Origin of the sequence: Stenotrophomonas maltophilia, from assembly GCF_047497515.2 — a bacterium.
Classification (GTDB): Bacteria; Pseudomonadota; Gammaproteobacteria; order Xanthomonadales; family Xanthomonadaceae; genus Stenotrophomonas.
On sequence record NZ_JAXAXL020000015.1, the window covers coordinates 85,861 to 130,256 of the forward strand.

A 44,396-nucleotide genomic window follows, 5' to 3' on the forward strand; every position below is an offset into this window, starting at 1 on the left:
TAGGCATGAGATTCGTTCGGCAGCATCACCAGCCGCGCGGTGCCGCCCAGGCCCTTCACCGCGGCGAACATGCGCTCGCTCTGGATCGGGAACGTGCCGGAGTTGTTGTCGTCCACGCCGTGGATGAACAGGATCGGATCCTTGATCCTGTCGGCGTAGTTGAACGGCGCCATCTTCTGGTAGACGTCCTGCGCCTGCCAGTAATTGCGTTCCTCGGCCTGGAAACCAAACGGGGTGAGCGTGCGGTTGTAGGCGCCGCTGCGCGCGATGCCGGCCTTGAACAGGCGGGTGTGCGCCAGCAGGTTGGCGGTCATGAACGCACCGTAGGAATGGCCACCAATGGCGATGTGATCGCGATCGGTCACGCCACGGCGCACCACTTCATCCACGGCTGCCTGCGCGTTGGCCACCAGCTGTTCGATGTAGGTGTCGTTGGGTTCCTTGTCGCCCTCGCCGATGATCGGCATCGACGGGCTGGCCAGCACCACGTAACCCTTGGCCAGGAACGCCTGCGGTCCCCAGTAGCTGACCGCATTGAAGCGGTACGGCGAATCGGTCACCTGGCTGGCCGCAGCCGCACTCTTGAACTCGCCCGGGTAGGCCCACATCAGCAGCGGCCGCGGGCCGTCGCGCTTGGGGTCGTAGCCCGGCGGCAGCAGCAGGGTCGCGGTCAGGTCGACGCCATCCTTGCGCTTGTAGCGGATCTGCTCCTTCTGCACGCCCTTCAACTGCGGCAGCGGATGCGCGAAGTGGGTCAGCGCACGCGGCGCAGCACCTGCATCGGCCAGCGACTGCACGTAGAAGTTGGCCGGCTCGTCCGGGCTCTCGCGGCTCAGCAGCAGCGAGCGCGCCTGTTCGTCCAGCAGCGCGACCGGCAGCGAGTAGCTCGGCGCCTGCGAATGGAACAGGCGCGTGGCCTTGCCGCTGGCGATGTCGAAGCGGTCCACGAACGGGCGGTCGCCTTCCGGCGAGGCACCGGCACCGGCCAGGTACAGGCTGCCGCCGTCGGTGCTGGTCTGCAGCAGCGAGCGGCCGCGCTCGTCGCTGGCCAGCAGCGGACGGCCCGGATCGGCGTAGCGGTCCTGCGCGTCGCGATCCCACAGCAAGCGCGGCTCGGCACCGGCGTTGTCCGGGGCGATCAGCCAGGTCTTGGTCTTGCGGGTCTTCCACCACGACTCGGTCAGCAGCGCCAGGTCACCACGTCCCCAGCTGATGCTGGCCAGGCGGCTGCCAAGCTGGGCCAGGGTCACCGGCGGCTTGTCGAACGGGGCGGCCTGCATCAGCACCGCATCGCGCACCTTGGCCTCCCTGTTCGGGTCACCGCCGTCCTGCGCTTCGGCCCACACCAGGGTGGCATCGGCATCACCGCGCCAGCGGATGTCACGCACGCCGGTCACTTCGGCGTCGTTGCCGGTCGGCAGGCCTTCCACCAGCGGGCGCACGGCCACGGTGTGGACCAGCGTGCCGCGGGCGCGGTCGATCACTTCGATGCGGCGCGGGAAGCTGTCCACGGGCACCACGTAGGAGTACGGGCGCTGCACCTGCTGGCGCAGCACGAAGCGGCCATCCGGCGAGACCGCAAAGCCCATGAAGATGCCGGCCGTTCCGAGCGCACGGGTGCTGCCATCCAGGCTGACTTCCACGGGCTGCGCGGTGGCGTAGTAATCGAACTGGCGCGCGTCGGCCTCGTTCTTCAGCAGGTCCTGGTAGGTACGGATCGAGACGACGCCGCCGCCCTGGCTGGTCTGCTGCACGGCCGGGCCAGTCGGGATGCCGTCGGCGGCGGGGGCTGCGCCCAGGTTGGCCGGGCGGGTGAACACCACCAGCCCCCGGCTGTCCGGCAACCACTGGTAGCCGCTGCCCATCACCGTGTTCAGGCCGGCGACCAGGCGGCGGGCGTTGCCGGCAGCCACATCCACCAGCCACAGTTCATTGGCGCCGCTGGCGGCGTCCACCTGGTTGAAGGCCAGCCACTTCTGGTCCGGTGACCAGGTGACGCTGGCGATCGACAGCGTGCCCGGCAGGCCGCTGATCGGTCGCTCCTTGCCGTCGGCCACGTTCATCAGCCACAGCTTCGTGCCGAAGCTGAAGCGGCTGTCGGAGAACGTGCGCGGGTTGATGCGCTGGCCGGCCAGCTTCAGTTCCGGCTGCGCCACCACCTGGATCGACGGCAGCGACGGCATCTGCATCATCGCCGCCACGTCGCGGCGCGGCGACAGGTACAACAACGGCGCGCGCGGTGCATCGACCACCGCCTGCAAGGCGGCCGAGGGCAGTTCGTACGCCGTGACGCCCTGCGCCTGCGCCGCAGCCGGCTGCGGGGTGGCCGAGAAGGCCAGCGGGGCCACTCCCAGCAGTCCCATCGACAGGACCAGGCCGGTCCAGCGCCGTGCGCGGCGCGTGTGCATGCTCATCGTTCCACCTGTGTGATGCGTGAAATCACCGACCTTAACAGTCTGGCCACGCGATCCCATCTGCCGATGGTTGGGTCGTCCGACGCCATGCGAGGGCGAGATATACTGGGGGTTATCCCCTGCCGAGGGGCGCTGCGACCGGATCCCATGAGGCCCGGCCAGGCTCGGTAAGGTGGCTTTGTAACAACGGCGCCCGGCTAGATGCGAGCACCCGCTCGTCCACAACCGGAGCACACGAATGAACGCTGTTGCCAAGACCTTCTCCACCGAAGGTGATTACAAGATCCGCGACATCACGCTGGCCGACTGGGGCCGCAAGGAACTGGACATCGCCGAGCATGAAATGCCGGGCCTGATGTCGATCCGCCGCAAGCACGCCACCAGCCTGCCGCTGAAGGGCGTACGCGTGACCGGCTCGCTGCACATGACCATCCAGACCGCGGTGCTGATCGAGACCCTGAAGGACATCGGCGCCGACGTGCGCTGGGCCTCGTGCAACATCTTCTCGACCCAGGACCACGCCGCTGCGGCGATCGCCGCCACCGGCACCCCGGTGTTCGCCTGGAAGGGCGAGACCCTGGAAGAGTACTGGGACTGCACCCTGGACGCGCTGACCTTCACCCTGGCCGACGGCACCCTGACCGGCCCGGAGCTGGTGGTCGACGACGGCGGTGACGTGACCCTGCTGATCCACAAGGGCTACGAGCTCGAAAACGGCAGCGACTGGGTCAACACCGCCTCGTCCTCGCACGAAGAACAAGTCATCAAGAACCTGCTCAAGCGCGTCGCCAAGGAGCGCCCGGGTTACTGGGGCCGCGTGGTCAAGGACTGGAAGGGCGTCTCCGAAGAGACCACCACCGGCGTGCACCGCCTGTACCAGCTGGCCCAGGCCGGCACGCTGCTGATCCCGGCAATCAACGTCAACGACTCGGTCACCAAGAGCAAGTTCGACAACCTGTATGGCTGCCGCGAGTCGCTGGCCGATGGCCTGAAGCGCGCGATGGACGTGATGCTGGCCGGCAAGGTGGCCGTGGTCTGCGGCTACGGCGACGTGGGCAAGGGCTGCGCCGCATCGCTGCGTGCCTACGGCGCGCGCGTCATCGTCACCGAGATCGACCCGATCTGCGCGCTGCAGGCGGCGATGGAAGGCTATGAAGTCAACGCCATCGAATCGACCCTGGGCCGTGCCGACCTGTACGTCACCACCACCGGCAACAAGGACATCATCCGCATCGAGCACCTGAGCGCGATGAAGGACCAGGCCATCGTCTGCAACATCGGCCACTTCGACAACGAGATCCAGGTCGATGCGCTGGTCGCGTTCCCGGGCGTGAAGCACGTGAACATCAAGCCGCAGGTGGACAAGTACATCTTCCCGAACGGCAATGCGATCTTCCTGCTGGCCGAAGGCCGCCTGGTGAACCTGGGCTGCGCCACCGGCCACCCGAGCTTCGTGATGTCCAACAGCTTCGCCAACCAGACCCTGGCACAGATCGACCTGTGGGCGAACAAGGACAGCTACGAGAACAAGGTCTACCTGCTGCCGAAGAAGCTGGACGAAGAAGTGGCCCGCCTGCACCTGGAGAAGATCGGCGTGAAGCTGACCACCCTGAGCCAGGAACAGGCCGACTACATCGGCGTGCCGGTGGAAGGCCCGTTCAAGCCGGACCACTACCGCTACTGATGCCTGCTCGGTGCCGGCAGCGGCCGGCACTACCGGTGCATGCGACACACGGAACGGGCGCCTTCGGGCGCCCGTTCTGCGTCTGTATCCAGCCATGCATCCCGCATCCACGCATGGCGTGGATCTACTGATCATCGGTTCCCGGTAGACCACGCGATGCGTGGATATCCCCGCCCCCGTTCATCGGCGGATCCACGCCATGTATGGATATCCCCCGCCCCCGTTCATCGGCGGATCCACGCCATGTATGGATATCCCCCGGCTCCGCTTTTCAGTAGATCCACGCCATGCGTGGATGCTCCACCCGCAATAGCCTCGGTCAAGGCAACGCCCCCGCCCCGCGCTACGATGCGCGCATGACCCCGGCCATCAACCTGCTCAAGCGCGAGAAGATCGCCCACACCGTGCGCAGCTATGTGCACGACGCCCATGCCGAATCCTATGGCGGCGAAGCCGTGGAGAAACTGGGCCTGGATCCGGCCCAAGTATTCAAAACCCTGCTGGCCAGCGCCGAAGCCCACGAACTGCTGGTCGCGATCGTGCCAGTGGCCGGCCAGCTCGACCTGAAGGCGCTGGCCGAGGCTGCCCGCTGCAAGAAGTGCGAAATGGCTGCGGCCGATGCCGCGCAGCGCGCGACCGGCTACCTGGTCGGCGGCATCAGCCCGCTCGGCCAGAAGAAGCGCCTGCGCACTTTCCTGGATGCCAGCGCCGAACTACTGCCCACGCTGCATGTCAGCGCCGGCCGCCGCGGCCTGGAAGTGGAACTGGCGCCGGCCGACCTGCTGCAGCTGACCGCCGGCCACTACGCACCAATCGGCAAAGCCCGCTGATGCGTTGGCCTGGGTCCGCTCCACCATCACCCCGGCTTGAAGATCCACAGGCCGATGTATTGCTGCAGGATCTGCTGTCGCGCGATGGCAGTCGCGTCACCGCTGCCGCACATACGGTCGCCAGGTTGTTCAGCCCCCCGTCGCTGGAGGCACTGGCACCACACGCCGACCTGATAGAGCAGCGCTGCACAGGGCTCCAGCTCGGCGGCATGTTGGTCAGCAACCAGGCGCACCTGAAAGCGGCGCTGCAGCGACTGCGCTACTGGCAGGCGCGCCAGGGCTGCCTGTGCGCGCTCAACCCCGGCTATCCGTTCTTCGATCCCCGTCGCCTGCTTGAACAAGGGCAGATGCAGCTGCTCTCGGTGCAGGAAGCCGAAGACGGCTGGGGCGATTGCCACACCGTTGCCTGCACGCAGTGCGGTCAGCATTGGCAGGCGATCGACCGCGAATACCATTACCCCTGGTGGGAGTGGAACGCCATCTGACAGGGACGCAGCCACGCATGGCGTGGCTCTACTGCACCCACATCGCCCGTGGATGGCATCACCACGCCCCCAACCCGAACGGCCCCACCAACAGTAGATCCACGCCATGCGTGGATGGGGAGGTCGCCTACGGCCGCCAGTTGGCATTGTTTTCCCAGAACGCCACCGAGCGCTGGTAGGCCTCGCGGTCCAGCGCCACGCCGGAACCACCCTCCTCCACACCCAGCGCATTGCGCATCATCGTGATCGGTGCCATCTGCACTTCTTCCGGTTCGGCGGTGTAGATGCAGCCGACGATGCCCCAGTCGGCCTCGATCGGCGAACCTTCCTTGGCCAGCTGCCCGGCGCTGTACAGGATCACCACCAGATAATTCGCGCGCGGCGACTCCACGCCTTCGAACCAACGCACCAGCACCGGCAGCTCATCACGGTTGCGCGCTTCGTAGCCGCTGCGCAGCTGGTGGCGGTTGGCGTCGGTGATCGGCACCGTCAGGCAGCGCGTGCTGGTCCAGTTCTCATAGACGAACAGCTTGCAGAACGGTGCGTAGCCATCGAGCACCTTCAGCGGCGCATGCGCATTGAGGTGGGCCTCGAACTGCTCGGCGGTGCAATCCTGGATGGTGTTGCCGCGTGGCACGCGCGGGAACAGGCGGGGACGGGCGAAATCGGTGAGGACGATGGACATGGCGCGATGAGATCAGGAGTTCCGCCGCACAGGGTAACCGCCCCGCAGGCGGCAGGGGTGGATGCCGATATTCACTGGCATCCGGTCCAGGTTTGCCGCACCCTGCGCAGCACCCACCGCAAGGATCGCCGGCTCATGGAAGCAGCACGTGCATTGCCCCGCCCCGCCCCCCGTCGTCGCTGGCTGAAGGTGCTGGCCGTATTCCTGCTGGCGCCGCCGTTGCTGTTCGCCGCGGCCCTGTTCTGGCCGCTGCCGGCACCGCCGTTGCCCGAGGCCGGGAACAGCCGCGTGATCGTCAATGCCCGGGTGGTAGACGTCGTACGCGGCCAGGTCAGCGAACCGACCACGGTGACGGTACGCGACGGCACGATCACCGCCATCGGCGAAGGCGTCGCCGATGCAGCGTTGCCGGTCTTCGATGCCGGTGGCCGCTGGCTGCTGCCTGGTTTCTGGGACATGCACACCCACGCACTGCAGTTGTCGCCGCAACTGCAGTTCCCGCTGATGCTGGCCAACGGCATCACCGGCACGCGCGACATGATGGACTGCCCGCAGGCCACCGATCCGCTGATCGCCTGCGTGGCCGACAAGCGCCGCTGGACCGCGCAGACCATTGCCGGGCAGCAGGTCGCGCCGCGTTTCGTGCAGGTCGCCAGCTTCTACTTCGAAGATCCTGCGCTTGCGCCGGAAGCCGCCGCCGAGCGTGCACGCCTGTACAGCGCGCGTGGCGTCGACGGGTTGAAGGTCTACAACCGGCTGCGTGCCGATACCTACCAGCGGCTGGCCACGGAGGCGCAGCAGCTGCGTCGCCCGTTGGTCGGCCACCTGCCCAAGGCCGTGCCACTGGAAAGCGCGTTGCAGGCGGGCCAGCGCAGCTTCGAGCACGCCCATCTGTTCGTACGCCACTGCTTCGACAACGCGGCAGCGTGGCGCGGTGGCACGCTCGACGGCGAAGACCCGACCGCGCTGGCCGAACGGATGGTCAGCGGCTACCAGCCGGCCCTCTGCAGCGAAGCGTTCGGATTGATGCAGGCCAGCGGTGCGGCGTTCGTGCCGACCCACGTCACCCGCGAGGAAGACGCACGCGCACGCGATCCGGCGTTCATCAACGATCCACGCCTGGCTTATCTGGATCCGCTTTCCCGCTGGGCGTGGCGTGACGATCTGCAGGCCACGGTGGAGCGCTACCCTGGCCTGCGCGGCGACGACGTGCTGAAAGCCTACTTCGAGCACGGACTGGCGCTGACCGGCGCCGCGCATCGTGCCGGCGTCACCGTGCTGGTCGGCACCGATACCGGGCTGGGCGGCTTCCGCTACCACGATGAACTGCAGTGGCTGCGACGGGCAGGCCTGACCCAGGCCGACGTCCTGCGCGCGGCAACGCTGCAGGCCGCGCGTCATCTGGAGCTGCAGGCATCGCACGGCAGCGTCGAGGTCGGCAAGGCCGCCGACCTGGTCCTGCTCGATGGCAACCCGCTGCACGACACCGCCAACACCCGCCGCGTGCATGCAGTGCTGCTGGCCGGCCACCTCTACAACCGCCCGCGACTGGATGCCCTGCAGGCCTATGCCCAGGCACAGGGACGATCGCCCGCGGTGATGGCACGCCTGTTGTGGGGCTTCATCACCAGCCCGGTCAGCGCCGAACTGTAGCCGCTGCTACAACGCCATCCGCTCGCGCAGCTCGCGCGCCTGCCGCCGCGACACGTCCACGTCGCTGCCGTCATCCAGCGTCAGCTCGTAGCCATCGCCGATGCTCGGCGTCACGCCCCGGATGCGGCGCAGGTTGACCAGCGTGTTGCGGTTGGCACGGAAGAACAGATCCGGCGGCAGGCGTGCCTCGAGCGCGCTCAGGCTGCGGGTCAGCAATGCGTTCTGGTCGCGGAACCACAGCCGCGTGTAGTTGCCATCCACCACCAGCCGGCGGATCTCGGAGACCGCCACGAACCAGCAACGTTCGCCCTCGCGCACGAACACCTGGTCCTGCGCACACAGCGTGCCGCGCGGCTCCGGCGTTTCGCCCGCAACCACCTCGCGCTGGCGCGCCCGCTGCAGCGCCTCCAGCAAGCGCGGCGCCTCCACCGGCTTCACCAGGTAGTCCAGCGCATTGGCCTGGAACGCGCGCACTGCATAGGCGTCGTAGGCGGTGACGAACACCACCGCCGGCACCGCCTCCAGGCCCTCCAGCACATCGAAACCACTGCCGGAGGGCATCTGCACATCCAGCAGCACCAGATCCGGCGCCAGCGTAGCGATCGCCTCGCGCGCAGCGGGCACATCGTCGGCTTCGCCCACGCACTCCACCCACGGCAATGCAGACAGCAGCGTGCGCAGCTCCTGCCGCGCCAGCCGTGCGTCATCGACGATCAGTACACGCAGCACGCCACTCATTGCGGAATCTCCAGCAGGGCCTGCATGCGGTTGCCGACCGGCTGCAGGGTGAAGCGACCGCGTGAACCGAGCTGCGAACGCAGATAGGCCAGGCCGACGCCGTGCCCATGCGGCGGCTCACTGGCGCTGCCCAGTGGATTGTCTACCTGCAGGCGCAGCACGTCATTGTCCAACGTGGCACGGATCTGCACCTCGCCGCCCCCGGGGCGACTGGCAATGCCGTGCTTGATCGCGTTTTCCACCAGCAGCTGCAGCGCCATCGCCGGAAGCTGCGCCTGCAGGGCGTCATCATCGATGCGCCGAACGACCTGCAGGCGCTGTTCGAAATGGATGGCCTCGATGGCCAGATAGTCATCCACCACCGCCAGTTCCTCGGCCAGCGTGACCTGCTCGCTGCGGTTGTGCGCCAGCGCCTGGCGCAGCGTGCGCGACACGCGGGTGACCATGTCGCGCGCACGCTCGGGGTCTTCCAGGATCAGCGCGCGCAGGTTGTTCAGTGCATTGAACATGAAGTGCGGGTTGAGCCGCGCACGCAGCGCATCGCGTTCCAGCGCACTGCGTTCGGCTTCGGCGCGCAGGCGGGCCAGTTCACTGAGGCGCGCGCGACGCAGGCCATGCAGGCCCGCCCAGAGACCGGTCCACATCAGCAGGAACAGCGCAGTGTTCATCCAGTACACCAGCAGCGACGACCACCGGTAATCGGCATGGCCGCCGGGCAGCTGCACCCAGCCCAATGCCAGCGCCGGCAGCAGCAGCGCGGCAGTCACCGCCTGGGCGAGGCTGGCGCCGAGCACCACACCGGCAGCCAGTTTCAGCACCAGGCTGCCCAGGCTCCCCTCCCACCAGCGCTGGCGCAGTGCAACCGCGCGCAGCGCGCCACTGCACACCCACAAACAAGCGGCCACGCTCACGGTGATCAACACGATGCCGCTGAACACCACGCCGCCGCCGATGCGCATTCCGGCCCACAGTCCGTACATTGCATAGCCGGCCCATGCCAGCGCATTGAGCGTCCAGAAACGGAGGGAGGAGGTGGTGGCGTCCATGCGGGCTCTCGGCGGTGGCAGGAGGGCGGACAACGGTCAGGGGTGTGCGGCGAGGAAACCCTGCACCTGCGCCTGCAACCAGCGCGGATCATCCCACATCAGGAAGTGGAACCCCTGCGCGCTCATCGCGATCTGCACGCCGTGCAGCTTCGCATACTGGGCCTGGAACACGGCGAGGGTGCTGGCTTCGGTGCCGCCCATCGGCTGGTAACCGGCCCAGCTGCCCAGCACCAGCGTCGGTGCAGTGATCGCCGCGATGCTGTCACGCAGGTCGGTGGTCATGACCCCGTGCATGGCGTCGGCCGTGGTCTGGCGGTCACTGCCTTCGCCCCAGCGCCCCAGCTCAGCCTGCCGCTGCGGATCACGGGTCATGCCCGGCAAGCCTGCCTTCAACTGCGCCTGCCATTGCGCGGCGTCGGCAGCGAGCATGCCCTTGCGCAGCTGGTCGGCCATCGGCCGCACGCTGTCTGCGGTGGCGTTCGGGTCGCGCGCGGCCGGCAGGAACGGCAATGCATCAACCACTACCAGCGCGCTGACCGCCTTCGGCTCGGCCTGTGCCATCTGCAGGCCCAGCAGGCCGCCGAGGCTGTGGCCGACCACCACCACCGGCCCCAGCTGCTGGTCGTGCAGGTAGGCCAGCAGCTGCCCGCGCATCGCCGGCAGGAATTCGGCCGGGCGCGGATCGGTGGGCGCGGCGCCGGCGAAGCCCGGCAGCTGCACCAGGTGGCACTGCACATCCTTCAGCGCCAGGCAGGTCTCGCGCCAGACCTCGGCGCTGCTGTTGAGGCCGGGGATCATCAGCAGCGGGCGCCCCTTGCCGACCACCTCGACCTGCACCTTGCCGGTGCCGGTTGCTGCCGCCGCATGCGCCGAGCCAGAACCGAGCACGGCCATCGCCATGCCGATCATCGCCAGCCGGGCCAGCGCCTTCATTGCGTACCAGAGTGCCAGGAAGATCTTCATCGTCTGCTCCTTCATCGGGTGGGTGTTGCCGGGATGGGAGCAGCGTGCCGCCAGCCATGGCGCCGCGGTTGCGATTTCGGAGCAGCGGCCGCACGGCGGGGCGAACGGTCGCGGGCTTGGGATGGCGGGCCGTCACGCAGTCGTCAAACATCCATCTTGATGAAGCGATATACTGACCTGCATCCGCCGCCGCCGCCCGCGCCATGACCGCCATCAGCTTCGAGTTCTATCCGCCCAAGACCGACGATCAGCGCAGCCAGCTCGACCGCGCGGCGGCCAAGCTGAAGAGCTACGCCCCCGATTACGTGTCCTGCACCTTTGGCGCCGGCGGCTCGACCCTGAGCTACACCTCCGAGACCGTGCGCCATCTGAACCAGCACCACGGCTTCGATGCCGCGCCGCACCTGTCCTGCGTCGGCGGTACCCGACAGGAGATCCGCGAGCTGCTCAAGCTGTACCGCGCCATCGGCTGCCGCCGCCTGGTCGCGCTGCGCGGCGACCTGCCCTCGGGCATGGGCTTTCCCGGCGACATGCGCTATGCCGCCGAGCTGATTGCCTTCATCCGCGCCGAGCACGGTGATGCGTTCCACATCGAAGTGGGCGCGTACCCGGAAACGCACCCGCAGGCGAGCGACGCGCTGGCCGACCTGAAGCACTTCAAGGCCAAGATCGATGCCGGCGCCGATGCGGCGATCACCCAGTACTTCTTCAACCCGGATGCCTACTTCCACTTTGTCGATGAAGTGCGTCGGCTGGGCGTGCAGGTACCGATCACCCCCGGCATCATGCCGATCGCCAACTTCAGCCAGCTGCGCCGCTTCTCCGAACAGTGCGGCGCGGAAATCCCGCGCTGGATCGGCCGCAAGATGCAGGCCTACGGCGATGACGCCGAATCGGTCCGTGCATTCGGCACCGAAGTGGTGGCCAACCTGTGCCAGCGCCTGATCGAGGGCGGCGCGCCCGGCCTGCACTTCTACACCTTGAACCTGGCCAAGCCGACCACCTCGGTGCTGCAGCTGCTGCAGCGCTGAAAGCACGCCGCGCCACCGCGATCGGCGCTACCCTGCGTCGATGAACCGGCTTTCCTTCCTGTTGCTGCTGTCATCGATGTGCGCGGCATCCAGCATTGCCCATGCGCAGTCCACGCGCCTGAACCGCTGCACCGATGCGCGGGGGCAGAGTGTCTATACCGACCGGCCCTGCGACAGCGTGGGTGCGCAGTCACGGCTGCCACCGCCCACACCGGCCGGCAACACCGCGCCGCGCGACACGCTGGGAGCCCGCTGTCCGCGCCGGCTGAGCGAACTGGTGGAGGCCTTGCGCAGCGGCATCCTCAGCAACGATGTGAACCGGCTGTCGTCGCTGTACCTGTGGGGCGCCGTGTCCGACACGGGCGCTCAACGCATCCTTGGCCAGCTGGAATCACTGGCGCGGCGGCCGCTGGTGGACGTGGTGCCGGTGTATCCCTCACAGGCGCTGCCGTCATCGCAGGACGAAGGTCAGAGCCCTGCCGCGCAGGGATCGGAACCGGATCCGCCGGCCGTGCGCCATCCGGTCGGCCTGCGCCTGGAGCAGACGTTGCCGGGCAGCGCGGCGCGTGCCTCCACCGTGCTGGGATTGCGGCGGCAGTACGGGTGCTTCTGGATCACGTTGTGATCGCGGGGGTTCATCCACGCATGGCGTGGATCTACTACATCCGGTGAGGGGTCGGATCCCTTTCCAGCGGAAAGGGCTCTGACCCGGGCATCACGCCGGCCACAGCCCGCGGATGGCGGCGATGCCCTGCCCGCCGTGGCGACGGGCTTCGGCAATGTGGCCGGCGGCCATGCCGCCCAGCGCATAGATCGGCAGTGACACCTGCGCACGCAGCTCAGCGAAGGCTTCCCACCCCAGCGGCGCGGCATCGGGGTGGCTGGCAGTGGCCTGCACCGGGCCCAGCACCGCGAAGTCGCAGCCCAGCTGTTGTGCCGCCTGCAACTGCTGCAGGTCGTGGCAGGAGGCCGCCACCAGCTGTCCCTCGGGCAGCGGGCGCTGCGACAGCGCCAGCAGCTGTTCACTGCCCAGGTGCACGCCCACGCCCAGTGCGCGTGCCAGTTCGATATCGCGGTTGAGCAGCCACTGCACGCCGCTGCGGCGGTGCACGCGCAGGGTCTGCTCGACCAGCGCCTGCCGCTGTGGATGTGACGCGGGCAGGCGCAACTGGATACGCTGCTGGCCGCCCACCACCGCGCGCTGCAGCTGCTCATGCCAGAGCTGCACGGCGCTGGCATCGTCAGCCGGCGCGGGGGTGATCAGGTAGCGGTCGGGCTGGCGCAGCGCGGCCACCACCGGCAGGTCGGCCGGCGGCATCGAGTAGCGGCCCAGCTTGTCCGGCGCCACCCAGGTGATCGCCTGGCCCTCGCGCCCGCGCGGCGTGCCCTTCCAGCTGCGCACATGGCGCACTTCCAGGGTCAGGTGCTTGTCCGGGTAGCGCTGTGGTACGTCCATCAGCCATTCGCCGACATCGGCCTCGATGCCCAGCTCTTCGCGCAGTTCACGCACCAGCGCCTGTTCCGAGGTTTCACCGGATTCGCGCTTGCCGCCGGGAAATTCCCACAGGCCCGCCATGTCGCGGTTCTCGGTACGGCGGTTGAGCAGCACGCGGCCACGGGCGTCGGTGATGACGGCGGCCACGACATGGATCGATCGGGTGGGGGCAGGCATGGGGGGAGCATGCCCAGAACAGGGCGACCAGCGCAATCGCGGATCCTGGCCCGATCCATCCCCACAAATGAAAAGCCCCGCTTTCGCGGGGCTCTTCGGGTCAGCTCAGCTGGCCGTGGCAGTGCTTGTACTTCTTGCCACTGCCGCACGGGCACGGATCGTTGCGGCCGATCTTCGGCTCATCGCGCTGCAGCTGTGCCACGCCCTGGCGTTCGGCCTCCACCTGCGCCGCTTCCTCGTCGGCGCTGTAGCTGCCCGCGTCCTGGTGCTGGAACTGCGACTGGCTCAGGCGGGCTTCCACCTGCTGGCGCTCGGCCGCTTCCAGTGCCTGCACTTCCTCGTCGCTGCGGATGCGCACGCGCGACAGCAGGGTCACCACTTCGCGCTTGACGTTCTCCAGCATGTCCGAGAACAGCTCGAAGGCTTCCTTCTTGTACTCCTGCTTCGGCTGCTTCTGCGCATAACCCCGCAGGTAAATGCCCTGGCGCAGGTAATCCATGCGTGCCAGGTGCTCCTTCCAGCTCTGGTCCAGCACGGTCAGCATCACGTGCTTCTCCAGCGCGCGCATGGTCTCTTCGCCAACGCCAGCTTCCTTCTCGGCGAAGTGCTGGTTGACGCGCTCCTGCACCTTGGCAGCAATCGCCTCGGCGTCCAGTTCCTCGTGGTCCTTGACCAGGCCGGTCAGCGACATCTGCAGGCCGAAGTCCGACTCCAGGGTCGCCTCCAGGCCACGCAGGTCCCACTGCTCGTCGATCGAGTTCGGCGGCACGAAGCGCGCCACCACGTCGAAGATCACGTCGTCGCGGATGCCGTCGACGTTGCCCTTCACCGACTCGGCGTCCAGCAGTTCGTCGCGCTGGGCGTAGATCACCTTGCGCTGGTCGTTGTTGACGTCGTCGAAGTCCAGCAGGTTCTTGCGGATGTCGAAGTTGTGGGCCTCGACCTTGCGCTGCGCCTTTTCGATCTGGCGGCTGACCAGGCGGTCCTCGATGACGTCGTCTTCCTTCATGCCCATCATGCGCATGGCCTTCTGCACCCAGTCGGAGGCGAAGATGCGCATCAGGTTGTCTTCCAGCGACAGGTAGAAGCGGGACGAACCCGGGTCACCCTGGCGGCCCGAACGGCCACGCAGCTGGTTGTCGATACGGCGCGATTCGTGGCGCTCGGTGCCGACGATGTGCAGGCCGCCCGCAGCCTTCACTGCATCGTGGCGCTTCTGCCATTCGGCCTTGACCGCGGCCTTCTGCGCGTCGGTCGCGTCCTCGCCCAGTTCATGGATTTCCGCTTCCAGCGAACCGCCCAGCACGATGTCGGTACCACGGCCGGCCATGTTGGTGGCGATGGTCACCGCCGCCGGACGGCCGGCGTTGGCGACGATCGTGGCTTCGCGGTCATGCTGCTTGGCGTTGAGCACTTCGTGCTTCACGCCGGCCTTGTTCAGGTGCTCGGACAGCATTTCCGAGGTTTCGATCGAGGTGGTACCTACCAGCACCGGCTGGCCACGCTTGGCGCACTCTTCGATGTCGGCCAGCACCGCATTGAACTTGCCCTTGCGGTTGAGGAACACCTGGTCCGGGCTGTCCTTGCGGATGGTCGGGCGGTTGGTCGGGATCACCACCACTTCCAGGCCGTAGATGCTCTGGAACTCGAACGCTTCGGTATCGGCCGTACCGGTCATGCCGGACAGCTTCTTGTACATGCGGAACAGGTTCTGGAAGGTGATGCTGGCCAGCGTCTGGTTCTCGCGCTGGACCGGCACGCCTTCCTTCGCTTCCACCGCCTGGTGCAGGCCATCGGACCAGCGGCGGCCGGCCAGGGTACGGCCGGTGAATTCGTCGACGATGACCACTTCGCCGTCGCGCACGATGTAGTCCACGTCACGCTGGTAGATGGCGTGCGCGCGCAGCGCGGCATTGAGGTGGTGCACCACGGTCAGGTTCTGCGCCGCGTACAGGCCTTCGGTCTCGCCATCGAGGATGCCGGCTTCCACCAGCAGCCGCTCGGCGTGCTCCATGCCTGCTTCGGACAGGTGCACCTGCTTGCCCTTCTCGTCGACCCAGAAGTCGCCTTCGCCGTCTTCCACATCCTGCTTGATCAGGTGCGGCACGACGCGGTTGACGCGGATGTACAGCTCCGGGGAATCGTCGGCCGGGCCGGAGATGATCAGCGGGGTACGCGCTTCGTCGATCAGGATGGAGTCGACTTCGTCGACGATGGCGTAGTGCAGGCCGCGCTGGTAGCGGTCGGCCTTGGACAGCGCCATGTTGTCGCGCAGGTAGTCGAAACCGAATTCGTTGTTGGTGCCGTAGGTGATGTCGGCGGCGTAGGCTTCGCGCTTGTCGCTGTGCGGCATGCCCGGATACACCACGCCCACGCTCAGGCCCAGCCAGTTGTACAGCTTGCCCATCTGCGCGGCGTCGCGGCGGGCCAGGTAGTCGTTCACGGTGACCACGTGCACGCCCTGGCCTTCCAGTGCGTTGAGGTACACCGGCAGGGTCGCCACCAGGGTCTTGCCTTCACCGGTGCGCATTTCTGCGATCTTGCCCAGGTGAAGCACCATGCCGCCGATCAGCTGCACGTCGTAGTGGCGCATGCCCAGCACGCGGCGGCCGGCTTCGCGGCAGACCGCGAACGCTTCCGGCAGCACCTTGTCCAGGGCTTCACCGCCAGCGATGCGCTGCTTGAACTCCGGCGTCTTGGCCTGAAGCTGCTCGTCGGAAAGCTTCTCGATCTCCGGCTCCAGCGCATTGATCTTGGCGACGATGCGGTTGAGCTGGCGCAGCTGTCGTTCGTTACGACTGCCAAATACGCGGGTAAGCAGGCTGTTGATCATTGAAGGAACCGGGTTGGATGGACACGACGCCCGGCCTCCCCCTGGGAATCCGTCCGTCGCAAACGAAACAGGGCGCCTGGCGCCCTGTCGATGGCAACACCCATTGTAGCTTGGGACGGCCGCAAGGGGTTTCAACCCCGTGGGTAGTGCCGGCCGCTGGCCGGCAACCTCGTTCGGGCCCCTCAAGGAATTGCCGGCCAGCGGCCGGCACTACCAGATCACCCGCATCGGGTCAGAGTCCTTCCGCGGCGCGGGAGGGATCCGACCCGGGATCAGCCGCGGCTGATGCGGCCGACCGGCGTGTTGCCGCCGTCGCCGAGGAACTTGCGCGGGTTGACCACGTTGCCGTTCTCCCACACTTCGAAGTGCACGTGGGCACCGGTCGAACGGCCGGTGGAACCGGCCTTGGCCACTTCCTGGCCGGCACGGACCAGGTCGCCCACCTTCACTACCAGGCGCGAATTGTGCGCGTAGCGGGTGACATAACCGTTGCCGTGATCGACGTCGACCACGTTGCCGTAGCCACCCTTCACACCGGCGAAGCTGACCACGCCTTCGGCCACGGCCATCACCGGGTCGCCGACCTTGGCGTGGAAGTCCATGCCCTTGTGGGTGGCGGCACCGCGGCCGAACGGGTCGGCACGGGTACCAAAGCCGGAGGTCACGTAGCTGTTGCGGATCGGCATGCGCGAGGGCACGGCGTTCTGCTGCAGCTGGTGGTCGAACATCAGCGATTCCATCACCGACAACTGGCGGCCTGAAGCAGCGAAGCGCTGCTCCAGCACCTGTAAGTCGGCGTTGACGTCCTTGACCGGGATGTCGCTGGTCGGGCCACCGGCATCGCCGTCACCCAGGCCGGGGGTCTCGTTGAAGTCGAACTCGCCGTCTTCCAGCTTGCCCATCTGGGTCAGCCGTTCGCCGAGTGCGTTCAGGCGGGTGGCCTGCGCCTGCAGCTCGCCGAGGCGGGCGGCCAGCGCATTGACCTGGGTCTGCGCATCACGCTTGACCTTGGCCAGCTCCGCGTCCTGGCGGTCGACCTTGGCCTGCAGGCGCGAATCATTCAGCGCGCTGGCACCAATGCCTCCGGCAAGGCCGATAATGCAGCCTACCCCGAGCACGCTGCCCAGCAGGGCGCGGGGGCGGTCCTCGAAATAGAACCGCAAACGCGTGATCGGCGACGCCTTGGCCTGTCCTTCACGCGTTTTGATTACGATCTTTTTGAATGCCATCAGTGAGTTTTCATGTCTGAGCCGAAATCCAGCGTTCGCCCCGCAGCAGTACCGAAACCGGCGCTGGATGCGGTGATGGCTGACAAAAGCGGAAACCCGCTGCGGCGTGCCATGTGGCTCGACGCGCTGGACCGTCAGTTGCGCCCCCAGTTGCCGCCACCCCTGCGCAGCCGTTGCCGGCTTGCCAATGTGGACGGGGAACACCTCGTTTTTCTCGTCGAGTCCCCGGTCTGGCATGCCAAGTTGCGGCTTGCCGAAGCCCAGTTGCTCGACGCGGCCCGTTCCATCGGGCTGAAGGCCACCAAGGTGACCATCAAGACTGCGTCCACCACTCCCTCACGCTCCCCAGCGATCGATAACCGGAATGGCCCCCACGCAGTTTCAGCCGCCACGCACAAAGGGCTACGCGACGCCTTGGCTTGCCTGCAGGACGTTCCTTCGACGCCGAAGAAGCGGTCCTGACGACAACGGAGCATCCGGCTCCGCTCCCCGTCGCGCGTGTCACCACGGCGTGAAACATTTCGGGGGCCGGGTCGCATCCTAGCTGCCATCCGGGGGCCTGTCGTTAGATTGTTGTTAAAACCGCGTTAAATTCAGGCTTCCGATCCAACAGGTTCACAAAACCGTGACCTCGAACCGGGCTTGACGACCCTCAAGCACGCTGAATGCGCCGCGTCCGCCAGAAACAGCAACGCCGCCCGGGTAGGCGGCGTTTTTTCTTTCAGAATCAACAGCCTATGAAGGTCAGGCGTAGGCCGGCGTGGCGTATTCAACCGGATCCGGCGTGGCCGGCGAGTCGAACGTGACCCACTCCCAGGCCGTGGCGTCGGCCATCAGCGCGCGGACCAGCTTGTTGTTGAGCGCGTGGCCCGACTTGAAGCCCTCGTAGGCGCCCAGCACCTGGCCACCGGCCAGATAGAGGTCGCCGATCGCATCGAGGATCTTGTGGCGCACGAATTCGTCGGCGTAGCGCAGGCCGTCTTCGTTGAGCACGCGGAACTCGTCCAGCACGATGGCGTTGTCCATCGAACCGCCCAGGCCCAGGTTGCGCTCGCGCATGTACTCCAGGTCGCGCATGAAGCCGAAGGTGCGTGCGCGGGAGATTTCCTTGGTGTAGGCCAGCGTCGAGAACTCGATTTCCTGGCGCGACTGCTTGGCCGGGATCATCGGGTGGTCGAACTGGATGGTGAAGCCCAGCTTGTAGCCCTCGTACGGGGTGAAGCGGGCCACCTTGTCGCCCTCGGTCACCTCCACCGTCTTCAGCACGCGGATGAAGCGCTTGGGCGCATCCTGCTCCACGATGCCCGCCGACTGCAGCAGGAACACGAACGGGCCGGCCGAACCGTCCATGATCGGCAGCTCGGCCGAGGACAGTTCAACGATGATGTTGTCCACACCCAGGCCGGCCAGCGCCGACATCAGGTGCTCGACGGTCTGGATCTTGGCGTCGTTGCAGGTCAGGCCGGTGCACAGGGTCACCTCGGTGACCAGTTCGGCCTTGGCGGGCACTTCCACCACCGGGTCCAGGTCCACGCGCCGGAACACGATGCCATGGTTGACCGGTGCCGGGCGCAGGGTCATGTAGACCTTGTCACCGCTGTGCAGGCCAACGCCGGTGGCGCGGATCGTGTTCTTGAGGGTGCGTTGCTGGATCATGGGGGATGGACCGGAAGTGACACATTAGATTAACACGCACGGTGCCCTACCCCGGCTGAAAGGCAGGCAGGACACACCGGCGCGCCAATGGGACGCACATGAAGCAGGGCGGCCGGGCCCATCCTGGCCCGGCGCCCGCATTTTCAGGACATGGTGGCGCAACCCGGGGAGGACAACCCCGGGCAGCCCCGCTTAGTCCGCCTGGCGGCGCAGGAAGGCCGGGATGTCCAGGTAATCGTTCGGCAGTTCAGCCGCCGCCGGGGCCGAAGCGGCCGGGGCCGACGGCGCGGAGGCCGCCGCGGTATCGCTGCTGGCACGGCGCAGGCCCAGGCCCATGCCGCCCACGGCCTTGGACACGGCGTCGCCGCCGTTGTCGAACTCGCCGAATTCCGGCTGGCCGGTGGTGGCATTGCGGACCAGCTTGATCGGCGCACGCTCGCCCGGGCGCTGGGTCTTGCTGGCCGAGACGCGGTTCAGGCCGGTGGCGACCACGGTCACGCGCACTTCGTCCTGCATGTCCGGATCGAGCACGGTGCCGACCACCACGGTGGCGTCTTCCGAAGCGAAGCCGTCGATGGTGCGGCCGATTTCGTCGAACTCGGCCATGGTGAAGTCCGCGCCGGCGGTGATGTTGACCAGGATGCCGTTGGCACCCGCCAGGTTCACATCGTCCAGCAGCGGGTTCTGGATCGCCGATTCGGCAGCGGCCTGCGCGCGGTCATCGCCGCGGGCGGTGCCGGTACCCATCATCGCCAGGCCCATTTCGGACATGACGGTGCGCACGTCGGCGAAGTCGACGTTGATCAGGCCCGGACGCACGATCAGGTCGGCGATGCCCTGCACGGCGCCCTGCAGCACGTCGTTGGCGGCACGGAAGGCCTGGATCATGGTCGCGTTGCGACCCAGCACGGTGATCAGCTTCTCGTTCGGGATGGTGATCAGCGAGTCGCAGTGCTGGCTCAGTTCCTCGATGCCCTTCAGCGCCACCTGCATGCGGCGGCGGCCTTCGAACGGGAACGGCTTGGTGACCACGGCCACGGTCAGGATGCCCATTTCCTTGGCCAGCTGCGCCACCACCGGTGCAGCGCCGGTGCCGGTGCCGCCGCCCATGCCGGCGGTGATGAACACCATGTCCGCGCCCTGCAGGGCGTCCATGATGCGCTCACGGTCTTCCAGCGCGGCCTGGCGGCCGACTTCAGGGTTCGCGCCTGCGCCCAGGCCCTTGGTCACGTTGGTACCCAGCTGCAGCTGCAGCTTGGCACCGCAATTCTTGATGGCCTGCGAGTCGGTATTGGCGGTGATGAACTCCACGCCATCCACCGCCGAGTTGACCATGTGCGCCACGGCATTGCCGCCGCCGCCGCCCACGCCAACCACCTTGATCACCGCATTGGGTGCCATCTTTTCGATCAGTTCAAAATGCGCCATGTCCGTGTCCTCGTTGTATCCGCTTGTCGGTGGCATGGACGGTCGGGCCTCCTGCCTTCGCGTGTCATGTTGCCGTTGCGGCTGTGTGGGTTGTGTGTTGCGTTGCTGCGTCTGTGATGCGGGTGTTGCAGGTGTTGCCCGGGCATCGCCCGGTGTTGCGGGTTCCGCGTCAGAACTCGCCGCGGAACCAGGTCTTGAGTTTCTTGAACATGCTTCCAGCGCGCCCGGTCGGCAACGACGGACGCCGCGGATGCTCGATCTGGCTGCCCATCAGCAGCAGGCCCACGCCGGTGGCATGCACCGGGTTGCCGACTACTTCGCCGAGGCCGGTGACGTGCTGCGGGATGCCCACGCGTACCGGCATCTGCAGCATTTCCTCGGCCAGCTCGACCACGCCTTCCATCTTCGACGCGCCACCGGTCAGCACCATGCCGGCACGCACCAGTTCCTCGAAACCAGAGCGGCGCAGTTCGGCCTGCACCATCTCGAAGATTTCCTCGTAACGGCCCTGCACCGCCTGCGCCAGCGAATGGCGCGGCATGCGGCGCGGCGGGCGGTCGCCCACCGACGGCACCTGGATGCTTTCCTCGGCGGTGGCCAGCTGGGCCAGCGCGCAGGCGTAGCGCACCTTGATCTGCTCGGCTTCCGGGGTCGGCGTGCGCAGCATGTGCGCGATGTCGTTGGTCACGTGGTCGCCGGCGATCGGCAGCGAAGCGGTGTGGCAGATCGCACCCTGCACGAACACCGCGATGTCGGTGGTGCCGGCGCCCATGTCGACCAGCACCACGCCCAGCTCGCGTTCGTCAGCGGTCAGCACCGCCACGCTGGAGGCCAGCGAGGACAGCACCAGGTCGTCCACCTGCAGGCCGCAGCGCTGCACGCACTTGCTGATGTTGGCCGCAGCCGACTGCGCGCACACCACCAGGTGCGCATGCACCTCCAGGCGCACGCCGGTCATGCCGACCGGGTTGCGGATGCCTTCCTGCGAATCGTCCAGCACGTACTCGCGCGGAATCGCATGCAGGATCTTCTGGTCGGCCGGAATCGCCACCGCCTTGGCCGCGTCCAGCACACGATCCAGGTCGCCCCAGGTCACTTCACCGTCGCGGATCGGCACGATGCCGGGCGAGTTCTTGCACTGCACATGGTTGCCGGAGATCGAGGCGTACACCGAGCGGATCTCGCAGCCGGCCATCAGCTCGGCTTCTTCCACCGCGCGCTGGATCGACTGCACGGTCGATTCGATATCGACCACGACGCCGCGCTTCAGGCCACGCGATTCGTGCGAGCCGATGCCGATCACTTCGATCGGGTTGCCCGGCGAATACTCGCCCACCAGCGCCACCACCTTGGAGGTGCCGATGTCCAGGCCAACGATCAGCGATTTGTCACCCTTGCGATTCATGTCCTTTCCTGCGTCCTGCTGGCGGGGGTCGCCGGCGTTTTCGCCGGCGTGGCCGGGGTACCCCAGCTCAGCGTGAAACCATTGGTGTAGCGGAGGTCGGCGCGCTCGATCGGCGCGTCCTGACGGTTCAACTGCGGCAGCACCTTGACGAAGCGCTGCATGCGCGAGCGCGCGTCGTCACGGCCGACCACCACTTCGGTGCCGTTGCTCAGCACCAGCGACCAGCTGCCACGCGCGTCCATCGTCACCCGGCGCACATCGACGCCGGCCGGTGCGAACAATGCACGCGAGTCGCTGTACAGCTTCATCACTTCTTCGGTCTGGCTGTCCGGGCCGTCCAGTTCGGGCAGCGCCAGGTCGGCCAGTTTCTTCGGCGTGGGGAACAGCTTGCCCTGCTCGGAGACCAGGCGGTCGTTGCCCCAGCGCGCGAACGGCTTGTGCTCGACCAGCGTCACTTCCAGCACATCGGGCCACTGCTTGCGCACCTGCGCGCTTTCCACCCACGGCAGCTTTTCCAGCGCGTCCTGCGCGTCCTGCAGCTTGACCGCGAAGAAACCGGCATGCGCATACGGCAGCAGCACCTGCTGCAGCTGTTCGGCCGGCACCCGCTTGAATTCACCGTGCACGCGCAGCTTCGCCAGCGGCCAGCGCTCGGCGCCGACCCAGCCATTGACCACGGCCACCACCGGCAGTGCAACCACCGACAGCGCCAACAGCCAGACGAAGATGCGCAGCACCGCGTTCATGCGCGCGGGGCCTCCATTGTCTGTTCCAGCACGCGCCAGACCAGTTCTTCGAAGCCGATGCCCGCCTGTGCGGCTGCCTTGGGCACCAGCGAGTGGCTGGTCATGCCCGGTGCGGTGTTCACTTCCAGCAGGAAGAAGCGCCCGCTGGCGCGGTCACGCATCACGTCCACGCGGCCCCAACCGCGGCAACCCGCGGCACGGAACGCCGCCAGCGCGATGCGGCGGATCTCGTCTTCGTCGGCACCGTCCAGGCCAGGGCAGAGGTACTGGGTGTCCTCGGCGATGTACTTGGCGTTGTAGTCGTACCACTGGCCCTTGGGCACGATGCGGATCGACGGCAGCGCCACGTCGCCGAGGATGGCCACGGTCAGCTCGTCGCCGACCACCATCTGTTCCATCAGCAGCTGGCCGTCGTAGCGCGCGGCCAGCGCCACCGCCTCGTCCAGGCCAGCGTCATCGGTGACCCGGCTGATGCCCACGCTGGAGCCTTCGTTGGCCGGCTTCACCACCACCGGCAGGCCCAGTTCGGCGGCATTGGCGTGCACGTCCTCGGCCGTGACCTTCCGGTACTGCGGGGTCGGCAGGCCCAGCGACAGCCACACCTGCTTGGTGCGGATCTTGTCCATGCTCAGCGCCGAACCCAACACGTTCGAGCCGGTGTACGGCACGCCGAAGGCGTCCATCAGGCCCTGCACGATGCCGTCCTCACCGCCACCGTTGTGGCCGTGCAGGATGTTGAACACGCGATCGACACCGCCGGCGGCCAGCACCTTGGCCAGCGCCGGAATGCCGTCCACGGCGAACGCATCGATGCCGCGCGCCTGCAGCGCTTCCAGCACGTTGCGGCCGGAGTCCAGCGACACCTCGCGTTCGCTTGAACTGCCGCCGAGCAGCACGGCGACGCGGCCGAACACGGCCGGGTCGGTCACGCGCAGCGGCGGGAAGGTCAGCGTGCTCACGCTTCGCCCTCCGCCTTGAACCCTTCCACCGCGATGTGGCTGGCCACGGCGCCGATGTCGCCGGCCCCCATCATCAGCAGCAGGTCACCGTCCTGCAGCACGTCCGGCAGCACGCTGGCCAGTTCGGCCGCCTTGCCCACCACCACCGGCTCGCTGCGGCCGCGCGCACGGATGGCACGCGCCAGCGCATGCGAATCGGCGCCGGCAATCGGCTCTTCGCCGGCCGGGTAGACCTCGCTCAGCACCAGCGCGTCGACACTGGACAGCACCGCGGCGAACTTGTCGAACTGGTCGCGGGTACGGCTGTAGCGGTGCGGCTGGAAGGCCACCACCAGGCGCTTGTCGGCCCAGCCACCGCGCGCGGCGGCGAACACCGCTTCCAGCTCGCTCGGGTGATGACCGTAGTCGTCGATGATGCGCACCTTGGCACCGCTGGCGGTGGTCACTTCGCCCAGATCGTTGAAGCGACGGCCGACACCGGCGAACGCTTCCAGCGCGCGCGCGATGGCGTCCGGGGCCACGCCCAGCTGCCAGCCCACTGCGGCCGCGGCCAGTGCGTTCAGCACGTTGTGCTTGCCCGGCAGCGCCAGTACCACTTCCTGGCTGGTGCCCTGCGGCAGGCGCAGGGTGAAGCGCATGCGCGATCCTTCCTGCACCACGTTCTCGGCGCGCACGTCGGCCTGCGGGCTCATGCCGTAGCTCATCACGTGGCGCGGGGTCTTGGCGGCCAGTGCAGCCACTTCCGGGTCATCGATGCACAGAACGGCCAGGCCGTAGAACGGCAGGCGCTGCAGGAACTCGGCGAACGCCGCCTGCACGCGGGCAAAGTCGTTGCCGTAGTTCTCCAGGTGGTCGGCATCAATGTTGGTGATGATCGACATCAGCGGGTTCAGGCGCAGGAAGCTGCCATCGCTTTCGTCGGCCTCGGCCACCAGCCACTGGCCACCGCCCAACTTGGCGTTGGCACCGGCGGCCAGCAGCTGGCCACCGATCACGAACGTCGGGTCCAGGCCGCCTTCGCTCAACACTGCAGCGGTCAGGCTGGTGGTGGTGGTCTTGCCGTGGGTACCGGCCACTGCAATGCCGCGGCGGAAGCGCATCAGTTCGGCCAGCATCGCCGCACGCGGCATGATCGGAATGCGCTGGCTGCGCGCTTCCATCAGTTCCGGGTTGTCCTCGCGGATCGCGCTGGACACCACCACGCAGTCGGTGCCCAGCACGTTGGCTGCCGAGTGGCCGCGCATGATGCGCGCGCCGAGGCTGGCCAGGCGGCGGGTCGCGCCGTTGTCGGCGTTGTCCGAGCCGGACACTTCATAGCCCAGCGTCAGCATCACTTCGGCGATACCGCTCATGCCGGTGCCACCGATGCCGACGAAATGCACGCGCGGGAACGCGCGCACCAGGTCGTTGGTGTCGTGCAGGCGACGGATCATGCGCGGCCTCGCGCAGGGCAGGCGCGGTGGCATGCCTTCTTCATACAGCTTCCTCAAGAATGATATCGGCGATGCGCTCGGCGGCATCGACCTTGGCCAGGGCACGCGCGGCTTGCGCCATCTGCATGCGGCGGGCGGGATTTTCGGACAGATCGCGCAGCAGTGCGGCAATGCCGTCGGCCAACGTTCCGTCCTGCTTCAGCAACACCGCCGCGCCGCGCTCGACCAGGTACTCCGCATTGCGGGTCTGGTGATCGTCGACGGCGGCGGGGAATGGCACCAGCACGCTGCCGACACCGACCGCGCACAGCTCGGCCAGGGTCGACGCGCCAGCGCGGCATACAACCAGATCGGCCCAGGCGAACGCCTCGGCCATATCGGCGATGAACGGGGTGATTTCCGCCTGCACGCCGGCCTTGGCATAGGCCTCGACCGCTTCGGCGTGCAGCTTCTCACCGCTCTGGTGGCGCACCTGCACCGGCACCGCCGCGCCCAGCGCAGCGATGGCCTGCGGCACGCCGGTATTGAGCGCACGCGCGCCCTGGCTGCCACCGACCACCAGCACGCGCAGCGGGCCGTGACGGTCGGCGAAGCGTTGTTCCGGCGGTGCGATGGCGGCGATTTCCGCACGCACCGGGTTGCCGACGAACTCTTCGCGCGCGGCGAAGGTGCCCGGGAAACCGGTCAGCAGGCGGCGCGCATAGCGCGACAGGATGCGGTTGGTCAGGCCCGGTGCGCGGTTCTGCTCGTGCACGATCAGCGGCAGGCCGTGCAGGCGCGTGGCCATGCCGCCGGGGCCGGAGGCGAAGCCACCGAAGGCCACCACCGCACGCGGCTGGCGCTTGCGGATGATCATGCCGGCCGCGCGCAGCGCGCGCATCAGCCGCCACGGCGCCGCCAGCAGGGCCAGCTTGCCCTTGCCGCGCAGGCCGGTGATCGCCAGCGTGTCGATGGCGATGTCGTGCTGCGGCACCAAGCGGGTTTCCATCGCACCTTCGGCACCCATCCAGGTGACCGGCACGCCGCGCTCGCGCAGCACGCGCGCCACGGCCAGGCCGGGGAAGATGTGACCGCCGGTACCGCCGGCCAGGATCATCACCGGGCGTGCGTTGGAAGCGCTGCTCATGACAGCCTCCCGAAGGTCGGTTCGACGCGCGACTGCAGCCGGCTGGTGCCACGCGCGGCGTTCGGCGCCGCGGCAGCCACCGGCTCGGCGCTCATCGGTACGCTGGCAGCCACCGGCGCAGCCGGCTCGTCCATCGGCTCGGGAGCGGCGTCTTCGGCGCCACCGATACGCACGGCCTGGCGGCGCTCGGCGCGCTTGAGTTCATAGGACACGCGCAGCAACAGGCCCATCGCCACGCAGGTCATCAGCACCGACGAACCGCCGGAGGAGATCAGCGGCAGGGTCAGGCCCTTGGTCGGCAGGATGCCCAGGTTCACGCCAATCGAGACGAAGGTCTGCATGCTGATCCACAGGCCGATGCCGAAGGCGATGTAGCCGGAGAAGTGGCGCTTCATTTCCACGCAGCGCATGCCCAGCCAGAAGGTGCGGCCGACCAGCAGCGCGTACAGGGCCACGATCACGCAGGTGCCCAGGAAGCCGAACTCCTCGGCGGTGACCGAGAAGATGAAGTCGGTGTGCGCTTCGGGCAGGTAGTACAGCTTCTGCACCGAATTGCCCAGGCCGACGCCGGTCCACTCGCCACGGCCCACCGCCATCAGCGCGTTGGACAGCTGGTAGCCGTCGCCCTGCTGGTCGGCCCACGGGTCCAGGAAGGAGGTGATGCGGCGCATGCGGTAGGGCTCGATGATCGCCAGCGCGCTCATCCCGACCAGGCCGATGATCACCGGCATCGACATGCGCGGCATGTTGACCCCGCCCAGCACCAGCATGCCGGCGGTGATCGCCAGCAGCAGGGTCGAGGAACCGAAGTCGGGCTGCAGCAGCAACAGCACCACCAGCGCACCGGCCACGCCCAGCGGCTTGAGCATCGCCGGCCAGGTCGCGTTGACCTCGTCGCGGAAGCGCACCAGGTAGCTGGACAGCCAGACGATGTACAGCACCTTCACCGCCTCGACCGTCTGGAACTTGGAGATGCCCAGGTTGATCCAGCGGCGCGCGCCGTTGACCGTGCTGCCCAGGCCCGGCGCGAACACCGCCAGCAGCAGCACGAAGCAGCCCAGCAGCAGCATCTGGTTGTACTGCTCGATCGACTTCAGCTCGGTACGCGCGGCAATCACCGCCAGCACGATGCCGACCGCCAGGAAGATCAGGTGGCGGTTGAGGTAGTAGAACGGACTGCTCATCAAGGCGATCGAGCTGGACGCCACCATCACCACGCCCACGCCGGTGAGCGCGATGATCGCGCCCAGCAGCCACTTGTCGTAGCTGCCTTCGATGGCTTCAAGGCGTGTTGCCTGGCGGGACAGGTCGTTCATCTCAGCGCACCTTCAACGTGGCCAGGCCGATCAGCACGAGCACGACGGAGATGATCCAGAAGCGCACGATCACGCGCGGCTCCGGCCAGCCCTTCAGTTCGAAGTGGTGGTGGATCGGCGCCATGCGGAACACGCGCTTGCCGGTCAGCTTGAACGAGGCGACCTGGATCATCACCGACAGCGTTTCGATCACGAACACGCCGCCCATGATCACCAGCACCAGCTCCTGGCGGGTGATCACCGCGATCGTGCCCAGCACCGCACCCAGCGCCAGCGCGCCGATGTCGCCCATGAACACCATGGCCGGATAGGTGTTGAACCACAGGAAGCCGAGGCCCGCGCCGGCGATGGCCGCGCAGATGATGACCAGCTCGCCGGCACCCGGAATCTGCGGGATCTGCAGGTAGTTGGCGAACACCACGTTGCCCGAGGCATAGGCGAACACGCCCAGCGCGCAGGCCACCAGCACGGTTGGCATGATCGCCAGGCCGTCCAGGCCGTCGGTCAGGTTCACCGCGTTGGAGAAGCCGACGATCCAGAAGTAGGCGATGGCCACGAAGCCGATGCCCGCCAGCGGCAGCGCGATCGACTTGAACATCGGGATGTAGAAGGTCAGCGCGGCCGGCACGTCGGCCGTATAGAACAGGAACAGGCCCGCAGCCAGGCCGAAGATCGACTGCAGCAGGTACTTCCAGCGCGACTTCAGGCCGTTCGGATCACGGCGGACGATCTTGATCCAGTCGTCATACCAGCCGATGGCGCCGAAGCACAGCATCACCGCCAGCACCAGCCACACGTAGCGGTTGCGCAGGTCGGCCCACATCAGCACCGACAGGGTGATGGTGAGCAGGATCAGCGAACCGCCCATGGTCGGCGTGCCGGCCTTGGAGAAATGGGTCTGCGGACCGTCCTTGCGGATCGGCTGGCCGCCCTTGAACTGGGCAAGCTTGCGGATCATCGCCGGGCCGAGCCACAGCGACAGGAACAGGGCCGTCAGCGCGGCAAGGATGGCGCGGAACGTCTGGTAGTTGAACAGCCCGAACAGGCTCTCCAACTGCTGCAACCATCGAGCCAGTTCATACAACATGCGGGGATTCCTCTCCTTGCGCCAGCAGCGCTTTGACAATCGTGTCCATGGCGCTGCCACGGGAACCCTTGACCAGGCAGCGCACGCCCGCGTGCAGCTCATCCTTCAACGCCTGCGACAGCGCGTCATGGGTGGTGAAATGACGGCCGCCGTCGCCGAAGGCGGCGGCAGCGGCGGCGCTGAGCGGACCCAGCGCGTACAGGCGCTTGAGACCGGAGGCACGTGCACGCAGCCCGGCCTGCGCATGCAGCGCCTCGGCATCCGGGCCCAGCTCGCGCATGTCGCCCAGCACCAGCCAGCCCTCTTCCGGGGCCGCGGCCAGGGCATCGATGGCGGCGGCCAGTGAACCGGGGTTGGCGTTGTAGCTGTCATCGACCAGCACCGCGCCATTGCGCAGCTGATGGGCAATCTGGCGGCCCGGCACCGGCTGCGCCTCGGCCAGTCCGGCCGCGATCAGCGCCAGGTCGACACCGGCGGCGAGCGCCAGGCTGGCCGCGGCCAGCGCATTGCTGACGTTGTGGCGGCCCGGCAGGCCCAGCACCACGCGGACCTCGCCCATCGGCGAAACCAGGGTGAACTGGCTGCCCTGTGCACCGGCGCGGATGTCGCGCGCGGTGATGTCGGCGGTGTGTTCCAGGCCGTAGCGCAGCACGCGGCAGCGCGCCGGCGTGCCGACGAAATGCTGTTCGAACCAGCGGCCGTAGGCATCGTCGACGTTGATCACCGCCACGCCATCGGCCGGCAGCGCCGCGTAGATCGCACCCTTGGTGACCGCCACGCCGAGCAGGCTGCCCATCCGTTCCAGATGGGCGGGGGCGATGTTGTTGACCAGCGCGTAGCGCGGGCGGGCGATATCGGTCAGGTAGGCGATGTCGCCCGGCTTGCCCGCGCCCATCTCGTAGACGGCGTAGTCGGCATCTTCCGGCGCATCGATCACCGCCAGCGGCAGGCCGATCTCGTTGTTGCGGTTGCCCGGGTTGGCGTAGACCACTTTATGCGCGTGTTGCGCCACCTGCTGCAGTATCGACAGCAGCAGGCTCTTCACGCTGGTCTTGCCATTGCTGCCGGTAATCGCGAATACCTCGGTGTCACGGTCGCGCTGCATGCCGGTGGCGATCTTCGCCAGCGCCAGCTCGCTGTCGGCCACCAGCACCTGCGGCAGCTCGATCGGCAGCAGCCGCTCGACCAGCAGCGCACTGGCGCCGCGCGCCTGCGCATCGGTGGCGAAATCATGACCATCGAAACGCTCGCCGCGCAGTGCCACGTACAGGCTGCCCGGGCCGAGGCTGCGGGTGTCATTGCTGACCGCATCGATGGCCACGTCGTCGCCGTGGATCTCGCCGCCGGCCCAGTGTGCGATCAGCGAAAGCAGGGTGCGCTTCATGCGATGCCCTCCCCGGCCTGCGAGGCTAGAACACCCGCCTTGGCAGCCAACGCAGCGGCAGCCACTTCGGTGTCGTCGAAGTCATGACGAACGCCATTGACCTCCTGGTACGGCTCGTGGCCCTTGCCGGCGATCAGGATGATGTCGCCGGCACCGGCACGCTTCACCGCCAGGCCGATCGCACGCGCGCGGCTGCGCTGCACGGTCACGGCATCGGCATGCTGGAAGCCGGCCAGGATGTCGGCCACGATCACATCGCCGTCCTCGCCACGCGGGTTGTCGTCGGTGACGATGACCTGGTTGGCCAGGCGCTCGGCAATGGCGGCCATCTGCGGGCGCTTGCCGGTATCGCGCTCGCCACCGCAGCCGAACACGCAGAACAGCGCGCCGTGCAGGTGGCCGTGCAGGCTGTCCAGCGCCTGTTCCAGCGCGTCCGGGGTATGCGCGTAATCGACCACCACGGTCGGCAGGCCGTCTTCGCCGCCCAAGCGGTTCATGCGGCCACGGATCGGCTGCAGCGCCGACAGCACCTCGGCGATGCGCGGCAGCGGCTGGCCCTGCGCGTGCAGGGTGCCGGCCACGGCCAGCAGGTTGTCCACGTTGAAGCGGCCCAGCAGCGGCGACTGCACCGCAGCACGCTGACCGTCGATGACCAGTTCGAAGGCGATGCCACGGCCGTCCAGCTGCAGCGCTTCGGCGCGCACGCTGGCGTCGGTGGCACCGCGCGAGCTCAGGCCGATCGGCTGCACGCCCGCCGGCAGGCCGGCGAACAGCTGGCGGCCAAACGCATCATCCAGGTTGACCACTGCCGCCTTCAGGCCCGGGCGATGGAACAGCCGCGCCTTGGCCGCGCCGTAGCTGGCCATGTCGCCGTGGTAGTCCAGATGGTCGCGGGTGAGGTTGGTGAACACCGCCACGTCGTAGTGCACGGCATCCACGCGGCCCTGGTCCAGCGCATGCGAGCTGACTTCCATCGCCACCGCACGTGCACCGGCATCGCGCAGCTGCGCCAGCAGCGCATGCATCTGCAGCACCAGCGGCGTGGTGAAGCCGGTCGGTTCGACCGCACCATAAAGTCCGGCACCCAGCGTGCCGATACTGCCACTGGGCGTACCGAGCAGGTGCCAGGCCTGGGCCAGCAGCTGCACGGTGGAGGTCTTGCCGTTGGTGCCGGTCACGCCGACCATCGCCATCGCCCGCGACGGCGCGCCATGGAACTGGTCGGCCATCGCACCCATGCGCGCGCGCAGCCCCGGCACGGCGATCGCATCACCCGGTGCCGGCAACTCGGCAGGTGCCGGCGGTTCGAACAGGATGGCGCTGGCACCGGCCGCGCGGGCCTGCTCGACAAAGCCCAGGCCATGCGCGCCGAAACCGGCGATGGCGACGAAGGCATTGCCGGGGCGCACGGCGCGGCTGTCCAGCACCAGGCCGGTCAGAACGGGGTCGTGGCCTGCAAGGACCACGTCCGGAAGCAACTGCGAAAGCAACATCGAAGGACTCATTGCGTGCCTCCCGTAGCGGGCGGCGTCTGGGCTTGCGCGCTCGGCAGCGCAGCATCGAATTCAGCGGCAGCATCCACCGGCAGTGCAGCTTCGGCCGGCGGCGCCGGCAGGATCGAGGCCGAGTGGCCGACCTTGCCCGACTGCTGTGCGGCCAGCCACGACTGCAGGTCGTCCAGCGGCACGTCCATCAGGCGCAGGGTGCCTTCCATCACGTTGTGATAGACCGGCGCCGACACCAGGCCGCCGTAGAACTTGCCGGCCTGCGGATCGTTGATGACGATGACGGTGGCAAAGCGCGGGTTGGTGGCCGGCACCACGCCGGCAAACAGCGCGTTGTAGTGGCCGCGCTCGTAACCGCCGGGGCCGGCCTTGCGCGCGGTGCCGGTCTTGCCGGCCACGCGGTAGCCCAGCACCGCCGCCTGCTTGGCGCCGCCCTGGGTGACCACCGTTTCCATCATCGCCACCACCTGCTTGGCGACGTTCTCGTTGATGATCTGCTGGCCTTCGTTGCGCTGGCCCTTGACGAAGGTCGGCGCGATCAGGCGACCGCCGTTGGCCAGCGCCGAATAGGCGGTGGCAATCTGCAGCGGGGTGACGTTCAGGCCGTAGCCGTAGGACATCGTGGTCTTGGTGGTGCCCGACCAGCGCGCCGGGCGCAGCACCACGCCGCCGGATTCACCCGGGAAACCGCTATGCGGCACCGAGCCATATCCGAAGCGGCGCACGCCGTCGTAGAACACCTGGTCCGGCATCTTCGCCGCGACCTTGGCCGCGCCCACGTTCGAACTGCGGGTGATCACGCCGGTCACGTTCAGCACGCCGTTGTTGCGCGGCACGTCGCGGATGGTGAAGCGGCCCAGGGTCATGTAACCCGGGTTGGTGTCGATGATGGTGTCCTTGGTCACCGCACCGGCCTGCAGCGCGGTGGCGATGGTCAGCGGCTTCATCGTCGAGCCCGGCTCGACCAGGTCGGTCACCGCACGGTTGCGGCGTGCATCGGGCAGCGCGCCGGTCAGCGAATTCGGGTTGTAGGTCGGCAGGTTGACCATGGCCAGGATCTCGCCGGTGGTCACGTCCATGATCACCATCGAACCGCCGGCCGCCTTGTTGGCCACCAGCGCGTTGCGCAGTTCCTTGAAGGCCAGGTACTGGATGCGGCGGTCGATGCTGAGGGTCAGGTCCTTGCCCGGTTCGGCGGCGCGCAGCAGATCGCTTTCGACGGTCTCGCCCTTGCGGTTGCGGATCACCCGCTTGGCGCCGGCCTTGCCGCGCAGCCATTCGTCGAACGCCAGCTCCAGGCCTTCCTGGCCGCGGTCGTCGATGTTGGTGAAGCCCAGCACGTGCGCCATCGCCTCGCCCTGCGGGTAGAAGCGGCGGAACTCGCGCTGCGCGGCCACGCCCGGAATCTTCAGCGCGACCACCTTCTCTGCCTCGTCCGGATTGATCCGGCGGCGCAGGTACATGAATTCCTTGTCCGACTTCTGCGACAGGCGGCTGCTCAGCTCATCCACCGACATGCCGACCGCCTGGGCCAGCTCCGGGATGCGCTCGGGCGAACGCAGCAGGTCCTGCGGGTTGACCCAGATCGAGGCGACCGGCGTGGACACCGCCAGCGGCTCGCCATTGCGGTCGGTGATCATGCCGCGCGAGGTCTTGATCGGCAGCTCGCGCAGGTAACGGGCCTCGCCCTGGCGCTGGTAGAAGTCGCTGTTGATGATCTGCACGTAGGCGGCACGACCGACCAGCGACACCGAGCACAGGCCCAGGGCCAGCGCGACCCAGCGCAGGCGCTGGCGCAGGTTGAAGGCGTTGCGCGGGCGGTTGCGGCCGGTCTTGCTCATGGCCGCACCACCACGATGTCGGCGGCCTCGGGGAACTTCATGCCGAGCTTTTCGCGGGCGATGCGATCGACACGGTTGGCTTCGGCCAGGGTGGCCTGTTCCAGCTGCAGGCGGCCGAACTCCAGGTTGATGTCATCGCGCTTGCGCTCGGCGCGCGACAGCTCGATGAACGTCTGCCGATGACGGTGACGCACGAACACGACGCCGATCGCCGAGGCCACGGTCGAGGCCAACAGGATGATCAGCAGCAGCCGGCTCATGCATCGGCCTCCCGCTTCTGGGCCACGCGCAGCACAGCGCTGCGGGCACGCGGGTTGGCCGCCAGTTCTTCATCGGTGGCCTTGATGGCGCCGCCGATCAGGTCCAGGGTGGGCACGAACACCTCCGCCTCGGGCAGGCGGCGGTTGGCCGGCGGCGCCTTGGCCAGGCGGTTCATGTACTGCTTGACGATGCGGTCTTCCAGCGAATGGAAGCTGATCACGGCCAGGCGGCCACCGGGCTTGAGCCGTTCCACCGCCGCATCAAGGCCGGCTTCCAGATCGGCCAGCTCGCGGTTGATGTGGATGCGGATGGCCTGGAAGCTGCGCGTGGCCGGGTGGATCTTGTCCTTGCCACGCGGCATCACCGAGGCGATCAACTCGGCCAGTTCGGCAGTGCGGGTGAACGGTTGTTTCTCGCGGCGGGCCACGATGGCGCGCGCGATGCGGCGGCTCTGGCGCTCTTCGCCATAGGTCCACAGCACATCGGCGATCTCGCGGTCTTCGACGCGGTTGATCCACTGCGCGGCACTTTCACCGCTGTCCGGGTCCATGCGCATGTCCAGCGGGCCGTCCTTGCCGAAGCTGAAACCACGCTCGGCCACGTCCAGCTGCGGCGACGACACGCCCAGGTCGAACAGCACGCCGTCCAGGCCGTCGGCCGTCGCATCCCACTGCAGCAGCTGGGCGAAGCTGCCGCGGAAGATGGACACGCGCGGGTCCGGCGCGAAATCGCGCTCGGCAACGGCGATGGCTTCCGGATCCTTGTCCATGACCAGCAGGCGCCCCTCGGGACCCAACTGGGTGAGCACGCCACGTGCATGACCGCCACGACCGAACGTGCCATCCAGATAACGTCCGTTTTCGATCACCCTCAGGCCTTCAAGGACCTGGGTGTACAGGACCGGCAGATGCACCGCCGGCGACTGCGACACCGGAAGGTGACCGGTCTGCGCTTCTGGGCGCATCCGGGCACCCCGGCTCACAACTTCAGGTCGAGCAACCCATCACCCAGATCCTCGTCAGACAACGTCTGCTGGATCAGGGCCCGATGCGCCTGCTCGCTCCACAATTCGAACTTGTCGCCCATACCGAGCAATACCGCCTTCTTCTCAATGCCCACCGCACCGCGGTGGCTGGCGGGGATGCTGATGCGACCGTTGCCGTCCAGCTCCAGATGGGCGGCCGAGCCGACCAGCTTCTGCTGCAACAGGCGCACGACGCGCTGGGTGTTGGGCTTGGACATCACATCGTCGCGGACCCGCTCCCATTCCGACTCTGCGTACAGCCACAGGCAGCCGGCTTCGAACGGGTTGTAGGTCAGCACGAGACGGTTGTTGCTGGCGCGCGCGACGAGGTCGCGGTAAGCGGTGGGAACCGCCATGCGCCCTTTATCGTCAACTGTGATGGCCGTCTCGCCCTGGAACACGACGCGTGCACCTATCCTTCGCCCGGTGAAACATTGAACCACGAAAACCCACAAAACACCCGGATTTCCCTCTGATGCCCACCTTAGCAGCGGGCCGAGGGTTGTCAACAACTTTTCAGCAGGGAAATCGCCAGCCGCATCAATGGCTTGCAACAACCTTTAGAGAATTGTTCAAGGCTTATCCACAAGTTGCTGATCCGTCTCAATTTTTGAGATTGAACGGAAGTTCAGGGGTGTGGACAGGGCGTGAAACATCGGCTGCGCATTCATCCGGAGCAGGCCAAAAACGGCGCCGGACTGCGCAAACCGTGCACAATGACGGCATGTGCCTGCTCGCTCTTGGCTGGATGCACCACCCGCGCTGGCGGCTGGTGATGACCGGCAACCGTGATGAGTTCCACGCCCGCCCCACGGCGGCGCTGGCCCCCTGGCAGGATGAGACCTCCGTCATCGGCGGACGCGACCTGCGCTCCGGTGGCGGCTGGGCCGGGGTGGGTGCTGCGGGCCGGATGGCGGTGGTCACCAATGTCCGCGATCCACTGGCCGCCCAGACCGGCCCGTCGCGCGGCACACTGGTCGCCGACTTCCTGCGCGGCCGCGACTCGGCCGCCGTGCACATCGACCGATTAGCGACCATTGCCGGCGCCTATGCCCCGTTCAACCTGCTGCTGGCCGATGGCGACACCCTGGAGTATCTGGGCAACCATCCGGCGGAGCGACAGACCCTCGGCCCCGGCGTACACGGCATGTCCAACGGTGCGCTGGACGCCCCCTGGCCGAAGACCCGCCGGCTGATGGCCGCCCTTGAAGCGTGGCTGCAGGAAGACGGGGTCAGATCCCTTCCGCAAAGCGAGAGGGATCTGACCCCAGACCTGACCCCGCTCTGGGATGCCCTGGCCGACGAACACCGCCCGGCCGACGGCGAGCTGCCTGATACCGGCATCGGCCTGGAACGCGAACGCTGGCTGAGCCCGGCCTTCATCCGCGGCGACGACTACGGCACCCGCGCCAGCACCGTGCTGCTGATCGATGCCGACGGCCACGGCGAGATCCACGAGCGCCGTTTCGGCGCGCAGGGCGTCCCACTCGGCCAGAGTCGCGTCGACTTCTGACCCTGTACCCGTTTTCTGTGTCTATAAATGTCTGCCTGCACGCCACACGATGACTGGGCGCGGTCCTGCCGCGCACCCGACCGATCCACAGGGAGTCTTCGATGCGTCGTGTTCTTGTTCTTGCCGCCACCCACCTGCTCACCCTCGGCCTCGGCTTTGGCCTGGGCGTCTACCTGCTGCCGATCCTGATCGCCCCCGACGATCCGCCTGCCGCACAGGTGCAGGACGCCATGGACAAGGCCGCCTACCACACCACCTTCCGCCGCGACCTCAAGGGCAGCGATGCGGTGCACTGGGCCGAAGGCAAGGTCAGCGTCAGCCCCACCCAGGTGGCCTTCGACGGCAAGATGGGGCCGGGGCCGGACTACAAGGTCTACCTGGTGCACGGCTTCGTCGACAACAAGGCCGACTTCCTGAAGGTCAAGGCGCAGTCCCGGCGGATCGGCGAGGTGAAGACCTTCAACCGTTTCCTGGTCGATGTACCTGATGACGTCAACGTGGACGACTACACCACAGTCGTAGTGTGGTGCGAGCGCTTCTCGCAGTTCATTTCCGCCGGGCAGTACCGCACGCCGGGCTGACGACGGCATGGCGTCGGGCAATGCTGGCCGCTGGCCGGCAACAGCACGATGCGTCTGCTGGTAAGGAGGTTGCCGGCCAGCGGCCGGCACTACCGATGTGCGGTTCATGCATATAGAAGAAGGAGGCGGAGCCGGCCGATAAGCCGGGTTCTGTCGTGGACAGTCATTCCTCTAGGCGTTACGTCACCGCAACGCTCAAGCAACCTACCCGGATCCAACGCGGGCCGCGCCAAAGGATCCCTATTTGGTCTTGCTCCAGGTGGGGTTTGCCGTGCCGGTCTGTTGCCAGACTCGCGGTGCGCTCTTACCGCACCATTTCACCCTTACCGGCCTTCCGAAGAAGACGTAGGCGGTATCTTTCTGTTGCACTTTCCGTCGGCTTTCGCCGCCCAGGCGTTACCTGGCACCTTGCCCTATGGAGCCCGGACTTTCCTCGGCACCCCCGAAGGGATGACGCGACTGTCTGGCCGGCTCCGCCAGCGCGCATTCTAGCGCAAATGCCAACACCTCCGCGCGCGCCCTTCCGGTTCAGCTGCCTGCGCACATCGGTCCGCACGATCCACCCGCAACAGAGAGTGATGTTCCATTTTGTCGGTCGATATTCAAAACAACCGACATTATGGAACAATGCCAACATGACGAACGTCGAGGCCAAGGCCCGAAAACTGCTGCGGCGTGCAGGCAGCCTGCGCGCCCGCGAACTGGTGGCCGCAGGCATCGCCCGCGTCCAGCTGTCCCGTCTGGTCGAGGCCGGCACGCTGATCCGGTTGTCGCGCGGCGTCTACGCGCTGCCGGGCAGCAACAACGGCGAGGCCGATGAAGGGCTGCGGATCATTGCAGAGCGCATGCCGAAGGTCCGCCTCTGCCTGCTGAGCGCCCTGCGTCTGCATGGCCTGACCACCCAGGCACCGTTTGAACTGTGGGTGGCCATCGGCAACAGCGACCGCCCGCCCCGGATCGACTGGCCGCCGCTACGCGTGGTGCGCATGTCGGCAACGACCCTCCAGGCGGGACTGGAAGAGCGCCGCGTAGGCGCACGCCGCGTATACGTCAGCAACGTTGCGAAAACCGTCGCCGACTGCTTCAAATTCCGCAATCTCGTGGGTCTCGATGTCGCAATCGAGGCCCTGCGTGACGCGCTTGGCAACCGCGTTACCACCCCGGATGCGTTGATGAAATATGCACGGCTCTCCCGCGTTGCCAGACTGATGAGACCGTACCTCGATGCCCTGGCGTGACCCCCTCTTCCCTGCTTCCTCCTCCCCACCGCGTGGCCTCGATCCGGCAGCGACTGCTCGATCACGCGCGCGCCCGCGGCGACGACTTCCAGTTCGTGCTGGACAGGTTCGCCGTTGAACGCCTGCTCTACCGGCTTTCCACCTCCACGCTCCGCGACCAGTTCCTGCTGAAAGGCGCCATGCTGTTCGCGGCGTGGTTCGAAGCGCCGCACCGGCCTACACGGGACGCCGATTTCCTGAGGTTCGGAAGCGCTGAGCCAAGCCATCTGCTGCACATCACGCGCTCGCTCTGCGCAATGCCGGGTAATGACGGGCTCCGCTTCGATCCAGCGACCATCACCCTCGACACCACCCGCGAAGAGGCGGCATACGAGGGCCTGCGCATGCGCCTGGTGGCCTATCTGGGCCGTGCACGCTGCCATGTGCAATGGGACATCGGGTTTGGCGACGCGGTGATCACCCCACCGCCGGAAATCATCTATCCGGTGATGCTGGACGAACTTCCCGCGCCCTGCTTGCGCGTCTATCCGCGCGAAACCGTGTTTGCCGAGAAGCTGGAGGCCATTACCGCGCTGGGCATTGCCAACAGCAGGATGAAGGACTTTTTCGACCTGCTGGCACTGGTACGTGAGGACGCCATGGATCGTGCCAGCCTCGCAGCCGCCATAGAGGCGACGTTTGATCGACGCGGCACCCCTGCGCCGCCACCTCTGCCCTATGGGCTGACCCCGGCATTTGCTGCAGATACCCAGAAGCAGGCTCAATGGCGCGCGTTCCTGCGCAGGAACCGCCTGCCCGCACCAGACCTTTCCACGGTGATGACCGAGATTGCCGACTATCTGGGCGCCCTCGACACAACCGTACAGTCCTGACGCCGCAAGGCCCGGCGCTATCCGTACCACCCGGGTGGGTGCAGACCTTGGCGCGGCCCGTTCATCCACGCATGGCGTGGATCTACCGATGCCGCCCAAGTGGGTGCGGATTCCGCCCTGGTGGGTGCGGACCTTGGTCCGCACAACCCCTCAACTGCCGTACAACGCCTTGCGCGGTGCGCCGGTCAGTTCGGCGGCCAGCTTGGCGGCCGTCGACGGCGGCAGGTGTTCGCTCAGCGTGGCGTAGACGCGGCGGCCGTGGGCCAATTGTGCCTCAGCGTCATCACCGGCGCCCTGCACCATCACCACGAACTCGCCCTTGCGCTGGTTCTCGTCGCCTTCGACCTTCGCCAGCAGACCGGCCAGGTCGCCATCCAGCACGGTCTCGAACAGCTTGGTCAGCTCGCGCGCCAGCACTGCCGGGCGCTCGCCACCGAAGATCGCGGCCATGTCGGCCAGCGACTCGGCGATGCGGTGCGACGATTCGTAGAACACCATCGTGCGCACTTCACCGGCCAGCAGCTGCAGGCGGTCGCGGCGGCCGCTGGCCTTGGCCGGCAGGAAGCCCTCGAAGCTGAAGCGATCGCTGGGCAACCCGGCCACGCTGAGCGCGGCGATGGCGGCGCAGGCGCCCGGAATCGGGCTGACCTTGATGCCGGCCGCGCGCGCGGCACGCACCAGGCGGAAGCCGGGGTCGCTGACCAGCGGCGTACCGGCATCGCTGACCAGTGCCAGCGACTCGCCGGCCTGCAGGCGCGACACCAGGCGCTGCGACAGCGCTTCCTCGTTGTGCTCGTGCAGGGCCACCAGCGGCTGCTGGATGCCGAAATGGGACAGCAGCTGGCCGCTGCGGCGGGTGTCCTCGGCACAGATGGCGGCCACCGAACGCAGCACCTCCTGCGCGCGCGGGCTCAGATCGGCCAGGTTGCCGATCGGGGTGGCGACGACGTACAGGGTTGGCACACTCATTTCAGCGGTACTCACGGGGCAAGGGTAGAATCGTAGCGTGTACCCGGCCACGGCCGCTGCCCTCATCGCATGGACCTGATCATGAACAAGCCCGCCGCACGGATCTCCGCCCTGTCGTTGTCGCTGATGCTGTTGGCCGGCTGCGCCACCACCAGCCTGACCAGCACGCCCGATTCGCCGGCCCAGAGCCAGGCGCTGGCGCTGATCGAACAGGGCAAGCCGCGCGACGCCGCACTGCAGCTGGAAGGCCTGGCCGCCACCCTGCGCGGTGGTGCGCGCAGCAACGCCCTGGCCGATGCGGCCTGGGCCTGGCACCTGGCCGGCGACAGCGCCCGCGCGCGCAGCCTGCTGGGCCAGCTCACCGCCCGCCAGCTGTCCGGCGCCAGCCTGCAGCGTTACCAGCTGACCGGTGCCGAGCTGGCGCTGGCCGACAAGCAGCCGGCGCAGGCGCTGGCACTGCTGAAGGACAGCGGCGACAACGTGCTGCCGGCCCTGCGCACGCGCTGGTACCTGGCCCGTGCCCAGGCCCTGCAGGGGACCGGCGACGCCTTCGGTGCCGCCGCCGAGCGCGCCCGCGCCCACGCCGGCCTGGCGGGTGCTGCACGCAACGACAACCAGGCCGCCATCGCCGGCCTGCTCGGCACCCTCGACGACGCCAGCCTGCGCAGCCGTGCCGCGGCCCTGCCGGCCAACGATCCGCTGTACAACTTCGCCGGCCGTGCACTGATCGCGCGTGGCCTGCCGCTGCCGCGCCCGTTCGATCGCGATGGCGCGGCCCAGTTCGATACCAGCAAGCGCCCGCCGGCACTGAGCGATGGCTACCGCCCGCCGGTCAAGCTGGCCGTGCTGCTGCCGCTCAGCGGCCGCCTGGCCACCGCCGCGCAGCCGGTGCGTGACGGCCTGCTGGCCGCCTACTACGGCGAGACCCGCCGTCGCCCGGACATCAACTTCATCGACACCGCCGGCACCCCGGCCGGTGCACTGGCCGCGTATGACAAGGCCGTCGCCTCCGGTGCCGACTTCGTGGTCGGCCCGCTGGGCCGCGACGAAGTGGACGCGGTGTACGGCCGCCAGCAGCTGCAGGTGCCGGTGCTGGCGCTGAACCGCGGCAAGGATGCACCGCCGGCCGGCAGCGCCGGTTTCTCGCTGGCCCCGGAAGACGACGGCATCGTGGCCGCCGAATACCTGCGTGGCCGCGAGCGTGGCAAGGCACTGGTGATCAACAGCGCCGACGACACCGGCCGCCGTGCCGCCGCCGCCTTCGCGCAGCGCTTCGCCCAGCGTGGCGGCCAGGTGGTGGCCACGGTCGGCGTGACCGATGCGGTCGGTGATGTAGGCGCACAGGTGCGCAACGCCGGCCAGGTCGATGCCGTGTTCCTCGCCGTGCGTGCACCGCAGGCGCGCCTGCTCGCGCCGCAGCTGGCACTGGCCGGTGCCGGCGGCGCCACCCGCGTCGGCACTTCGCAGCTGACCGTTGGCAGCGGCAAGGTGGAAGAAGACGTGGCGCTGGACGGCATCGTCTACCCGAACGAAGCCTGGAACGTACGCAGCGTGTCCGGCCTGCCGTCGGCCAGCCAGGTGGCCAGCACCCTGCCCAGCGCGCGCGGTGCGGCCGGCCGCCTGTTCGCCTTCGGCGCCGACGCCTGGAAGATCACTGCCTACCTGGACAAGCTGTCCAACGAAGGCGGCCTGGACGGCGCCACCGGCACCCTGTTCCTGGACAGCAACGGCAACATCCTGCGCCAGCCGGCGTGGTCCACCTTCAATGGCGGCCGGCCGATGCCGATCGTCGGTGGTCGCTGAGCGCAGCCAACGAGGCTCGGCGGTGGAAGCCGCCGCCGAGCAGCATCTGCAACAGGCCGGGCTGCGCCCACGTGCACGCAACGTGCGCTATCGCGGCGGTGAACTGGACCTGGTGATGGACGATGCCGGCACCGTGGTGTTCGTGGAAGTGCGCTACCGCGCGCGATCGGACTTCGGTGGCGGCGCCGCGTCGGTGGATGCGCGCAAGTGCCGGCGACTGGCGCATGCCGCGCAGCTGTTCCTGCAGGACCACCCCGCGCTGGCCAATGCGCCTTGTCGCTTCGATGTGGTCGAAGCCAGTGGCGAACCGCCACAGCTGCACTGGCTGCGTGATGCGTTCCGGTTGGATGACTGCTGATGGCAACCCTTCGTTTCGGTAGAAGCCGACCTCGGTCGGCGCCCACCTGTTCTGGTAGAGGCCGACCTTGGTCGGCGCTTCTGTGCCAACCAAGGTTGGCACCTACCAAAAGCGCGCAGCGCGGCAATGGCCGACCTTGGTCGGCGCCCACCTGCTCTGGTAGCGGCCGACGTTGGTCGGCGCCCACCCGCTCTGGTAGGAGCCGACCTTGGTCGGCGCTTCTGTGCCAACCAAGGTTGGCACCTACCAAGAGCGCGCAGCCCGGCGGAGGCCGACCTTGGCCGGCGCCCACCAGGGCGCGCTTCCCCGTTGATACCCCTGCTTCCCCGCGAGATCCGTCATGAGTACCGCACTGCCCGCCGCACTGGTTGCCGAACTGTCTGCCCTGCTGGGCGCGGAGGGCTGGCGCATGGACGACAGCGCGCTGGAGGCGAACGCGCAGGACAATTCATGGCGCCACCAGCGCCCGGCGGCGGTGGCGCTGCCGGCCAACATCGAACAGGTACAGGCACTGGTGCGTGCCTGCCGCGCGCATGGCATCGCATTGGTCGCGCGCGGCGCGGGCACCGGCACTACGGGTGCGGCGGTACCGTTGCCGGGCAGCATCGTGCTGTCGTTCACCCGCATGGACCGCATTCTTGAAATCCGCGCGGGCGACCGCTGCGCGGTGGTGCAGCCGGGCGTGTTGAACGGCACGCTGCAGCAGGCGTTGGCACCGCACGGCCTGTTCTGGGCGCCGGACCCGTCCAGCGCGGAGATCTGCAGCGTGGGCGGCAACCTGGCCTGCAACGCCGGTGGCCCACGCGCGGTGAAGTACGGCACCAGCCGCGACAACGTGCTGGGCCTGGTGGCGGTCACCGGCACCGGCGAGGTGATCCGCTGCGGCGGCGCCTACACCAAGGATTCCACCGGCTATGACCTCACCCACCTGCTGGTGGGCAGCGAAGGCACGTTGGCGCTGATCGTGGAAGCCACCTTGAAGCTGACCCCGCTGCCGGTCAGCCAGGCGGGCCTGCGCGTGCTGTACCGCGATGCCGATGCCGCCGCTGCCGCCGTATCGCGGTTGATGTCGCAGCCGGTCGTGCCAACCCGGCTGGAATTCATGGATGCACGCAGCCTGGAACTGCTGCGCCTCAACGGCGCCGACGTGCCCGAGGCCGGCGCGATGCTGCTGGTCGAAGCCGACGGCGACCACGACACCCTGCCCTATCTGCTGCAGGCATTGGCCAGCGCCGCTGAAGGCGACGGCATGATCGCGCTGGACGTGGCGATGGAAGGCCGCGCGCGCGACCAGCTGTGGGCGGCGCGCAAGGCCCTGTCGCCGGCACTGCGCAGCGTCGCCCCGGGCAAGATCAACGAAGACGTGGTGGTACCGGTATCGCGCATTCCCGATCTGGTGGCGGGTGTGCAGGCACTGGCACGCGACTACACGCTCACCATCGTCACCTTCGGCCATGCCGGCAACGGCAACCTGCACGTCAACATCCTGTACCACCCGGACGATGCCGACGAGAATGCACGCGCACACGCCGCACTGCCGAAGATCTTCGAACTGACGCTGTGGCTGGGCGGCACGCTGTCCGGCGAGCACGGCATCGGCCTGGCCAAGCGCGATTTCATGGCCAAGGCCTTCAGCGCGGAAACGCTGGCGGCGATGCGCGCGATCAAGGCTGCGCTGGACCCGGATGGCATCCTCAACCCCGGCAAGGTGCTGCCGCCGGCGTGAGGACGTGCAACGCTTTCGTAGAGTCGAGCTTGGGCTTGGCTCTACCGGCGCCCCTCAATGTCGCCGCGGGTGCGCTGCACCGCATGCATTCTGTCGGCGATCACGCGCAGCAGGTCTGCTTCAGCGAACGACCTCGTATGTCGTGCGAACCAGTCCATCGTCTGTCGCATGACTTCCCCGTACCACAAGCTGCAATTCGGCATCCAACACACCGAACAACGAACGCCCCGCTCCAAGCACGACGGGGGCGACCGAAATCGTGATCTCGTCGACCAGATCCGCGCGCAGAAACGCTTGAATGGTGCGGCCTCCATCGATGTACACATCGTGGACGCCCAGGGTCTCAAGAAGCCGGCTCGCGCCCTCGACAGATCCTGCCACTCGCACACGCGGGTCATCGATCTGACCACACGTCGTCAGCACGACCACCTGCATGCCCTCAAACGGCCACTGGTCAAACCCGATGACCGTCTCGTAGGTGGCCCGCCCCATGACGATGGCGTCGATATTCTCGATGAACGTGTCCCAGATCAGTGCTGGATGTTCGATCGCCGCGTTGATGTGGTGGCGACGTGCTGGCAGGTCGGTCAGCCAATCGAGCGTACCGTCTTCGCGAGCGATCTTGCCGTCGACACTTGTGCCGATGAATACCCGGCCGCGCCAGGTTCTGGCCGTAGTCATTTCCATCTCCATCAATCGGTCGGGGGCGAGAGGGTACAGCCTTCAGCGGGAACGACCGCAGACACGCCCGGCTGCATTGCTTTCTGTAGAGCCGAGCCCGCGCTCGGCTGCACGTAGTAAGCCGAGCATAGGCTTGGCTCTTATCTCTTCCGACTCTGGCACCTTAGGTGCCGAGAGCCCGGCGCGGACGACCGTTCGGCTCTAGGTCTTTTCGATCGCTC

General features: G+C 67.6%; 37 protein-coding genes, 1 other RNA gene, 2 pseudogenes and 1 riboswitch (1 of these 41 running past the window's edge). Of the genes and pseudogenes, 14 read left to right on the forward strand and 26 right to left on the reverse strand.

The genetic code is table 11. The features are described 5' to 3' along the window. Positions 1-2,414: pseudogene (locus ACMZPQ_RS18040) on the reverse strand (S9 family peptidase); its annotated part reaches 100 nt to the left of the window's first position; the annotation flags it as partial. Positions 2,415-2,532: 118 nt separating this feature from the next. After that, a riboswitch (S-adenosyl-L-homocysteine riboswitch) is annotated at positions 2,533-2,616 on the forward strand. A 36-nt stretch (positions 2,617-2,652) separates the two neighbouring features. Between ACMZPQ_RS18040 and ahcY the strand changes: the two are divergent. From ahcY to ACMZPQ_RS18055, 3 genes are all read left to right on the forward strand, one after another. After that, positions 2,653-4,098, forward strand: coding sequence for an adenosylhomocysteinase (gene ahcY, locus ACMZPQ_RS18045; RefSeq protein WP_414486123.1), 1,446 nt, complete (start codon positions 2,653-2,655; stop codon positions 4,096-4,098). Between the two features lie 356 nt (positions 4,099-4,454). Next, positions 4,455-4,928, forward strand: coding sequence for a Cys-tRNA(Pro) deacylase (gene ybaK, locus ACMZPQ_RS18050; RefSeq protein WP_197583282.1), 474 nt, complete (start codon positions 4,455-4,457; stop codon positions 4,926-4,928). Further along, a complete protein-coding gene (locus tag ACMZPQ_RS18055; protein ID WP_197583283.1) occupies positions 4,928-5,413 on the forward strand; it encodes a hypothetical protein in 486 nt (161 codons plus the stop codon). Before ybaK ends, ACMZPQ_RS18055 begins: the two co-directional genes overlap by 1 nt. A gap of 127 nt (positions 5,414-5,540) precedes the next feature. Here ACMZPQ_RS18055 and ACMZPQ_RS18060 read toward each other — a convergent pair whose 3' ends face one another. After that, positions 5,541-6,098: a DUF3228 family protein gene (locus ACMZPQ_RS18060; protein WP_197583284.1), complete on the reverse strand. Its 558-nt coding sequence runs from the start codon at positions 6,096-6,098 to the stop codon at positions 5,541-5,543. Between the two features lie 135 nt (positions 6,099-6,233). Between ACMZPQ_RS18060 and ACMZPQ_RS18065 the strand changes: the two genes are divergently transcribed. Further along, complete coding sequence (locus ACMZPQ_RS18065; protein ID WP_197583285.1) at positions 6,234-7,751, forward strand: amidohydrolase family protein; 1,518 nt, start codon at positions 6,234-6,236, stop codon at positions 7,749-7,751. Between the two features lie 6 nt (positions 7,752-7,757). On the opposite strand, the gene ACMZPQ_RS18070 is transcribed toward ACMZPQ_RS18065, so the two are convergent. From ACMZPQ_RS18070 to ACMZPQ_RS18080, 3 genes are read right to left on the reverse strand one after another with little or no spacing between them, the layout of a single operon-like run. After that, on the reverse strand, positions 7,758-8,489 hold the full coding sequence (locus ACMZPQ_RS18070; RefSeq protein ID WP_197583287.1) for a LytR/AlgR family response regulator transcription factor: 732 nt from the start codon (positions 8,487-8,489) through the stop codon (positions 7,758-7,760). Continuing rightward, entirely contained in the window at positions 8,486-9,535 is a 1,050-nt protein-coding gene (locus ACMZPQ_RS18075; RefSeq protein WP_197583288.1) for a sensor histidine kinase, read from the reverse strand. Before ACMZPQ_RS18075 ends, ACMZPQ_RS18070 begins: the two co-directional genes overlap by 4 nt. A gap of 36 nt (positions 9,536-9,571) precedes the next feature. Then, positions 9,572-10,498 carry an alpha/beta fold hydrolase gene (locus ACMZPQ_RS18080; protein ID WP_197583289.1) on the reverse strand — a complete coding sequence of 309 codons (927 nt, stop codon included), beginning with the start codon at positions 10,496-10,498 and terminating at the stop codon, positions 9,572-9,574. Between the two features lie 203 nt (positions 10,499-10,701). On the opposite strand from ACMZPQ_RS18080, the gene metF reads away from it, so the two are divergent. Further along, complete coding sequence (gene metF, locus ACMZPQ_RS18085; protein ID WP_197583290.1) at positions 10,702-11,529, forward strand: methylenetetrahydrofolate reductase [NAD(P)H]; 828 nt, start codon at positions 10,702-10,704, stop codon at positions 11,527-11,529. Between the two features lie 40 nt (positions 11,530-11,569). Beyond that, positions 11,570-12,154 carry a DUF4124 domain-containing protein gene (locus ACMZPQ_RS18090; RefSeq protein WP_197583291.1) on the forward strand — a complete coding sequence of 195 codons (585 nt, stop codon included), beginning with the start codon at positions 11,570-11,572 and terminating at the stop codon, positions 12,152-12,154. 90 nt (positions 12,155-12,244) lie between these two features. On the opposite strand, the gene ACMZPQ_RS18095 is transcribed toward ACMZPQ_RS18090, so the two are convergent. The 3 genes from ACMZPQ_RS18095 to ACMZPQ_RS18105 all read right to left on the reverse strand — a co-directional run bounded on the left by ACMZPQ_RS18095 (position 12,245) and on the right by ACMZPQ_RS18105 (position 17,263). Continuing rightward, positions 12,245-13,201: a Nudix family hydrolase gene (locus ACMZPQ_RS18095; RefSeq protein ID WP_197583292.1), complete on the reverse strand. Its 957-nt coding sequence runs from the start codon at positions 13,199-13,201 to the stop codon at positions 12,245-12,247. Positions 13,202-13,301: 100 nt separating this feature from the next. Beyond that, positions 13,302-16,034, reverse strand: coding sequence for a preprotein translocase subunit SecA (gene secA, locus ACMZPQ_RS18100; protein WP_197583293.1), 2,733 nt, complete (start codon positions 16,032-16,034; stop codon positions 13,302-13,304). Between the two features lie 272 nt (positions 16,035-16,306). Further along, a complete protein-coding gene (locus ACMZPQ_RS18105; RefSeq protein WP_197582492.1) occupies positions 16,307-17,263 on the reverse strand; it encodes a peptidoglycan DD-metalloendopeptidase family protein in 957 nt (318 codons plus the stop codon). Between the two features lie 12 nt (positions 17,264-17,275). Between ACMZPQ_RS18105 and ACMZPQ_RS18110 the strand changes: the two genes are divergently transcribed. Further along, positions 17,276-17,725, forward strand: coding sequence for a DciA family protein (locus ACMZPQ_RS18110; RefSeq protein WP_197582493.1), 450 nt, complete (start codon positions 17,276-17,278; stop codon positions 17,723-17,725). Positions 17,726-18,007: 282 nt separating this feature from the next. Here the strand turns inward: ACMZPQ_RS18110 and lpxC are convergent, their stop codons facing one another. From lpxC to mraZ, 15 genes and pseudogenes are all read right to left on the reverse strand, one after another. Further along, complete coding sequence (gene lpxC, locus ACMZPQ_RS18115) at positions 18,008-18,919, reverse strand: UDP-3-O-acyl-N-acetylglucosamine deacetylase (protein WP_197582494.1); 912 nt, start codon at positions 18,917-18,919, stop codon at positions 18,008-18,010. Between the two features lie 192 nt (positions 18,920-19,111). Continuing rightward, positions 19,112-20,347 (reverse strand): cell division protein FtsZ, encoded by a 1,236-nt coding sequence (ftsZ, locus tag ACMZPQ_RS18120; RefSeq protein ID WP_005415297.1) that lies wholly within the window; start codon positions 20,345-20,347, stop codon positions 19,112-19,114. Positions 20,348-20,516: 169 nt separating this feature from the next. Beyond that, positions 20,517-21,752, reverse strand: a complete 1,236-nt coding sequence (gene ftsA / locus ACMZPQ_RS18125) for a cell division protein FtsA (RefSeq protein ID WP_005408083.1) — start codon at positions 21,750-21,752, stop codon at positions 20,517-20,519. Between the two features lie 68 nt (positions 21,753-21,820). Next, positions 21,821-22,498 (reverse strand): annotated as a pseudogene (locus tag ACMZPQ_RS18130) (cell division protein FtsQ/DivIB); the annotation flags it as partial. After that, complete coding sequence (locus tag ACMZPQ_RS18135) at positions 22,495-23,457, reverse strand: D-alanine--D-alanine ligase (protein ID WP_197582495.1); 963 nt, start codon at positions 23,455-23,457, stop codon at positions 22,495-22,497. The gene ACMZPQ_RS18135 and the pseudogene ACMZPQ_RS18130, both read right to left, overlap by 4 nt. Further along, on the reverse strand, positions 23,454-24,890 hold the full coding sequence (murC, locus tag ACMZPQ_RS18140; RefSeq protein WP_197582496.1) for a UDP-N-acetylmuramate--L-alanine ligase: 1,437 nt from the start codon (positions 24,888-24,890) through the stop codon (positions 23,454-23,456). The genes ACMZPQ_RS18135 and murC overlap by 4 nt, the downstream gene beginning before the upstream one ends. Positions 24,891-24,930: 40 nt before the next feature. Continuing rightward, on the reverse strand, positions 24,931-26,016 hold the full coding sequence (murG, locus tag ACMZPQ_RS18145; RefSeq protein ID WP_111111019.1) for an undecaprenyldiphospho-muramoylpentapeptide beta-N-acetylglucosaminyltransferase: 1,086 nt from the start codon (positions 26,014-26,016) through the stop codon (positions 24,931-24,933). Then, positions 26,013-27,332 carry a putative lipid II flippase FtsW gene (gene ftsW, locus ACMZPQ_RS18150; RefSeq protein ID WP_197582498.1) on the reverse strand — a complete coding sequence of 440 codons (1,320 nt, stop codon included), beginning with the start codon at positions 27,330-27,332 and terminating at the stop codon, positions 26,013-26,015. Before ftsW ends, murG begins: the two co-directional genes overlap by 4 nt. Position 27,333: 1 nt before the next feature. Beyond that, positions 27,334-28,419 (reverse strand): phospho-N-acetylmuramoyl-pentapeptide-transferase, encoded by a 1,086-nt coding sequence (mraY, locus tag ACMZPQ_RS18155; RefSeq protein ID WP_010481929.1) that lies wholly within the window; start codon positions 28,417-28,419, stop codon positions 27,334-27,336. Next, positions 28,409-29,803: a UDP-N-acetylmuramoyl-tripeptide--D-alanyl-D-alanine ligase gene (locus tag ACMZPQ_RS18160; RefSeq protein WP_197582499.1), complete on the reverse strand. Its 1,395-nt coding sequence runs from the start codon at positions 29,801-29,803 to the stop codon at positions 28,409-28,411. The genes mraY and ACMZPQ_RS18160 overlap by 11 nt, the downstream gene beginning before the upstream one ends. Then, positions 29,800-31,308: a UDP-N-acetylmuramoyl-L-alanyl-D-glutamate--2,6-diaminopimelate ligase gene (locus ACMZPQ_RS18165; RefSeq protein WP_197582500.1), complete on the reverse strand. Its 1,509-nt coding sequence runs from the start codon at positions 31,306-31,308 to the stop codon at positions 29,800-29,802. The genes ACMZPQ_RS18160 and ACMZPQ_RS18165 overlap by 4 nt, the downstream gene beginning before the upstream one ends. Continuing rightward, entirely contained in the window at positions 31,305-33,149 is a 1,845-nt protein-coding gene (locus ACMZPQ_RS18170) for a peptidoglycan D,D-transpeptidase FtsI family protein (RefSeq protein ID WP_197582501.1), read from the reverse strand. The genes ACMZPQ_RS18165 and ACMZPQ_RS18170 overlap by 4 nt, the downstream gene beginning before the upstream one ends. Then, positions 33,146-33,409, reverse strand: coding sequence for a cell division protein FtsL (gene ftsL / locus ACMZPQ_RS18175; protein WP_005412242.1), 264 nt, complete (start codon positions 33,407-33,409; stop codon positions 33,146-33,148). Before ftsL ends, ACMZPQ_RS18170 begins: the two co-directional genes overlap by 4 nt. Beyond that, positions 33,406-34,374, reverse strand: coding sequence for a 16S rRNA (cytosine(1402)-N(4))-methyltransferase RsmH (rsmH, locus tag ACMZPQ_RS18180; RefSeq protein ID WP_197582502.1), 969 nt, complete (start codon positions 34,372-34,374; stop codon positions 33,406-33,408). Before rsmH ends, ftsL begins: the two co-directional genes overlap by 4 nt. 14 nt (positions 34,375-34,388) lie before the next feature. Next, positions 34,389-34,835 carry a division/cell wall cluster transcriptional repressor MraZ gene (mraZ, locus tag ACMZPQ_RS18185; protein ID WP_004143635.1) on the reverse strand — a complete coding sequence of 149 codons (447 nt, stop codon included), beginning with the start codon at positions 34,833-34,835 and terminating at the stop codon, positions 34,389-34,391. A gap of 323 nt (positions 34,836-35,158) precedes the next feature. Here mraZ and ACMZPQ_RS18190 point away from each other — a divergent pair, with 323 nt between their 5' ends. Both ACMZPQ_RS18190 and ACMZPQ_RS18195 read left to right on the forward strand, forming a co-directional pair. After that, positions 35,159-35,947 carry an NRDE family protein gene (locus ACMZPQ_RS18190; protein WP_197582503.1) on the forward strand — a complete coding sequence of 263 codons (789 nt, stop codon included), beginning with the start codon at positions 35,159-35,161 and terminating at the stop codon, positions 35,945-35,947. 101 nt (positions 35,948-36,048) lie between these two features. Further along, positions 36,049-36,528, forward strand: a complete 480-nt coding sequence (locus ACMZPQ_RS18195) for a DM13 domain-containing protein (RefSeq protein WP_197582504.1) — start codon at positions 36,049-36,051, stop codon at positions 36,526-36,528. 123 nt (positions 36,529-36,651) lie between these two features. Here ACMZPQ_RS18195 and rnpB read toward each other — a convergent pair. After that, an RNA gene (rnpB, locus tag ACMZPQ_RS18200) (RNase P RNA component class A) lies at positions 36,652-37,003 on the reverse strand. 160 nt (positions 37,004-37,163) lie between these two features. On the opposite strand from rnpB, the gene ACMZPQ_RS18205 reads away from it, so the two are divergent. Continuing rightward, positions 37,164-37,766 (forward strand): type IV toxin-antitoxin system AbiEi family antitoxin domain-containing protein, encoded by a 603-nt coding sequence (locus ACMZPQ_RS18205; RefSeq protein ID WP_197582505.1) that lies wholly within the window; start codon positions 37,164-37,166, stop codon positions 37,764-37,766. After that, positions 37,763-38,638: a nucleotidyl transferase AbiEii/AbiGii toxin family protein gene (locus ACMZPQ_RS18210; protein ID WP_197582506.1), complete on the forward strand. Its 876-nt coding sequence runs from the start codon at positions 37,763-37,765 to the stop codon at positions 38,636-38,638. Before ACMZPQ_RS18205 ends, ACMZPQ_RS18210 begins: the two co-directional genes overlap by 4 nt. A gap of 150 nt (positions 38,639-38,788) precedes the next feature. On the opposite strand, the gene rsmI is transcribed toward ACMZPQ_RS18210, so the two are convergent. After that, positions 38,789-39,607 (reverse strand): 16S rRNA (cytidine(1402)-2'-O)-methyltransferase, encoded by an 819-nt coding sequence (rsmI, locus tag ACMZPQ_RS18215; RefSeq protein WP_197582507.1) that lies wholly within the window; start codon positions 39,605-39,607, stop codon positions 38,789-38,791. Between the two features lie 81 nt (positions 39,608-39,688). Here rsmI and ACMZPQ_RS18220 point away from each other — a divergent pair, with 81 nt between their 5' ends. The 3 genes from ACMZPQ_RS18220 to ACMZPQ_RS18230 all read left to right on the forward strand — a co-directional run bounded on the left by ACMZPQ_RS18220 (position 39,689) and on the right by ACMZPQ_RS18230 (position 43,494). Next, positions 39,689-41,410 carry a penicillin-binding protein activator gene (locus ACMZPQ_RS18220; protein ID WP_197582508.1) on the forward strand — a complete coding sequence of 574 codons (1,722 nt, stop codon included), beginning with the start codon at positions 39,689-39,691 and terminating at the stop codon, positions 41,408-41,410. Continuing rightward, a complete protein-coding gene (locus ACMZPQ_RS18225; RefSeq protein ID WP_197582509.1) occupies positions 41,400-41,768 on the forward strand; it encodes a YraN family protein in 369 nt (122 codons plus the stop codon). The genes ACMZPQ_RS18220 and ACMZPQ_RS18225 overlap by 11 nt, the downstream gene beginning before the upstream one ends. Positions 41,769-42,108: 340 nt before the next feature. Next, positions 42,109-43,494 (forward strand): FAD-binding oxidoreductase, encoded by a 1,386-nt coding sequence (locus ACMZPQ_RS18230; protein WP_197582510.1) that lies wholly within the window; start codon positions 42,109-42,111, stop codon positions 43,492-43,494. A 120-nt stretch (positions 43,495-43,614) separates the two neighbouring features. Here ACMZPQ_RS18230 and ACMZPQ_RS18235 read toward each other — a convergent pair whose 3' ends face one another. Continuing rightward, a complete protein-coding gene (locus tag ACMZPQ_RS18235; protein ID WP_312647831.1) occupies positions 43,615-44,175 on the reverse strand; it encodes a dihydrofolate reductase family protein in 561 nt (186 codons plus the stop codon). Positions 44,176-44,396 lie beyond the last annotated feature (221 nt).

What these genes read in the sequence shown, in the direction of transcription:
- ACMZPQ_RS18070 (WP_197583287.1), bottom strand. Translation starts at nt 8,489, where the DNA reads ATGAGTGGCGTGCTGCGTGTACTGATCGTCGATGACGCACGGCTGGCG.
- secA (WP_197583293.1), bottom strand. Translation starts at nt 16,034, where the DNA reads ATGATCAACAGCCTGCTTACCCGCGTATTTGGCAGTCGTAACGAACGA.
- ACMZPQ_RS18065 (WP_197583285.1), top strand. Translation starts at nt 6,234, where the DNA reads ATGGAAGCAGCACGTGCATTGCCCCGCCCCGCCCCCCGTCGTCGCTGG.
- ACMZPQ_RS18235 (WP_312647831.1), bottom strand. Translation starts at nt 44,175, where the DNA reads ATGACTACGGCCAGAACCTGGCGCGGCCGGGTATTCATCGGCACAAGT.
- ACMZPQ_RS18230 (WP_197582510.1), top strand. Translation starts at nt 42,109, where the DNA reads ATGAGTACCGCACTGCCCGCCGCACTGGTTGCCGAACTGTCTGCCCTG.
- murC (WP_197582496.1), bottom strand. Translation starts at nt 24,890, where the DNA reads ATGATCCGTCGCCTGCACGACACCAACGACCTGGTGCGCGCGTTCCCG.
- ACMZPQ_RS18110 (WP_197582493.1), top strand. Translation starts at nt 17,276, where the DNA reads ATGTCTGAGCCGAAATCCAGCGTTCGCCCCGCAGCAGTACCGAAACCG.
- rsmI (WP_197582507.1), bottom strand. Translation starts at nt 39,607, where the DNA reads ATGAGTGTGCCAACCCTGTACGTCGTCGCCACCCCGATCGGCAACCTG.
- ACMZPQ_RS18165 (WP_197582500.1), bottom strand. Translation starts at nt 31,308, where the DNA reads ATGAGTCCTTCGATGTTGCTTTCGCAGTTGCTTCCGGACGTGGTCCTT.
- lpxC (WP_197582494.1), bottom strand. Translation starts at nt 18,919, where the DNA reads ATGATCCAGCAACGCACCCTCAAGAACACGATCCGCGCCACCGGCGTT.
- ACMZPQ_RS18060 (WP_197583284.1), bottom strand. Translation starts at nt 6,098, where the DNA reads ATGTCCATCGTCCTCACCGATTTCGCCCGTCCCCGCCTGTTCCCGCGC.
- ACMZPQ_RS18160 (WP_197582499.1), bottom strand. Translation starts at nt 29,803, where the DNA reads ATGAAGCGCACCCTGCTTTCGCTGATCGCACACTGGGCCGGCGGCGAG.
- ACMZPQ_RS18195 (WP_197582504.1), top strand. Translation starts at nt 36,049, where the DNA reads ATGCGTCGTGTTCTTGTTCTTGCCGCCACCCACCTGCTCACCCTCGGC.
- ACMZPQ_RS18205 (WP_197582505.1), top strand. Translation starts at nt 37,164, where the DNA reads ATGACGAACGTCGAGGCCAAGGCCCGAAAACTGCTGCGGCGTGCAGGC.
- rsmH (WP_197582502.1), bottom strand. Translation starts at nt 34,374, where the DNA reads ATGCGCCCAGAAGCGCAGACCGGTCACCTTCCGGTGTCGCAGTCGCCG.
- ACMZPQ_RS18105 (WP_197582492.1), bottom strand. Translation starts at nt 17,263, where the DNA reads ATGGCATTCAAAAAGATCGTAATCAAAACGCGTGAAGGACAGGCCAAG.
- ACMZPQ_RS18075 (WP_197583288.1), bottom strand. Translation starts at nt 9,535, where the DNA reads ATGGACGCCACCACCTCCTCCCTCCGTTTCTGGACGCTCAATGCGCTG.
- ahcY (WP_414486123.1), top strand. Translation starts at nt 2,653, where the DNA reads ATGAACGCTGTTGCCAAGACCTTCTCCACCGAAGGTGATTACAAGATC.
- murG (WP_111111019.1), bottom strand. Translation starts at nt 26,016, where the DNA reads ATGAGCAGCGCTTCCAACGCACGCCCGGTGATGATCCTGGCCGGCGGT.
- ftsL (WP_005412242.1), bottom strand. Translation starts at nt 33,409, where the DNA reads ATGAGCCGGCTGCTGCTGATCATCCTGTTGGCCTCGACCGTGGCCTCG.
- ybaK (WP_197583282.1), top strand. Translation starts at nt 4,455, where the DNA reads ATGACCCCGGCCATCAACCTGCTCAAGCGCGAGAAGATCGCCCACACC.
- ftsW (WP_197582498.1), bottom strand. Translation starts at nt 27,332, where the DNA reads ATGAACGACCTGTCCCGCCAGGCAACACGCCTTGAAGCCATCGAAGGC.
- metF (WP_197583290.1), top strand. Translation starts at nt 10,702, where the DNA reads ATGACCGCCATCAGCTTCGAGTTCTATCCGCCCAAGACCGACGATCAG.
- ACMZPQ_RS18170 (WP_197582501.1), bottom strand. Translation starts at nt 33,149, where the DNA reads ATGAGCAAGACCGGCCGCAACCGCCCGCGCAACGCCTTCAACCTGCGC.
- ACMZPQ_RS18190 (WP_197582503.1), top strand. Translation starts at nt 35,159, where the DNA reads ATGTGCCTGCTCGCTCTTGGCTGGATGCACCACCCGCGCTGGCGGCTG.
- ACMZPQ_RS18220 (WP_197582508.1), top strand. Translation starts at nt 39,689, where the DNA reads ATGAACAAGCCCGCCGCACGGATCTCCGCCCTGTCGTTGTCGCTGATG.
- ACMZPQ_RS18095 (WP_197583292.1), bottom strand. Translation starts at nt 13,201, where the DNA reads ATGCCTGCCCCCACCCGATCGATCCATGTCGTGGCCGCCGTCATCACC.
- ftsZ (WP_005415297.1), bottom strand. Translation starts at nt 20,347, where the DNA reads ATGGCGCATTTTGAACTGATCGAAAAGATGGCACCCAATGCGGTGATC.
- mraY (WP_010481929.1), bottom strand. Translation starts at nt 28,419, where the DNA reads ATGTTGTATGAACTGGCTCGATGGTTGCAGCAGTTGGAGAGCCTGTTC.
- ACMZPQ_RS18080 (WP_197583289.1), bottom strand. Translation starts at nt 10,498, where the DNA reads ATGAAGATCTTCCTGGCACTCTGGTACGCAATGAAGGCGCTGGCCCGG.
- ACMZPQ_RS18055 (WP_197583283.1), top strand. Translation starts at nt 4,928, where the DNA reads ATGCGTTGGCCTGGGTCCGCTCCACCATCACCCCGGCTTGAAGATCCA.
- ACMZPQ_RS18090 (WP_197583291.1), top strand. Translation starts at nt 11,570, where the DNA reads ATGAACCGGCTTTCCTTCCTGTTGCTGCTGTCATCGATGTGCGCGGCA.
- ftsA (WP_005408083.1), bottom strand. Translation starts at nt 21,752, where the DNA reads ATGAATCGCAAGGGTGACAAATCGCTGATCGTTGGCCTGGACATCGGC.